46 protein-coding genes, 2 tRNA genes, 1 rRNA gene, 1 pseudogene, 1 riboswitch and 2 other annotated features are annotated in these 50048 nt (G+C 34.4%); of the genes and pseudogenes, 3 read left to right on the top strand and 47 right to left on the bottom strand.

The window, feature by feature from the left end; genetic code table 11:
* Window positions 1-258: a sequence feature (16S ribosomal RNA rRNA prediction is too short), on the bottom strand.
* Window positions 259-751: 493 nt separating this feature from the next.
* Window positions 752-824, top strand: a tRNA-Thr gene (locus tag HMPREF0446_RS01395).
* A 158-nt stretch (window positions 825-982) separates the two neighbouring features.
* On the opposite strand, the gene pepT is transcribed toward HMPREF0446_RS01395, so the two are convergent.
* The 22 genes from pepT to HMPREF0446_RS01290 form a co-directional block, all read right to left on the bottom strand.
* Window positions 983-2215 carry a peptidase T gene (gene pepT, locus HMPREF0446_RS01390; protein ID WP_006703975.1) on the bottom strand — a complete coding sequence of 411 codons (1233 nt, stop codon included), beginning with the start codon at window positions 2213-2215 and terminating at the stop codon, window positions 983-985.
* A complete protein-coding gene (gene nusG, locus HMPREF0446_RS01385; RefSeq protein ID WP_006703974.1) occupies window positions 2215-2769 on the bottom strand; it encodes a transcription termination/antitermination protein NusG in 555 nt (184 codons plus the stop codon). The genes pepT and nusG overlap by 1 nt, the downstream gene beginning before the upstream one ends.
* Window positions 2770-2865: 96 nt before the next feature.
* On the bottom strand, window positions 2866-3036 hold the full coding sequence (gene secE, locus HMPREF0446_RS01380) for a preprotein translocase subunit SecE (protein WP_006703973.1): 171 nt from the start codon (window positions 3034-3036) through the stop codon (window positions 2866-2868).
* Between the two features lie 19 nt (window positions 3037-3055).
* Window positions 3056-3208 (bottom strand): 50S ribosomal protein L33, encoded by a 153-nt coding sequence (gene rpmG / locus HMPREF0446_RS08245; protein ID WP_006703972.1) that lies wholly within the window; start codon window positions 3206-3208, stop codon window positions 3056-3058.
* A gap of 75 nt (window positions 3209-3283) precedes the next feature.
* Window positions 3284-4222, bottom strand: a complete 939-nt coding sequence (locus tag HMPREF0446_RS01375) for a 1,4-dihydroxy-2-naphthoate polyprenyltransferase (RefSeq protein ID WP_020991258.1) — start codon at window positions 4220-4222, stop codon at window positions 3284-3286.
* A gap of 1 nt (window position 4223) precedes the next feature.
* Window positions 4224-5324: an FAD:protein FMN transferase gene (locus tag HMPREF0446_RS01370; protein WP_006703970.1), complete on the bottom strand. Its 1101-nt coding sequence runs from the start codon at window positions 5322-5324 to the stop codon at window positions 4224-4226.
* Window positions 5325-5449: 125 nt separating this feature from the next.
* Window positions 5450-5977: an FMN-binding protein gene (locus HMPREF0446_RS01365; RefSeq protein WP_006703969.1), complete on the bottom strand. Its 528-nt coding sequence runs from the start codon at window positions 5975-5977 to the stop codon at window positions 5450-5452.
* A gap of 171 nt (window positions 5978-6148) precedes the next feature.
* Window positions 6149-7126: a polyprenyl synthetase family protein gene (locus HMPREF0446_RS01360; protein ID WP_006703968.1), complete on the bottom strand. Its 978-nt coding sequence runs from the start codon at window positions 7124-7126 to the stop codon at window positions 6149-6151.
* Window positions 7127-7182: 56 nt separating this feature from the next.
* Window positions 7183-9099, bottom strand: a complete 1917-nt coding sequence (locus HMPREF0446_RS01355) for an NAD(P)/FAD-dependent oxidoreductase (RefSeq protein ID WP_006703967.1) — start codon at window positions 9097-9099, stop codon at window positions 7183-7185.
* Window positions 9100-9202: 103 nt separating this feature from the next.
* Complete coding sequence (locus HMPREF0446_RS01350; RefSeq protein WP_006703966.1) at window positions 9203-9739, bottom strand: Gx transporter family protein; 537 nt, start codon at window positions 9737-9739, stop codon at window positions 9203-9205.
* A gap of 137 nt (window positions 9740-9876) precedes the next feature.
* Window positions 9877-11178: a lipid II:glycine glycyltransferase FemX gene (locus HMPREF0446_RS01345; RefSeq protein WP_020991256.1), complete on the bottom strand. Its 1302-nt coding sequence runs from the start codon at window positions 11176-11178 to the stop codon at window positions 9877-9879.
* Between the two features lie 136 nt (window positions 11179-11314).
* Window positions 11315-12649, bottom strand: coding sequence for a type I glutamate--ammonia ligase (gene glnA / locus HMPREF0446_RS01340; RefSeq protein WP_006703964.1), 1335 nt, complete (start codon window positions 12647-12649; stop codon window positions 11315-11317).
* Window positions 12650-12661: 12 nt separating this feature from the next.
* The gene (locus HMPREF0446_RS01335; protein WP_006703963.1) at window positions 12662-13027 is read right to left on the bottom strand and encodes a MerR family transcriptional regulator; all 366 of its coding nucleotides are present in this window, start codon (window positions 13025-13027) and stop codon (window positions 12662-12664) included.
* A gap of 153 nt (window positions 13028-13180) precedes the next feature.
* Window positions 13181-14320 carry a 5-methyltetrahydropteroyltriglutamate--homocysteine S-methyltransferase gene (locus tag HMPREF0446_RS01330; RefSeq protein ID WP_006703962.1) on the bottom strand — a complete coding sequence of 380 codons (1140 nt, stop codon included), beginning with the start codon at window positions 14318-14320 and terminating at the stop codon, window positions 13181-13183.
* A 178-nt stretch (window positions 14321-14498) separates the two neighbouring features.
* A complete protein-coding gene (thiT, locus tag HMPREF0446_RS01325) occupies window positions 14499-15050 on the bottom strand; it encodes an energy-coupled thiamine transporter ThiT (protein WP_020991255.1) in 552 nt (183 codons plus the stop codon).
* Window positions 15051-15091: 41 nt separating this feature from the next.
* Window positions 15092-15186, bottom strand: a riboswitch (TPP riboswitch).
* Window positions 15187-15254: 68 nt separating this feature from the next.
* Window positions 15255-16181 (bottom strand): 1-phosphofructokinase, encoded by a 927-nt coding sequence (gene pfkB / locus HMPREF0446_RS01320; RefSeq protein WP_006703960.1) that lies wholly within the window; start codon window positions 16179-16181, stop codon window positions 15255-15257.
* A 74-nt stretch (window positions 16182-16255) separates the two neighbouring features.
* Complete coding sequence (gene eno, locus HMPREF0446_RS01315; protein ID WP_006703959.1) at window positions 16256-17554, bottom strand: phosphopyruvate hydratase; 1299 nt, start codon at window positions 17552-17554, stop codon at window positions 16256-16258.
* 99 nt (window positions 17555-17653) lie between these two features.
* Complete coding sequence (gpmI, locus tag HMPREF0446_RS01310) at window positions 17654-19183, bottom strand: 2,3-bisphosphoglycerate-independent phosphoglycerate mutase (RefSeq protein WP_006703958.1); 1530 nt, start codon at window positions 19181-19183, stop codon at window positions 17654-17656.
* A complete protein-coding gene (gene tpiA / locus HMPREF0446_RS01305; protein ID WP_040507405.1) occupies window positions 19183-19941 on the bottom strand; it encodes a triose-phosphate isomerase in 759 nt (252 codons plus the stop codon). Before tpiA ends, gpmI begins: the two co-directional genes overlap by 1 nt.
* A gap of 82 nt (window positions 19942-20023) precedes the next feature.
* Complete coding sequence (locus HMPREF0446_RS01300; protein ID WP_006703956.1) at window positions 20024-21214, bottom strand: phosphoglycerate kinase; 1191 nt, start codon at window positions 21212-21214, stop codon at window positions 20024-20026.
* Window positions 21215-21341: 127 nt separating this feature from the next.
* Window positions 21342-22343, bottom strand: coding sequence for a type I glyceraldehyde-3-phosphate dehydrogenase (gene gap / locus HMPREF0446_RS01295; protein ID WP_006703955.1), 1002 nt, complete (start codon window positions 22341-22343; stop codon window positions 21342-21344).
* A gap of 36 nt (window positions 22344-22379) precedes the next feature.
* Entirely contained in the window at window positions 22380-23408 is a 1029-nt protein-coding gene (locus HMPREF0446_RS01290) for a sugar-binding transcriptional regulator (RefSeq protein ID WP_006703954.1), read from the bottom strand.
* A 306-nt stretch (window positions 23409-23714) separates the two neighbouring features.
* Between HMPREF0446_RS01290 and HMPREF0446_RS01285 the strand changes: the two genes are divergently transcribed.
* A tRNA-Arg gene (locus tag HMPREF0446_RS01285) sits at window positions 23715-23786 on the top strand.
* Window positions 23787-23890: 104 nt separating this feature from the next.
* On the opposite strand, the gene HMPREF0446_RS01280 is transcribed toward HMPREF0446_RS01285, so the two are convergent.
* From HMPREF0446_RS01280 to glf, 15 genes and pseudogenes are all read right to left on the bottom strand, one after another.
* A complete protein-coding gene (locus tag HMPREF0446_RS01280) occupies window positions 23891-24835 on the bottom strand; it encodes a metal ABC transporter substrate-binding protein (RefSeq protein ID WP_006703953.1) in 945 nt (314 codons plus the stop codon).
* Window positions 24832-25662, bottom strand: a complete 831-nt coding sequence (locus HMPREF0446_RS01275; protein WP_006703952.1) for a metal ABC transporter permease — start codon at window positions 25660-25662, stop codon at window positions 24832-24834. Before HMPREF0446_RS01275 ends, HMPREF0446_RS01280 begins: the two co-directional genes overlap by 4 nt.
* Entirely contained in the window at window positions 25655-26389 is a 735-nt protein-coding gene (locus tag HMPREF0446_RS01270; RefSeq protein WP_040507401.1) for a metal ABC transporter ATP-binding protein, read from the bottom strand. The genes HMPREF0446_RS01275 and HMPREF0446_RS01270 overlap by 8 nt, the downstream gene beginning before the upstream one ends.
* Before the next feature lie 173 nt (window positions 26390-26562).
* Window positions 26563-27393 (bottom strand): MurR/RpiR family transcriptional regulator, encoded by an 831-nt coding sequence (locus HMPREF0446_RS01265; protein ID WP_006703950.1) that lies wholly within the window; start codon window positions 27391-27393, stop codon window positions 26563-26565.
* A gap of 120 nt (window positions 27394-27513) precedes the next feature.
* Window positions 27514-29019 carry a PTS transporter subunit EIIC gene (locus HMPREF0446_RS01260; RefSeq protein WP_006703949.1) on the bottom strand — a complete coding sequence of 502 codons (1506 nt, stop codon included), beginning with the start codon at window positions 29017-29019 and terminating at the stop codon, window positions 27514-27516.
* Window positions 29020-29045: 26 nt separating this feature from the next.
* Window positions 29046-29726, bottom strand: coding sequence for an N-acetylmannosamine-6-phosphate 2-epimerase (locus HMPREF0446_RS01255; protein WP_006703947.1), 681 nt, complete (start codon window positions 29724-29726; stop codon window positions 29046-29048).
* A gap of 252 nt (window positions 29727-29978) precedes the next feature.
* Complete coding sequence (locus tag HMPREF0446_RS01250; RefSeq protein WP_006703946.1) at window positions 29979-30671, bottom strand: phosphoglycerate mutase; 693 nt, start codon at window positions 30669-30671, stop codon at window positions 29979-29981.
* A gap of 58 nt (window positions 30672-30729) precedes the next feature.
* Window positions 30730-31437: a glucosamine-6-phosphate deaminase gene (locus tag HMPREF0446_RS01245; protein ID WP_006703945.1), complete on the bottom strand. Its 708-nt coding sequence runs from the start codon at window positions 31435-31437 to the stop codon at window positions 30730-30732.
* 154 nt (window positions 31438-31591) lie between these two features.
* Window positions 31592-32419 (bottom strand): ammonia-dependent NAD(+) synthetase, encoded by an 828-nt coding sequence (nadE, locus tag HMPREF0446_RS01240; RefSeq protein WP_006703944.1) that lies wholly within the window; start codon window positions 32417-32419, stop codon window positions 31592-31594.
* Window positions 32420-32441: 22 nt separating this feature from the next.
* Window positions 32442-33917, bottom strand: a complete 1476-nt coding sequence (locus HMPREF0446_RS01235; protein WP_006703943.1) for a nicotinate phosphoribosyltransferase — start codon at window positions 33915-33917, stop codon at window positions 32442-32444.
* A gap of 386 nt (window positions 33918-34303) precedes the next feature.
* The gene (locus HMPREF0446_RS01230; protein WP_006703942.1) at window positions 34304-36016 is read right to left on the bottom strand and encodes a phospho-sugar mutase; all 1713 of its coding nucleotides are present in this window, start codon (window positions 36014-36016) and stop codon (window positions 34304-34306) included.
* 25 nt (window positions 36017-36041) lie between these two features.
* Window positions 36042-36974, bottom strand: coding sequence for a LysR family transcriptional regulator (locus HMPREF0446_RS01225; protein WP_006703941.1), 933 nt, complete (start codon window positions 36972-36974; stop codon window positions 36042-36044).
* Between the two features lie 121 nt (window positions 36975-37095).
* Window positions 37096-38139, bottom strand: coding sequence for a PTS sugar transporter subunit IIC (locus tag HMPREF0446_RS01220; RefSeq protein ID WP_006703940.1), 1044 nt, complete (start codon window positions 38137-38139; stop codon window positions 37096-37098).
* A gap of 98 nt (window positions 38140-38237) precedes the next feature.
* Window positions 38238-38425, bottom strand: a pseudogene (locus HMPREF0446_RS08815) (ketopantoate reductase C-terminal domain-containing protein); the annotation flags it as partial.
* 220 nt (window positions 38426-38645) lie between these two features.
* Window positions 38646-39758 (bottom strand): UDP-galactopyranose mutase, encoded by a 1113-nt coding sequence (gene glf, locus HMPREF0446_RS01215; RefSeq protein ID WP_006703939.1) that lies wholly within the window; start codon window positions 39756-39758, stop codon window positions 38646-38648.
* Window positions 39759-40065: 307 nt separating this feature from the next.
* Between glf and HMPREF0446_RS01210 the strand changes: the two genes are divergently transcribed.
* Entirely contained in the window at window positions 40066-40947 is an 882-nt protein-coding gene (locus tag HMPREF0446_RS01210) for an LPXTG cell wall anchor domain-containing protein (RefSeq protein WP_006703938.1), read from the top strand.
* Window positions 40948-41023: 76 nt separating this feature from the next.
* Here the strand turns inward: HMPREF0446_RS01210 and HMPREF0446_RS01205 are convergent, their stop codons facing one another.
* The 10 genes from HMPREF0446_RS01205 to rrf all read right to left on the bottom strand — a co-directional run bounded on the left by HMPREF0446_RS01205 (window position 41024) and on the right by rrf (window position 49644).
* Entirely contained in the window at window positions 41024-42040 is a 1017-nt protein-coding gene (locus HMPREF0446_RS01205; protein WP_006703937.1) for a glycosyltransferase family 2 protein, read from the bottom strand.
* 163 nt (window positions 42041-42203) lie between these two features.
* Window positions 42204-42908 carry an O-methyltransferase gene (locus HMPREF0446_RS01200; RefSeq protein ID WP_006703936.1) on the bottom strand — a complete coding sequence of 235 codons (705 nt, stop codon included), beginning with the start codon at window positions 42906-42908 and terminating at the stop codon, window positions 42204-42206.
* A gap of 32 nt (window positions 42909-42940) precedes the next feature.
* Entirely contained in the window at window positions 42941-44770 is a 1830-nt protein-coding gene (locus HMPREF0446_RS01195; RefSeq protein WP_006703935.1) for a DUF2207 domain-containing protein, read from the bottom strand.
* Between the two features lie 105 nt (window positions 44771-44875).
* Window positions 44876-45553 carry a DUF1129 domain-containing protein gene (locus tag HMPREF0446_RS01190; protein ID WP_006703934.1) on the bottom strand — a complete coding sequence of 226 codons (678 nt, stop codon included), beginning with the start codon at window positions 45551-45553 and terminating at the stop codon, window positions 44876-44878.
* A 27-nt stretch (window positions 45554-45580) separates the two neighbouring features.
* Window positions 45581-46681: a redox-regulated ATPase YchF gene (ychF, locus tag HMPREF0446_RS01185; RefSeq protein WP_006703933.1), complete on the bottom strand. Its 1101-nt coding sequence runs from the start codon at window positions 46679-46681 to the stop codon at window positions 45581-45583.
* Between the two features lie 18 nt (window positions 46682-46699).
* Complete coding sequence (locus HMPREF0446_RS01180) at window positions 46700-46903, bottom strand: DUF951 domain-containing protein (protein WP_020991252.1); 204 nt, start codon at window positions 46901-46903, stop codon at window positions 46700-46702.
* A gap of 11 nt (window positions 46904-46914) precedes the next feature.
* Window positions 46915-47817, bottom strand: coding sequence for a ParB/RepB/Spo0J family partition protein (locus HMPREF0446_RS01175; protein WP_006703931.1), 903 nt, complete (start codon window positions 47815-47817; stop codon window positions 46915-46917).
* Window positions 47810-48571, bottom strand: coding sequence for a ParA family protein (locus HMPREF0446_RS01170; RefSeq protein ID WP_006703930.1), 762 nt, complete (start codon window positions 48569-48571; stop codon window positions 47810-47812). Before HMPREF0446_RS01170 ends, HMPREF0446_RS01175 begins: the two co-directional genes overlap by 8 nt.
* Window positions 48572-48778: 207 nt before the next feature.
* Entirely contained in the window at window positions 48779-49447 is a 669-nt protein-coding gene (locus tag HMPREF0446_RS01165; protein WP_006703929.1) for a hypothetical protein, read from the bottom strand.
* 81 nt (window positions 49448-49528) lie between these two features.
* Window positions 49529-49644 (bottom strand): 5S ribosomal RNA (rrf, locus tag HMPREF0446_RS01160).
* 84 nt (window positions 49645-49728) lie between these two features.
* Window positions 49729-49991 (bottom strand) — a sequence feature (23S ribosomal RNA rRNA prediction is too short).
* Window positions 49992-50048: the final 57 nt, after the last annotated feature.

Here is a 50048-nt window from a genome sequence, read left to right as displayed (position 1 = left end):
GATCACCCTCTCAGGTCGGCTATGCATCACGGCCTTGGTGAGCCGTTACCTCACCAACTAGCTAATGCACCGCGGGTCCATCCATCAGCAGAAGCCGAAGCCTCTTTTCCTTCTTCAGTCATGCGACTGTAGAACCTATGCGGTTTTAGCATCCGTTTCCGAATGTTATCCCCCTCTGATGGGCAGGTTACCCACGTGTTACTCACCCGTTCGCCACTAGATTGACCAGTGCAAGCACCGGTCGCTCTCGTTCGACTTGCATGTATTAGGCACGCCGCCAGCGTTCGTCCTGAGCCAGGATCAAACTCTCATGAAAATACATTCATAAGCTTTTGAAAGCTCATTTTAATTACTGACTTATTGTTTTTCTCCTTAGAGAAAAGAAATTGTTGTTTCTTCACTTTCGTGAAGTCCCTACACATTTGGTTTGTCTTCTTTGTTTAGTTTTCAAAGGTCAACATCGCTTATCGCGACAACTCCTATATATTATCATAGTCGTTTTTCTCTGTCAACAACTTTTTAAAAAATTATTTTTAAAATTTATTTTTCGTAATCGCTTCAAATGCGAACGTTCGTTAACAGTGTTTATAATTTACCATAGCTTTTTATTCTTTGCAAGTATTTTTTGTAACTTTTTTTATATTTTTCGAAATATTTTTTCTTATTATTTTCTTCCTTAACTAAAATGTTGAATTTAAAGCTTTTCTCTTATTTACTTCCGTTTTTAGCAGGTGTATACTATATTTGTAAAGCCGAAATAGCTCAGTTGGTAGAGCAACGCACTCGTAACGCGTAGGTCACAGGTTCGACCCCTGCTTTCGGCATATTTTATGTTTTAAGTTATTTTCATCATGTCAGAATGTTGTTAAATCAGCGTTTTACATTTCTACTATTTCCCAATTTTTAGTTTTACGGAACAATTTTGGAACAAATGAATCTTGTATTTATAAAGCCCTCAGACTTTTACATCTGAGGGCTTTTTTTATTTGATAACATTCTGAATAATCGTTAATACAACTTCTTTTGCTTTTTCCATACTTTCTAATGTGACAAATTCATATTGCCCATGTAAATTCTCTGCACCTGTAAATAAGTTTGGTGTTGGAATTCCTTTAAAGGTAATAATACATCCATCTGTTCCACCTCTAAATGGTTGGATATCTGGTTCAATCCCACATTGATGGTATGCTTCTTTTGCTACTTCTACTGAAGTCATATCTTCTTTTAACACTTCATACATATTAAAGTACTCATCGTAAATATGACATTCAATTCTTGGAACATCATACATTGTATTTTGTTCTTCTACAATTTTTGCAAAATTTTTCTTACGTTCTTGGAATTTCTCCATCGAATGGTCTCGAATAATATATTCTGCCTCTACCATTCCAATATTTCCAGATTGTTTAGCAAGCATATAAAATCCTTCATAGCCACTTGTTTTTTCTGGAACTTCTTGTTCTGGTAATTTTGAGAATAGTTTCGCTGCTTCTGCAAGGGCATTTACCATAACATCTTTCGCTTGTCCTGGGTGTACACTTGTTCCATTAATTTTTACGACTGCTCTTGCTGCATTAAAAGTTTCATACTCTAATTTTCCTACTACACCACTATCTAATGTATAAGCAAATTGAGCTGGCATTCTTTCTGATTTAAAGCGATGTGCACCTTTTCCGATTTCTTCATCTGGTCCAAAAGCTACCCAAATGTCTCCATGTGGAATTTCTGGGTTAACTAATAAATCGATGGCTGCTTCTAATATTGAAACTAATCCAGCTTTATCATCTGCGCCTAACAATGTTGTCCCATCTGTTGTAATAAGCGTTTGTCCGATATAATTTTTCAAATTAGGAAACTCTTCTACTCGCATCATCAGTCCTAATTCAGAATTCAACAATACATCTTCGCCATCATAATTCAAATGTACTTGAGGTTGTATATTTTCAGCATTAAAATCTGCAGTGTCAACATGTGCTACAAATCCAATTGATGGTGCTGTTTTACCTTCTGGCAAATTACTCGGAATGCAAGCTACTAAATAAGCATCTTCTAAATCTAAAGAAATATTTGAAAAGCCTAATTCCTTCAATTCCTGTTTCAACATTTGTAAAAAATCTAACTGACTCTTTGTTGTTGGCACAGCAGATGAGTTTAAATCACTTCTTGTATTAATCTTTGCATATCGTACAAAACGATCTAACATGCTTTCTCGCATTAGTAAGAGTCATCTTCTTTCACTTGATAGAATTCTAATTCCGCAATAGTTTCACGACCAAACATTTCAATCGTTACTTTAACTTTTTGTTTTTCATCATCAATTTCTGTCACTTTACCACTCATACCATCAAAAGCACCTTCAGTAATAATGACATAATCTCCTACTTTAGCATGTAAATCAACTGGTGCATGAGTTGGTACTCCTAAGCGACCTAATAATGTATCCACTTCTTCCGGTAATAATGGAGATGGTTTAGAACCTGCTCCATGAGAACCCACAAACCCTGTTACACCTGGAGTGTTACGTACAACATACCATGCTTGGTCAGACATAATCATTTCAACTAATACATAACCTGGGAAAGTTTTGTTAATCGTAACTTTCTCTTTTCCATCTTTTACTTCTACTTCTTCTTCCTCTGGAACAATTACTCTAAAAATATTTTCTTCCATCCCCATTGAACTAATACGTAATTCAATATTTGATTTTACTTTGTTTTCATATCCTGAATAAGTATGTAATACATACCATTCTTTTGCTGCATTACTCATCGTAACTCCTCCTATTATTTGTTCATACAAAAAAACCTTCTTACTTGAAGGTTTTTGCTTGAATTTATTATACCACTATTTTATAACTCTTGCGAATTATTTAATAATTAATTTAAATGCACTTGCAATCGCAAAATCCACTACTGTGAAAAATCCTAACGCAAGTAATACTGCCATCACAACTGTTAATGTATATTTATTAACTTCTTTACCAGTTGGCCATGTTACTCTCTTCATTTCTTTAACAACATTTACTAAAAAACGCATTCGAAACTTCTCCTCTCGATTATTTTGTTTCTCGATGTAGTGTTTGTTTATTGCAAAACTTACAGAATTTTTTTAACTCTAAACGTTCGACACGTTTGTTTTGTCCTAAAGTAAGTGTATAGTTTCTTGAGCCACATACACTACATGCCAACGCTGCTTTCTTTTGTGCCATATTTTCACTACTCTCTTTCTTCTACATGTATCCTATCTTCTCAATCATAAAATTCTCAGTGCCAATTGTCAAGCCTTAGCGAAAAAATATCACACTAATGACTAATAATACCATTTGCATGACATGAATCATTAACATATTTTTAATAGCTAATGCAAAAGTTGTTTTTTTCTCTTGTTTTTGAATGAAGAGTTGAATATTTTTATACACTGGAATTCCCACTACTAGAGTTCCTATCATTAAAATTGGTGCGATTTTAAATACAACTGCTAACACTATAGCTATAAAACTAATCAGATAAAGTCCTTGATATAATTTTAATGCTGTTGGTTTTCCAATATAATACACCAATGTATAGCGGTGGTTCGTAATATCTGTTTCTAAATCACATAAATTATTACTTAACATAATATTTGCAATCGTACATACTAACGGCAATGAAAGTAGTGCTACCTTAAAGTGATCTAACAACGCTAATCGGATGAATAATATTCCTTCTTCTAGTCCCATCCTTGCAAAACTGGCTTCTGGAGAATTTAAGAAAATCACAATCCAAAAAATTCCAAATCCCATTGTCACTCCAGACAATACTTCCCCTAATGGCATTCTTGAAATTGGAATCGGACCAAAAGTATAAAAAATCCCAATCACAAAACATAACATACCTACAAATAATAAAATAACGTTTGTTCTCACCACTAAAATGATTCCAATAATTGTTGCAACACCGACTAAACTTCCAAAAATCATTGCAGCTTGTTTTACTGTTAAAGCCGAAGTTCCAATAATATTTTCTTCTTGGCGATATGTTTCATTTTTTGCTTTGACATAATCCATTAAATTATTCATAACAGTCGTTGCCATATCAAAGCATACCATTCCAATAAAGAACAATGCCATATTCACTGCATTGAAATTCCCAAATGTCCAAATTGAATAGAGTAATCCAACTACAAAAGGAATGACACTGGCAATTTTCGTTCTTAACTCCACTAATTCAATGATATCTTTCATATTAATGCGTCCCTTCCCATGTATATTGATCATTCGTTAGTTTAAACGCATTTTTAATCGAATTAGAAACATAGACTTTCTTATCTCTTGTCATGAAAACTGCATCTACATCATCTTTTTGATTGACATATTTCAACCCTTCTTCTACACCAATTGAAAACATAGACGTCGACAACGCATCTCCACGAGTAGAACTTGAGACAATAATCGAAACTCCTGCAATATCATTTTCATATGGATATCCTGTTTTTGGATTTAAAATATGATGATAGGTTTTACCATCTACTTCTAAATATCGTTCATAAATCCCTGAAGTAACGATTGTCTTTTCTTTTTCTAAAATCGTTCCTAAAGTTTTACCACGACTTTCTAATGGATCTTGCAATCCAACATTCCAAGCTACCCCATCTCGTGCAGGAGAACCACCCATTACGACAATATTTCCCCCTAAATCAAGAACCGCTGTTGTCACTCCTTCTTTTTTAAAGAAATTCCATAATTGATCCGCAATGAACCCTTTCGCAATTCCTCCTAAATCTAATAACATGCCTTTTTGAGTTAAATAAACACTTTTTTCTTCGTCATTTAAAACGACATTTTTATAATTTACTAATGGCAATGCATCATCAATTTCTTTTTGGGATGGTTTTCTAGCATCTGGGAACCCGATTCTCCATAAACTTGTTAATGGTCCTACCGTAATATCAAAACTACCATCAAATTCTTCGCTATAAGCTAGACCTTGTTTAATAAGGTCATACACTTCATCGCTGACAGCAACTGCATGGTCTCCTGCCGCCTCATTAATCGCATCTACTTCAGAGCCACTAGCATTAACAGTAATTCTAGCTTCCAAATCTTTCACCATTGCAAAAGCATGTGTTAATAAATCTTCAGTATTTGGATGATAGATAGACAATGCTACTGCAGTCCCTAATAAGAAATCTGTTTTCTTCACAGGAGACTTAATAATTTCTCTTGGTGTTTTCACGGAAGCTGATGAAACAACTTCTGCATCTTGAACTTTCTTTTGTTGGCAACTCACTAATCCAATTGAACTTAAGGCAAGAGTTGTCACTAACAACCATTTATTGATTTTCATATATCTCTCCTTAATTGTATAAATTCCATTCAAATAGTCTACTAAATTTTTCACAATAACTCAAGCTAAACTCCTATTTTAAAAGAAAAAACCGAGCCTAAGCCCGGTTTATCATCAAATTAAAATTAGCCTTGAGGTGCTGCCACTTTAATTTCTTTAGTGTCACCTTTTTGAGCTGCTTCAATTAATTTATTTGCATATTCTACAAATGAAGTGTGAGCTTGAGTTGCTCCTGATACTACTTCAACATCTGATGGATTTTGTTTTTCTACTAATCCAATGTTGTATGCTTTGAAGTATTCTGCAGGGCCTGTACCCATTTTATCTTTCATTTGTTTTTCATAAGCTTCATCTTCTGATTTACGTTTACCATCTTTGTTTAAGTTATCATAGTCAGAAGATTTGATTTTTCCACCTTCAACTACGATAGTAAATTCTACATGCCAACCACGTTTGTCAGCTTCAGATACTAATTTGTAAGTACCGTCTTTTAATTCTCCTGAAGCAGTTGATTTTGCTGCTTGAGTCGTTTTTGCTGAAGAAGTTGATGAAGTAGTTGATTTTGAACCTCCACCACATGCAGTTAAAACAACTACAGATGATAATAATACAGCTGCTGTTGCTAATGATTTTTTGAATGTCATTTTATTCATCCTTTTCTCTTTATTTTAGAATTTTAGTAAATTCTTTAAATAATATTATATCATGTTCCTATAACTCATTGCAAATTCTAAAAATATCTGTAAAACAATAGTAAAAACATCCTATTGTCATAAAAACTCCAATCAATAGTCCACATTACTATCGATTGGAGTTCTTCTTTTTTACATCGTGCGTTCTAATAATTGTTTTGTTAATTGCGTTAACGTTGCCTTCATATCACTTTCAGGCAAACGCTCAATTTGAGATAATGCTTGTTTCGTATATTGCATTGCTAATTGTTGTGCTTTTTGCACCCCACCAGAATCCTGCACTAATTTTCTTAGTAACAATTTCTCTTGTTCAGAAATCTCTTGTTTTTTCTCTAGCAATGGAATGATTTTTTGAGACTCTTTTTCCAATGCATAAATTAATGGCGCTGTATAAATTCCTTGCGCAACATCTTCTAAAACAGGTTTTCCAAACTCTTGAGGAGTTACTTGATAATCTAAAATATCATCTAAAATTTGAAACGCCATACCAATTTGCTGACCAATTTTCTTTGCTCTAAGCGCATCATCCATTTGTCCTAATTTTGCGCCCATATAACAGCTAACCATAAATAGTTGAGCTGTTTTCCCTTCGATTCGTTTCAAATATTCTTGAAGTCCTAAATCATAGCGATAACGATTTCGCATTTGTGCTAATTCGCCTTCTACAACTCTTGCCATTCCATTAGTTGGAAGTGTAATTCCTTCTAAATCAGATAGATGAGTGGAAAGAAGTTGATAGCAACTTGTTAAAACAAAATCTCCAGCATAAATCGCTACACGATTTCCATAACGAGCATTCAGCGTTTCTTGCCCTCTTCTCATATCTGCTTCATCAATGACATCATCATGGAGCAATGTTGCGACATGTAGTAATTCTAAAGCAGCTGCAACAGCTCTTACTTGTTGCGGATTCCCATTATTACTCCAGTTAGCAAATAATGTTAGATAAGCAGGACGAATCATTTTCCCGCCTTGCTGTAACATCTCTACAATCGCTTGGTGAATGTCTTCATCTTCCATTTCAACACTATCTAACATTAAATGACGAATGGCTGATAATTCTTGTTTTAAAAACGGGTATTCATTCCACATTGAATGAATCATTTCCATAATTTTTTCTCCAATCACTATAGACAAAAAGCCGGCAAAGCCGACTTTTATCTTATTTAACGTTCTTGTTTATCTGCACCGAAACCATAAATATGTTTCGAAGTTCCATACCACCATTTACCAGCAGTTTTTTGGAACCATGGAATGAAGTAGTAATCTAAACCAAATGCACGTCCTGAACCGTTCATTAAAGCAATGGCTGCTGGGATAAACCACATATTTACCCAGTAGAACATACCTGACAATACAAATGTTGTTACTAATCCAACTGTTACGGCATTGACAATCCATGTTAAGAATCCAGCCATAATTGCTAAACCAATGGCTAATTCTACAAATGACATAATTGTTTGCATTACATGAGCTACTTCAACGTTTGGAATCATAATTTGCATAATTGAAGCAAACCAGTCTGGCATTTTATCTAATACCATCATTGGTTGTTCACCATATGAATAGTTAAATCCAAATGAAGTTGCTACTTCTGCTACTGTTTGAGTTGCTGCGCCACTTGCTGCTGCAACTGTTTCAGCAGCTCCACTTGCTGCACTTGTTGGTTCTAATAACCAAGGGAATGGGAATGCTAAATGCGTTCCATCAATCCAGCTATGTGCACCCCAAAGACCAAAGATTTTCTTCAATCCTTCGATTGTCCACATTCCACCATAGAATAAACGTAATGGTAATGCCCAAAGAACATTTCCGTAACGAGATAAATGTCCACGGAAGATATTACGACGATCTTTAATATGGAAGAATTCGTGGAATACATATTGAATCGCATAATATAATGAGAAGATTTCTAAGAAGTATTTGATATTTACTAAATGTTTCATCAACATTGCAAAGAAACCACTCAAGTGATATTTGCCCATTAAGAAAGCTACACCATAATGAGATCCAATTGAAACCATGAATCCATCATATTTTCCTTTATAAGCAACTTTTGCAGAGTTTTCCACATCTGCAATAATATTTTTCGCTGCTGTATGTCCAGTTTGTTCAGCTGCTTGAACGATTTGTGGAGTTGGGCGATTTTCTTTATCAGGTTCTTCGTAATAAGCTAAGTCCCCGATTGCATAAATGTTTTCTTCTCCATCCACTTGCATGAATTCATTCACGACTAAACGACCTGCACGAGCAGATTTGAATCCAAACACTTCAGATTCAGTATTCGCTTTAACACCAGCTGTCCAGAATAATGAGTAAGTTGGAATGACAGTACCGTCTACTAAACGAATGCTGTTTTCTTTTACTTCTTCGATTCCGTTCCCTTTAATCACTTTAATGCCACGGCCAGTCATGAATTTTTCAGCTTTAGCAGCATCTTTTTCATCTAACATATTTAAAATAGTTGGAACTGCTTCAACGATGTATAGTGAGAATTCACTTTCATCTAAGTTATATTGTTTTGCTAATACTGGAATCCAGTCCATGATTTCACCGACTAATTCTACCCCAGTAAATCCAGCACCACATACTGTAAATGTTAATAAAGCACGGCGTTTTGGAGTTACATGCTCTTTAGCTGCACGCTCTACACAACGAATAATATGTTCGCGCATTTTAATGGCATCTTCCATTGACCATAATGTAAATCCGTGCTCTTTCACACCTTGTACACCAAAGTCATTCGCTTCTCCACCCATACCGATTACTAAATAATCATATTGGAAAGATTTATACGTTGTTGTTACAACTTTTTTCGTTTTATCTAAGCTAACTACTTTATCCGTTACTAATTGAACATTTTTTGAACGTGCAAATAGTTTTTGTAAATCGTATTGGATTGCTTCAGGTTCTACACGACCTCCAGCTACTTCATGTAACTCCGTCATGTATGTTAAATATGGATGTTTATCAATTAATGTAATTGTGACATCTTTATCTTTTCTGAAATGACGTGATAATTTTTTTGTTGCTGCTACTCCTGCAAAACCTGCACCGATAACAACAATATTTGTTTTCGTCATTAGAAATCCCCTCTCATTTTGTAATTTTTTCACTTAAGCATTATAGTATAAAATCAATGGTTTGTCTAATTGTTTTTTAACCTTCTCATAAGTTTTCATAAATTTACATTTCTTGTTTTTCACGATATGCTTTTAATATTTTGACATGGTTTAAAGCATAATTTGCAGAAATACCAATCGCAATCCCTGCGAAAATTCCTACAATCGACATAGCCGGTAAATATAACAGTACTGTCCAAGATTTAGCAATAAAACTTGCGATAATTAATTGACCAAAATTATGTAAGATTCCTCCCGTTGCACTCACGCCAATTAAACTCACACGTTTCGGTCCTAATTGTTTAACAAGCAACATTCCTAATAAACTAAACGCCGCTCCTGCACTACTGTACAATAAAGTAGAAAAAGTCCCCCCTAACAAAGCTGTTAACAATGTTCTGAGTAATACTACTAATACCACTTCTTGTAAGGATAATGTATATAAACCGATGACCGTAATAATATTGGCAACTCCTAATTTAGCTCCCGGAGCAAACGCAAAAGGAAAGGGAATCGCTTGTTCTAGTAAACTCAAAATAATTCCTTGAGCTGTTAATAACGAAATAAATAACATTTTTTTCAACGTTAGATTTTGTTTCATTTATCTACCACCTCTCATTAAACTCGTCTTATAATTGTACCATAACTCTCAAAAATCTTAAAAAGATATCTAAAAAGCGAACATAAAAAAAGACCCCAAAAGCAGCATTCATGCTAACATTTGGGGCGATACGCCATTTACGAACGACGCATTAATAATTTTCTCTTCCATTCCATCACTTTTGGTGCAACATCTTGAAACATTGTAAACCAGAAACGATTTATCGGTAAATCAAATTCTCCAATATACTCCACTAAAATTGGATCAAAAGATTGTTTAAACTTAGTAATACCTGTATGATCTTCTGCATTACTTGAAACTCCAAACATATCATAATGGCGAATGCCTTTTTTATCATACAATTGTTGCATAATCCATGTTTGTAAAGCTTTATTTGCATTTAAGCCTGCATCATCTGTAATATTCGCTCCATATAAATAATACGCCGTTTCTTTATACGTTGCTACAAACGCTCCGCTTAACACTTTCCCATTTGGATATTCTTTACACAGCGCTTCTAACTCAATCACTTCTTGCTCATATTTTTCAATATTTTTTAACAAGCTTTCTCTTTGATTCAATAAGTTTGTCTTCTTTTTCTCATTTTGAGTACTTTCAACTTGTGAAGCAATTTTTTCCACCTCAGCTTTTGCTTGGTGAATTCTGTTTTCTGTTGATTCTTTTGCGACATGATAATCAATTTTTGCAAAATATAAATCCATCATATCGTGAGCATGTAAAGTTTCATAGATGGTTGTTAAATACTCTTTACTTCTCGCAATATATTGATCACGCTCAGCAGTAATACGATTTAACACTTCATAATCATCAATATCCTCGATAGTTCCTTTATAACAAACAACTCCACGTTTTTGTGCCATTGTGACTTTATATCTTTCTTTAGAAGAGAAAGTGTCTAAAATTCCTTTTCCTTTATCTTCTAATTCAACAATCATTGTCATTCTTGGTTGAATTCCATCAAACCCTAAATCTAGTGGTTGACTTACAAATCCTGCCTCTAACAATAATTGACGAACGGATTCTTGATTGATTCCACCTTCCACAATTGAAAAGTCATTCAATCGTTCTCTCCACATAATTTCAGGATCAATTTTTAACCCAAATACTCGTTTTTGTTTTAAATAAGCTTTCAAAGCTTGAATCACTTCTTTAAATTGTTCTGCATCATGATAATCCGTCACAATCCCTCTAGGAGCATACGCTAAATATCTTTTCACTACAGGAAGGGCTCGGTATAAAATCATCGTCGCTGCTACTGGTTCGTCTTGATCATTCATCACAAAAAGAATGTCATTACTCCATTCTCCTTTTATTTTCACTTCTCCCCATTCCGGAGTTTGAAAAAGAGTACAGTTTCCTTGAGTTTGTAAAAACTCATGATATTCTGCAATAGAATTTCTCATATCTTTAATATACATCTCTAACTTCCTCTCAACTATTGTCATTAAACAGTATGACACTTCTACAATGGATTGTCAAAAAATGTTAGAGATTGATGTTGTTCATATAACTTTCATACAAAAAACCGAGCTTTCGCTCGGCTTCTCATCTATTTTAAAATAGTTTTAAATATTGATCTAATTCCCATTGTGTGACTTGTGAACGATACGCTGCCCATTCGAATTTCTTCGCTTCCACAAAGTTACTGTAAATATGTCCACCTAATGCATCTTTTACAACTGTGTCAGTTTTCAAGCAATCAATCGCTTCTGCTAAACTACTTGGAAGATCATCAATTCCTACTTCTTTTCTCTCTGCTGTTGACATTGCATAAATATTACGATCAACTGGAGCAGGAACTGGTAATTTTTCACGAATTCCTTCTAAACCTGCACGTAAAATAGCTGCCATTGCTAAATAAGGATTTGCTGCTGGATCCACACTTCTTAATTCGATACGAGTAGAAAGACCTCTTGCTTCAGGAATACGAATTAATGGTGAACGGTTTTGAGCTGACCATGCAATATATACAGGCGCTTCATATCCAGGTACTAAACGTTTATAAGAATTGACTGTAGGGTTACAAATCGCTGTTAAAGCTTTCGCATGTTTCATAACTCCAGCAATGAAATAACGACAAGTATCACTTAGTCCATGCTCATCTGCTGGATCATAGAAGGCATTATTTCCTTCTTTATCAAATAATGATAAGTTGAAGTGCATCCCGCTACCTGCAATTCCAAATACTGGTTTTGGCATAAAGGTTGCATGCAATCCATGTTTACGAGCAATCGTTTTAACAACTAATTTAAAAGTTTGAATATTATCGCACGCTGCCACAGCTGATGCATACTTCCAGTCAATTTCATGTTGGCCTGGTGCTACTTCATGGTGACTTGCTTCAATATCAAAACCAATCTTTTCTAATTCTAGTACAATTTCACGACGACATTCTTCCCCTAAATCGACTGGGGCTAAATCAAAGTAACTACCTTGATCATTTCCTTCAAGCGTTGGTTCTCCGTTTTCATCTAATTTGAATAAGAAGAACTCTGGCTCTGGTCCTAAATTAAAGTTAGAAAATCCTAATTCGTCCATTTCTTCTAAAATACGTTTTAAGTTTGAACGTGGATCTCCTGCAAATGGTGTTCCATCTGGTTTATATACATCACAAATTAAACGAGCGATTGTTCCGTGTTTACTACTCCATGGGAATACAACCCATGTATCTAAGTCAGGGTATAAATACATATCACTTTCTTCAATACGAACAAAAACTTCAATAGATGAGCCATCGAACATCATTTTATTCGATAATACTTTTTTTAATTGAGTAATCGGCACTTCCACATTTTTAATCGTTCCTAAAATATCTGTAAAAATCAAACGTAAATAACGAACGTCCATTTCCTCAACTTGTTTTAAAATTTCTTCTTGTGTGATTGTCATTTTTCTCCACCTCTATAGTAATTTTTCTTGTCCGGATAATCTTCCAATATGCATAATTTCGTTATACAAAATTCGTCGAACATCTTCGTCCGTTAATCCATCATTTGTCGTTGATTTTTCTAACGGATTTTTTTTCACATTCGAATAAATTTTTTGAATCGCAACAATGGTTAATCCATCCGCCAAGTAGTCTTTAATTTCTAATAATCGATCTACATCATTTAACGAATACATTCTACGATTAGTGTCTGAACGTTCTGGTGTAATTAAACGTTGTTCTTCATAGTAACGAATTTGTCTCGCCGTTAAATCGGTCAATTTCATGACTGTTCCTATTGGAAATACTGCTAAAGAACGTCGTAATTCTTTTTCTCCCATTCTCAAACACCTCTCTTATTCTATATGATAGCTGTATTGTAAAAATAACTGACATAAAAGTCAAGGATTCTCTCACTTTTTATGTCACATTTTCTAACATGTGTTTTATTTCAACAAAAAAGACCAGGTTCCCCCAGCCTTTCCATGTTGTTATTAGTTTTCAGTTCCCCAAACTTCTTCGGCAACTTCTTTAATTAATGCTAATTTTGCCCATTGTTGTTCTTCTGTTAAAATATTTCCTTCTTCAGTTGAAGCAAATCCACATTGAGTACTTAATGATAATCTCTCTAACGGAATATATTGGCTCGCTTCTTTAATACGAGAAATTAACTCTTCCTTACTTTCTAGTTCTCCAAATTTTGAAGTGACTAATCCTAAAACGACTTGTTTATCACCAGAAACTTTTGCTAATGGAGTAAAGTCTCCTGCACGATCAGTATCAAATTCTAAATAATAAGCATTTACTTCTTCTTCTCCAAATAATTCATCAGAAATAGATGCATAACCACCACTTGCAGCCCAAGTAGAATGGAAATTTCCACGACATACGTGAGTATTTACAACTAATCCTTCTGGAACATTTTTATAAACAGCATTATTTAAACGTAAAAATGTTGCTGCTAATTCACGTCTTACTTCTTCTTTATCACGACCCTGTCCCCAAAGTGTTAAGAAGTTATCATCCACTAAAATTCCCCATGTACAATCATCAACTTGTAATGTACGTAATCCTTCATCAAATAATTGTTGAATCACTTCTAAGTATGCTTTTGAAATATCTTCAACCACATCATCAAAGTTTGAATATACACTATTTAATTGTTCCACATGTTCTTCATCACGAATTAATTCAAAATAGAATTGAGATGGTGATGGAATTGTAATACGAGCTTCAACTTCATCATTATCTGCGACTAAATCTCTTAAAAATGTATAGTGAGCTACGAATGGATGATTACGTCCATGAATCGTTCCTACTACAGTTGCTGAGTCTGGTTTTGTAACTTCATCATGAAATTGGTATCCTGTTTTGGCTTGAACATGTTTAATTCCTCCTAATCCCCAGAAGAAATCTAAATGCCAATAAGCACGACGGAATTCCCCGTCTGTAATTCCTTTATATCCCGCTGCAATTTCTTTTTTTACTAAATCACGAATTGCGGCATCTTCAAAGTTTTTTAATTCTTGGTAACTAAAGTTTCCTTTTTCATACTCTTCGCGAGCTTGTTTTAAATTTTCTGGTCTTAAGAAACTTCCTACTGTATCAAATTTAAATGGTGCGTGTTTTGTCATAGGTATTACCTCTCTTCTCTAACTAACGTAATTACATTGTAACTGACTACTCCGTTATTGTCACATACTAATTTACTATATTCAAATATAGTTTTAAACTATACACTTCCGCAAAAAAACTCTTATAGAAATTACATTCTATAAGAGTACTATCGAGTATTATAATATTTTTACTGACTTATTTAGTTTTGTAAATTTTTGGATATTTCAATAATAAAACCGCAACAACAATCGTTACAATTAAAGTTTGTAATCCAGCAATTCCATTCACTGTGAATGAATACCAATATGGAGATACTCCTTCTGGAGCATATTTACCCCAAAATAAAAATCCTGCAACAAAATGCCAGAAATATCGAACCCCAACACCGATGAATGAAGAAATAAAAATATAAAAAATTGCTAACGCTTGCTTATCATTACGAATAGCCTTTTGGAATTGATGATATAATAATCCAGCAAATCCCATTACTCCAAACGCAACGATATATTCTAACAGCACTTGAGAGAACGATAAGTAGACTACTTTTCCAAGCGGAAAATGTAACACTCCCCATACTAAACCTGAAAATAATGCTGGATACAATCCTCTACGCAATGCAAATACTACTAAAACAATCGCACCAAACGAAGGAGAAAACCATCCCATAAAATGAGGAATAAATGATAACGCCATCGCTAAAGCTGCTACAATTGCTCCTTCCACCCACGCAATTCTTTTTACAGACATAAAAAAGCCTCCTTGTTTTTTTACAAAGAGACCCAATTGCAGACAATTATTCATACAATTCCTACGCACGTATTAACGTAACAGGTTCTAAGAGTTTGTAAACACATCTCAGCCAATGGCACCTCTTTGTATCTTTTTTTAAAATATGAGTTTAGTATACGCTCTTCTCTCATCGGTTTCAATACTTAATTCTCAATTAATCCTTTATTTTCTTTGAATTTCCTCAATTTTTATGTGTGGCATTAATTCTTCTATTAACTCTCTTGTAGCAATTCCTACTGAAAAAGCTGTCGCACTACCAGATGCTGCCCCTTGCTTCAGACTCATTCTATAATCACTCGTTTCAATAAATTTCGCCATAAATCCAGCTAACAGTGAATCTCCAGCACCTACAGAATTGACCAGTGTGCCTTTTGGAGTATTTGAAATCAATACTTGTCCTGTTTCACTGACTAGAAATGCTCCTTCACCTCCACAAGAAATCAAGACATTACGAGCCCCTTTTTCTCGTAATTGAAACGCATAGTTCAACATTTTTTCTTTTGTTTCAATTTTTACTCCAAATAATTCTTCTAATTCATGTTGGTTCGGCTTAATCATAAACGGCTGATAAGGTAAACAGGCTAATAATGAATTTTTTGTAGTATCAAGCACTAACTTTACCCCTCTTGCATGACAAAGCCTTGCAATTTCAACATAAGACGTCTCATCTAATCCCGGAGCAGCATTTCCTGCTAAAAATACAATATCTCCTTCTTTTAAAATATCTTGGAAATAATTCACTAATTGTTGAAATTTTTCAACTCCTACGTTAGGACCAGCCGCATTGATTTCCGTTTCAACTTCCCCTTTAACTTTGACATTAATTCTTGTAGTCCCTTCTACAGAAATAAACTGAGGGGTAATTCCTTCTTTTTCTAGAAACTCTTCAATAAACTTCCCTGAAAATCCTCCAAGGAATCCCGTTGCAATATTATCAACTCCTAGTCGTTTTAATACAATCGACATATTAATCCCTTTACCACCTGCTACATATTCCTCACCTTTTGAACGATTTAATGCCCCTAATTGACAATTTGGTACTTGTATCACTAAATCTACCGCTGGATTAAACGTAATTGTGTAAATCATCTTCTCACCCACTTTCTAATGTAAAAAATAGGGCTAGCAAAATGCTAGCCCTCTAAAAACATCTTAAAATGTTATTATTTTTTTAAGTTGTAGAATGCTGAAAGACCTTGGTAAACAGCTAAGTCACCTAATTGATCTTCAATACGTAATAATTGGTTGTATTTAGCAATACGGTCTGTACGGCTTAATGAACCAGTTTTGATTTGTCCAGCATTTGTAGCAACTGCGATATCAGCAATTGTTGAATCTTCAGTTTCACCTGAACGGTGTGATACAACTGCAGTGTATCCAGCTTTTTGAGCCATTTCAATTGCGTTGAATGTTTCAGTTAAAGTACCAATTTGGTTAACTTTGATTAAGATTGAGTTTGCAACGCCTTGTGCAATACCACGAGATAAGATTTCAGTGTTAGTTACGAATAAATCGTCACCTACTAATTGAACTTTACCGCCTAAGCGTTCAGTTAATAATTTCCATCCATCCCAGTCGTTTTCGTCACATCCGTCTTCGATTGTGATAATTGGGTATTTCTCAACTAATTCAGCTAAGTATTCTACTTGTTCAGCAGGAGTACGTTTAGCACCTTTTTCACCTTCGAAAATTGTGTAGTCATATACGCCATCTTTGAAGAATTCTGATGAAGCACAGTCAAATCCTAAGAATACATCTTTACCTGGTTCTAAACCAACTTTTTTAATAGCAGCTAAGATTGTTTCTACAGCATCTTCAGTACCTTCAAATGTTGGAGCGAAACCACCTTCGTCACCTACAGCAGTTACTAAACCACGGTCGTGTAAAATAGCTTTTAATGCATGGAATACTTCAGCACCCCAACGTAAAGCTTCTTTGAATGTTGGTGCACCAACTGGTAAAATCATGAACTCTTGGAATGCGATTGGAGCATCTGAGTGAGATCCACCGTTAACGATATTCATCATTGGTGTTGGTAATACTTTAGTGTTGAATCCACCTAAGTATTGGTATAATGGTTGATCTAAGTAATCAGCAGCAGCACGAGCAACAGCGATAGATACGCCTAAAATTGCGTTAGCTCCTAATTTACCTTTGTTTGGAGTTCCATCTAATTCGATCATTAATTTGTCGATCGCCATTTGTTCGCGAACGTCAAAACCGATGATTGCTTCAGCAATAATGTTGTTTACATTATCAACAGCTTTTTGAACTCCTTTTCCTAAGTAACGAGATTTGTCGCCATCACGTAATTCAACTGCTTCGTATTCACCAGTAGAAGCTCCTGAAGGAACCATACCTCGTCCGAACGCTCCGCTTTCTGTGTAAACTTCAACTTCGATAGTTGGGTTACCACGTGAATCTAATACTTCTCTTGCTAATACATCTGTAATAAATGGCATGATTTATTAACTCCTTTATATTTATTTGTACGTTTCTATTTTAGTCGAAAAATGCTTTATATGCAATCTTTTCCTTAAATTGAAAGCCTTTTTTTAAGATTATTTTTGAATTAAGCTTTCACCTGTCATTTCTTCAGGTTTTGCTACATTCAATAAATCTAACATTGTAGGTGCAACGTCTGCTAAACGACCGCCTTCACGTAATGTAATACCTTTTTTCGTTACAATGACTGGTACTGGAACTGTTGTATGAGCAGTATGTGGTGTACCTTCTGGAGTAACCATTGTTTCTGAGTTACCGTGGTCAGCAAAGATAATTGCAGTACCGCCTTTAGCTAAAATAGCATCTACTACTTTACCTAAGTTTTCATCTACTGCTTCGATTGCTTTAATCGTTGGCTCTAACATACCAGAGTGTCCAACCATATCTGGGTTTGCGAAGTTTAAGATGATTGCATCATTTTCATCATTTTGAATAGAGTTATATAATGCATCTCCTACTTCATAACAACTCATTTCAGGTTTTAAGTCATATGTTGCAACTTTTGGAGAAGGAATTAAAATACGGTTTTCTCCTGGGAATTCTTCATTACGTCCACCATTCATAAAGAATGTAACGTGTGGATATTTTTCAGTTTCTGCAATACGTAATTGTGCAAGACCTGCTTTTGATAAAACTTCTCCTAAAACATTTGTCATAGGAATTGGTGGGAATGCAACTTCTGCATCCACACTTGGATTGTATAATGTCATTGTCACAAATTTAACATTTGCAGCATGTTCACCACGATCAAAGTTTGCCCATTCTTTATCTGTAAATGCATTTGATAATTGAATCGCACGGTCAGGACGGAAGTTAAAGAAGATAACTGCATCATTTTCTTCAATTTTCGCAACTGGTTGTCCATCTTTAACAATTACTGATGGAATTACAAATTCATCTGTTACATTTTCAGCATAACTATGTTCAATGACTGCTTGAGCTGATTCAAATTGAGGTCCTTTTGCATGCGCAATTGCATCATAAGCTAATTGAACACGTTCCCAACGTTTGTCACGATCCATTGCATAATAACGACCTGATACAGTTGCGATTTGGCCTACTCCAACTTCTGAAATTTTTTCTTCTAATGTTTTGATGTAAGAAGGACCAGCTTTTGGATCCACGTCACGTCCGTCCATGAATGCATGAACATAAACTTTAGAAATACCTTTTGCTTTTGCTGTTTCAATTAATGCTAATAAATGATTGATATGGCTATGTACACCACCATCAGATAATAATCCGAACAAGTGTAGTGCAGAACCATTTTCTAATACATGGTTAAATGCGCCGTTTAGCGCTGGGTTTGTATCAAATTCACCATCTAAAATCGCTTTATCAATACGAGTTAAGCTTTGGTATACAATACGACCTGCACCGATATTTGTATGACCTACTTCTGAGTTCCCCATTTGTCCATCTGGTAAACCTACATCTAAACCTGATGCTTTTAATGTTGTATGAGGAAATTCATTATAATAACGGTCAAAATTTGGTTTCTTTGCTTGTGCTACAGCGTTACCTTCTACTTCTGGTCTCCATCCGAAACCATCTAAGATAATAATCGCTACTGGTGATTTAGACATTATTTTACTGCCTCCAATAAAGCTAAGAATGATTCAGGTTGTAAGCTTGCTCCACCTACTAAAGCTCCATCTACATCTGGACAAGCCATGTATTCTTTAATGTTTTCAGGTTTAACAGAACCACCATATTGTACACGAACTTTATCTGCTACTTCTTGACCAAAGTCTTTCGCTACAACGTCACGTACTACTTTACACATTTTTTGAGCATCATCTTGAGAAGCTGATTTACCAGTTCCGATTGCCCAAATTGGTTCATATGCAATCACTAATGATGAAACTTGTTCGTTTGATAATCCTTCTAATGCTGCAGAAACTTGTGCTCCTACAAACTCAGCAGCTTTACCAGCTTCATAAGTTTCTAATGTTTCACCACAACAAATAATTGGTAACATACCATTTGCAAAAATTGCTTTTGCTTTTTTGTTAATATCTGCATCAGTTTCGTGGAAATATTCACGACGTTCTGAGTGTCCAATTACAACATAGTGAACGCCCATTTCAGATAATACTTTTGGAGAAGTTTCTCCTGTATAAGCACCTTCTTGTTCGAAATAGCAGTTTTGAGCAGCTACTTTTAATTCTGAACCTTCAGCTGCAGCTAATAAAGTAGATAAATCAACTGCTGGAGCTGCTACAGCAGACTCAACAACTTCTGATGATGGTAATTTCCCTGCTAAAGCCTCAACAAATGCTTGAGTTTCTTTAGGATTTTTATTCATTTTCCAGTTTCCTGCAATAATTGGTTTACGCATAATTTTTTCCTCCTAAAATTTTGTATGAAGCAGACTCACAAAAATGAATGCATCATTTCAGTGAGTCTCTTTCAAAATTATTTAATTATTTATCACTAATTGAAGCTACACCAGGTAATTCTTTACCTTCTAAGTATTCTAATGAAGCTCCACCACCAGTTGAGATATGAGTGAATTTATCAGCATATCCTAGTGAAATTGCTGCTGCTGCAGAATCTCCACCACCGATGATTGTTGTAGCATTTTCTAAAGATGCAATAGCTTCACATACGCCAATTGTTCCTTTAGCAAAGTTAGGTAATTCGAATACACCCATAGGTCCATTCCATACAACAGTTTTAGCATCTTTTAAGTAGCTAGCAAATAATTCAACTGTCTTAGGACCAACGTCTAATCCTTCTTGATCAGCTGGAATTTGGTCAGATGGTACAATTGTTGCAACTGCATCGTTTGAGAATTCTTTTGCAACTACATTGTCAATTGGTAATACTAATTTATCGCCAGCTTTTTCCATTAATTGTTTCGCTAATTCAACACGATCTACTTCTAATAAAGATAGACCTACTTCACGTCCCATAGCTTTGAAGAATGTATAAGCCATTCCTCCACCGATTAATACTTTATCAGCTTTATCTAATAAGCTTTCGATTACACCAATTTTATCTGAAACTTTCGCTCCACCTAAAATAGCAACGAATGGACGTTCTGGAGTATCTACTGCTCCTCCGATGAATTTAATTTCTTTTTCCATTAAGAAACCTGCAGCTGATTCTAATTGGCTAGCAATTCCTACGTTAGATGCGTGAGCACGGTGAGCTGTACCAAATGCATCATTTACGAACAACTCTCCTAAAGATGCCCAATATTTTCCTAACTCAGGATCGTTTTTAGATTCTTTTTTACCATCTAAATCTTCGAAACGAGTATTTTCAAATAATAAAACATCTCCTTCAGCTAAACCATTAATAGCTGATTCTAATGCTTCTCCACGAGTTTCTGGTACAAATGTTACGTCTTTTTTCAATAATTCTGATAAACGTACAGCAACTGGACGTAAGCTTAAACGAGCTTTATCTTCTTCAGATTTTACTTTTCCTAAGTGAGAGAAAAGAATTACTTTTGCATGATTGTCAATCAAGTATTGAATAGTTGGTAACGCTTGAACAATACGGTTGTCATCTGTAATAACGCCATCTTTTAATGGAACATTAAAGTCAACACGTACTAATACTTTTTTACCTTTAACAGATAAATCTGTCACAATTTTTTTAGCCATAGAATAGCCTCCTAGAAAAATTTATTTGGAGCGAGTGTAATACCCACATTATGAAAACAGGGCGAGGAAGCGAATGCTTCCATCGCCCTGAAAAATTCGATACGATTAGCTATATCAAAACTTTATATTATAAGTTTGCAAAGTATTGTAAAGTACGAATTAATTGTGCAGTATATGACATTTCGTTATCGTACCAAGAAACTGTTTTAACTAATTGTTTGTCTCCTACAGTCATTACTTTAGTTTGAGTAGCATCAAATAATGATCCATAAGTGATACCTACGATATCAGTAGATACTAATGGTTCTTCAGTATATCCGTAAGATTCAGTTGCAGCAGCTTTCATAGCAGCATTAATTTCTTCAGCTGTAACTGGTTTTTCTAATACTGTTACTAATTCTGTTAATGAACCTGTTGGTACAGGAACACGTTGAGCAGCTCCATCTAATTTACCGTTTAATTCTGGAATTACTAAACCGATAGCTTTAGCAGCACCAGTTGTGTTAGGAACGATGTTTACAGCTGCAGCACGAGCACGACGTAAGTCTCCTTTTGGATGTGGAGCGTCTAATGTGTTTTGGTCACCAGTGTAACCGTGAATAGTAGTCATTAAACCTTCAACGATTCCGAAGTTATCGTTTAAAGCTTTAGCCATAGGTGCTAAACAGTTTGTAGTACATGAAGCACCAGAAATAACTGTTTCTTTACCTGTTAAAATGTTGTGGTTTACATTGTATACAACTGTTGGTACATCGTTACCACCAGGAGCAGAGATAACAACACGTTTAGCTCCACCTTTTAAGTGTAATTCAGCTTTTTCTTTAGAAGTGAAGAAACCAGTACATTCTAAAACGATATCAACGCCTAGTTCTCCCCATGGTAATTCTTCAGGATTACGGTTAGCTAATACTTTAACTTCTTTACCGTTTACGCGGAATGCGCCTTCTAATACTTCAACTTCTCCGTTGAAACGTCCTTGTGTTGAATCGTATTTTAATAAGTGTGCTAATTGTTTAGCATCTGTTAAGTCGTTGATTGCAACAACTTCTAATCCTTCCACTTCTTGAATACGACGGAATGCTAAACGTCCAATACGTCCGAAACCGTTAATACCAACTTTAACTGTCATAATAGTTTTTCCTCCTAGGAATATATTTTTTTATTTTTAGCGGGTTACCCCGTTCAAAACCATATTTGCTAAACTCTCATCAATCACAAACCATGTTCTATCGATAGGAGCTAATTTGGCATAAGCCATTAAAGCTTCTGCCTTTTGAGCACCTTCCACAATAGCAATACTATGCGGGATGGACTCTAAATCACTAAGATGCAAACCTACTCGTGGAAGTTTAAAAACTACCTTTCCTTTTGCATCGAAGAAACAACCAAACGCTTCACCTACAGCACGCCTGCTTGCAATAAACTGACTTTCTTGAGGTACCAAACCTCTTCTTTCAGCCATAACACTTGCATTTCCAACGCTATACAATAAGCAATTCGCTTGTTTCATCATTGTCAATGTTTGTGAAACCAATGGTTCTTGTAATAACGGAAGATACGTCTCTTTACTAACATGTTCCGGAACATATAATGAAAAATGTTCTCCACCTGTTTTTGTCGCCATCTTTTCACTAACACTGTTTGCTTGGATTAAAGTGGAACCGCCCACTCCTCCTCTAGCAGGTACAAATGAAATTTCACGTTGTTGCAAAATCTCTTTTGAAAAATATTCTGCTACCATCGCCATCGTCCTACCACCCGTCACTGTAACGATTGATTGATCAACTGGCAACATCCATTTCATCAATTCCTGTACTTGATTACTAATTTGCATCCCTTTATTTGGTCCACTGTCAGTAACCACTTTACAAAATCTAATTCCTAGCTTATCCGAAATTTCTTTTTCAAAATCAGTCATTTCGATACACTGTTGAATGATTGAAGTTAATCCAAGATAAGTATCTTTTCCTAACTCAGTAACAAACATTCCTTTTGCAGAATATGTAATTAAACCTTGTTCTTTTAGTATATCTGTTTCAGAACGAAGAATTCGTTCCGATATTTCCAACTGCTTTGCAAGCCCTCTTCGACCAATCGGTTGTGTTCGTTGTATCGCTCGCAAAATTTGGAAACGAATTTTTAACATTTGATTGCTTTCGGGGACTAGAAGTTGCATTAATGTCATACAATCCATAATTCCGATTCCCTTCGTTTCATTACTGGGCTAAAAACCGTCCCTAAAAATCAGCTATCTATACATAGAAAACTTTCTTAATTACAAAAATATTGTACCAACAATCTTTGTAAAATGCAACTTGAAAGTGTTTAATATTTTCTAAAAAATTATCAATCCGGGACTTTTAAAGTCCCTTTTTGTTTCGTTTTTTCTCTTTTAAAGTTGTCTTTTTCTGTTTTTTCTAAATCAATTCAGTTCTTTTTTTGTAAGGGTTTCTTCTTGTTTTTTCATATGAATTTAGATAAAATATTCTTACATTGTTTAGCTGCCTTAGTGTAATGGATATCACATAAGATTCCGGTTCTTATAATGGGGGTTCGATTCCCTCAGGCAGCGTTGTTAAAAGTTATTTCACTTCATTTTTAACCGCAAAAAAGCCAGGGCTTAACACCCTGGCTTATTTGCAGTTTTATAGCTCACCATACTATTAGACTGCTTAATTATTTTTCTAAACCTTCAATAATTTTTGTTAAGTTCCATTTCATCATGCTTAAGTAGCTATCTCCATCTTTACCTTTTTCAGCAATTGAGTCAGTAAAGATTGTTGAGTAAATTGGCTTACCTGATTCTTGTGAAACTGTCTTCATTGGACGTTCGTCAACACTTGATTCAACGAATAATGAAGGAACTTTAGATTTTTTAAGAATTTCTACTAAACGAGTTGTTTGGTCAGGAGTACCTTCTTCTTCAGTGTTAATTTCCCAAATGTAAGCTGATGGAACTCCATAAGCTTTAGAGAAGTACTTGAAGCATCCTTCACTCGTAACAATTAATTTTTTCTCTTCTGGAATTTTAGCAAGACGTTCTTTTGCGTCTTTATCTAATTTATCCAATTCAGCAACATATTTATCAAGATTCTTTTGGTAAGTATCTTTATGTTCTGGATCTTTTGCAATTAATTGTTTTGCAATATTTTTAGCATAAATCACACCATTTTCGATGTTTAACCATGCATGAGGGTCTTCTTTACCTTTTTCTTTTTCCCCTTCAAGGTAAATTACATCAACGCCATCACTTACTGCAAAGTAATCTTTATCTGCTACTTTACCAGCATTTTTAACCATTTTTGTAAACCAAGCATCATCTGCATTTTCTAAGTTAATTCCATTATAGAAAATTAGGTCTGCATCATGAATTTTTTGAACATCTTGAGGTAATGGTTCATATTCGTGTGGATCTTGTCCAACTGGAACAATACTGTGAATGTCCGCTAAATCCCCAGCAACATTTTTTGTAATATCATAAATGATAGAGTTTGTTGCTACTACTTGTACTTTTTTTGGTTCATTACTTTTTGTTGTAGTTGATGATGTTGAATTTGTTGAACATCCTGCAAAACCAACTAATGATAATAAACCGACTGTTAATAATTTCCCGATTTTCATGCTTTTTTCCTACCTTCCCTTTGTTTTGGTGATACAATAAAACTAATCACAAAGAATGCTGCAGCAGTTAATACAATGGTTGACCCTACTGCAATATTAAACGTATAGCCGATTACTAAACCAACAATCGAAGAAAGTGAACCAAACATTGCTGATAAAGCTAACATGGTTTTCAAACTCTTCGAATATAAATATGCTGTTGCTGCTGGTGTAATCAGTAACGCTACAATCATAACTGTTCCGACACTTTGCATTGCTGTAATCGAAACTAATGCTAAAAGAAACATCAATAAGTAATGATAGAATGATACATTCAATCCCGCCGAACGAGCAAAGACTGGGTCAAAACTCGTTACTTGTAATTCTTTAAAGTAAGAAATAATCGTTACAAAAACAAATATTCCCACAATTGCCGTAATCAATAAATCAAAATCTTGTACCGCTAAAATATTCCCGAATAAAATATGGAATAAGTCTGTTGAACTTTTCGCAACACCGATTAAAATAATCCCTAAAGCTAAAAATGAACTAAAGGTAATTCCTATCGCAGTATCACTTTTTACGACACTATTTCGATTAATAAAGGCAATAATAAACGATGCTAATAATCCAAACGCTAGTGCTCCAAAGAAGAAGTTAATACCAAGAATAAAAGATAATGCTACCCCTGGTAACACTGCGTGAGAAATCGCATCTCCCATTAACGACATTCCACGAAGAATGATAAAACATCCAATCATTCCGGCAACTGCTCCAATTAAAACAGAAGAAATTAATGCATTTTGCACAAAATGATAGTTCATTAATCCTTGTAAAAAATTATTCATGAGTTTGTCCCCCTTGAGCTATGAAAACTTCTCCACCGTAAGTTTTTCTAATTTTTTCAGGAACAAATGTTTCCTCAGTTTTTCCACTATCTACTATCCCACGATTCACTAAAATCACTTGATCAAAATAATCACGTACTTTAGATAAATCATGATGCACCATTAAAATAGTCTTGCCTTCTTCTTTCCATTGACGAATTAAAGTCATAATCACTTTTTCACTCATCATATCAATCCCAACAAATGGTTCATCTAAGAAGATATAATCTGCCTTTTGGACTAAACAACGTGCTAATAATACCCTTTGGAATTGTCCGCCAGATAATGCTCCTATCGGACGATGGGCTAATTCTGTTAGACCAACTTCTTCGATGGCCTCGTCTACGTCTTTCCAATCTTGAGCGTTTAAACGCTGAAACGGTCTCATTTTTACACTTTTCCCTAACGCTACGCACTCACGAATGGTAATTGGAAATGTAAAATCAAGATTACTCTTTTGTTCTACATAAGCAATTCGCTCTAATGATTGACTTGCTTCTTTCCCATCGAACGTCACTTTTCCCGTATGTGAAATTAATCCTAAAATTGCTTTTAAAAAGGTAGATTTACCTGCACCATTAGGACCAATTATTCCTAAAATTGTCGGGCCATTTATTTCTACATAACAGTCTTTTAAAACATTTGGTTGCATCGCATAAGATACTCCTAGATTTTCAACTTTAATCATGAATTTACCCCTTTCTTTCATTCATAATTCCTATGCCAATAATTAGGTTACCCTAAAAGGGTAAACTCGTCAAGAGTTTTTTAGGCATTCCAAAATATTTTTGAAAAATTCCGATTTTTATATAAAAAAAGATAAAGAACAAAACGCTTTCATGTCCTTTATCTCTTTTAAACCTATTCTTTTTTATCTTCTTTTGCTCCTAAAGCAGTTAATGTATTTGAGAATAAATGATACTTATAATCTTTATCAATCTCTTTATAATAACTATAAAAAATATCTACCATGACTAAAATTGGAAATTGTGGTGAAATTAACCCACCTTGATCCAAAGCGTTCTTCATAGCAATTAATACTAATTCATCACAAACCTTTTCACTTTCTTCACTTCGTTTCGAAGTAATTAAAACAGTTTTTGCCCCTTGTTTTTTCGCTTGACGCACTGCCTCAACTACACTTGCATTAGCAGAAACTGAAATCCCAATAACTAAACACTGCTCATCAACAAGCACCCGATTCATAAGCATTGTATGCAAATCCGTAATCGCCTCACAAATCATCCCTAATCTCATAAATCGAAACTTCATCTCATGAGCTGCTAACCCTGAACTTCCTTGCCCGTATATGTAAACTCGTTTAGCATTATTCAATAAACCACACACTTTAATGACTTGGCTTTCATCAATTAACGAAAAAGACTTAGACAGTAGTTCTTCATAGTCTGATAAAACTGTTTTTGTTAAATCATTATGGATGACTTCTAATTCTTTTTTACTTTCTTGGAAGTCATATATAAATTGCCGATACCCCTTATAACCACATTTTTGAGCAAAACGAGTCAATGATGGAATGGACACAAATAATCTCTCCGAGACAGCTCTAGCTGACAAAGATTCTTCTGCTGAACTTTGCTTTAAAAAATATTGCGCAATTGTTTTTTCATTAGGGGTTAATGTATCATAAATCGATTCAATTAATGGTGTGACTTTTTTCTCAAAAGATATCATATTTTTACTCCCTTAACCTTTTCATTACTGTTAGTGTATCATATTTTTCAACTCTCGTGTTTCAAAAAATAAAAAGCTAGGAGACATTCATCCCCTAGCTTGATAGTATTTAGATAACGATTAGTCATCTACACCTAAAATTTCGTTAATATTGTTTTTATAAAGAATAGCTTTCGCACCGTAAATCGCTTGAACTCCACCGTTTACTTCTAGTACATCTACTGCACCAATTGCTTTTAGTGTTGCTTTATCAACTTTTTCTACAGAACGAACTGCTACACGTAAACGAGTAATACATGCATCTACATCTTCAATGTTTTCTGCTCCACCTAAAGCTTCGATAATACGAACGCTATCTTGTTTTAATGTGTCTTTTGTTTCTACAACCGGTTGTGCATCATCTACTAATTCTTCATCTAAACGACCTGGAGTTGCAACGTTAAATTGAACGATAAACCATCTGAATACTACATAGTATAGAACACTCCATACTAAACCAAATGGAATTTGTAATAACCAATTTGTTTTATCATTACCTTGTAATACCCCGAATAATGTAAAGTCGATAACCCCACCTGAGAATGTATTACCGATTGAAATATTTAAGATATCAGCAATAAAGAAGCTTACACCATCTAAAAATGCGTGAACAACATAAAGTACTGGACTTACGAATAAGAACATAAATTCGATTGGTTCTGTAATACCAGTAATAAATGAAGTTAAAGCTACCCCAAAGAATAAACCAGCGTATTTTTTACGACGATCTTTTGGAACACAGTGATACATTGCTAAGCAGGCTGCTGGAAGACCAAACATCATTGTAGAGAAACGACCTGCGAAGAAACGAGTTCCTTCAGTAAATAGACCAACATGTGTTGGATCTGCTAATTGAGCAAAGAAGATTTTTTGAGCTCCTGCTACAGTTTGACCTGCAACTACTTCAACGCCACCTAATTCTGTATACCAGAATAATGGGTAAATCATGTGGTGTAAACCAACTGCACCACATAAACGCATTAAGAATCCATATAAGAATGTTCCAAATGGTCCAGCTTGTGAAATATAACCACCAGTTGATACTAATAATTGTTGGAATGGAGGCCAAATTACAAAGAAAATACCCCCAACTACAATTGAAGCAAATGAAGTAACGATTGGAACAAAACGGCTACCTCCAAAGAATCCTAAGAATTGAGGTAATTGAATGTTGCTATAGCGATTATGTAAATAAACTGCTACAGAACCTACTACAATAGCCCCAACTACACCTGTATCAATTGAAGCACCTTCAGCCATATATAATTTAACAAGTGCTTTGATTGTTGCTGTCATAACAAAATAACCAGTTACCCCAGCAAGTGCGGCAGTACCTTTATCACGTTTTGCTAGACCAATACATAAGCCCACACAGAGTAGTAACGCTAAATTCGCAAATACAACTTCTCCTGCTGAACTCATTACTGTGAAAATTGCTTGTAAAAGACTATTATTTAACACTGGATAAGTAGCTACTGTCGTTGGATTTGACAATGCACCACCAATCCCTAATAACAAACCAGCTGCCGGTAAAATAGCAATCGGCAACATAAATGCTTTACCAATTTTTTGTAATACTTTAAACATATGGTTTCCCCCTAATTATTTTCCTTTTATGATTGAATCGCATCTACAAATTTTTTTGTAATTAATTGAGGTCTTGTAATCGCTGATCCAACAACTACACTATAAGCCCCTAATTCAAGTACACGTTTTACCTTTTCAGGTGTATCAATATTTCCTTCTGCAATGAGTGGATGTTTGATAACCTTTAAGACTTCACGGAGAATTTCAAAATCGTTTGCTTCAATTTTATCCCCTTTACTTTGGTTGGTATATCCTACTAATGTACTTCCGATATAGTCGAACCCTAATTCATCTGCATGAATCATTTCTTCAACTGTCGAACAGTCTGCCATTAATTTTTGAGTTGGATATTTTTGACGAATTTCTTGATAAAATTCGTCTAAAGTTTGTCCATTAGGACGACTAGAAATCGTTGCATCTAATGCAATAATTTCCGGTTTTGCTTCCATTAACTCATCCACTTCTTTCATAGTGGCAGTAATATAGACATCAGCATCATCATAATCTCTTTTAATAATTCCAATTACAGGTAAATCAACTGCTTCTTTAATAGCTTTGATGTCTATGACAGAATTAGCACGAATCCCCTTTGCTCCTCCTTCCTTTGCTGCGACTGCCATACGAGCCATAATAAAATCGCTATGCAACGGTTCATGTGGCAACGCTTGGCAAGATACGATTAATTGCCCTTGAATACTCATATTCAGCCTCCTTTTCTTTATATAAAAGCCTTTACATTCATTAGTATAATTGTAGCAGAAAGCATTTTCAATATTAGACGCTATTTTAGAAAGTAATTTCAAATTTCTTTGTTTTCCAATCCAAATTCCTTAAAAATTAGAAATTACTTTCACAATTTTTAAAAGATTATAAAAAGTATTATATAAAATAATGAAGGACTTACCGTTCAATCGATAAGTCCTAAGGGTACCACTATTCAGTTTCAAAGCTTTGGAAAATTATTTTCCTAAATAATATTCTGAAACTACATGTAAGTTTTCATCAAATTCAAAGACTAATGGGGGAAAATTTGGAATTTCCAATCCCATAATCTCGTCATCTGATAATCCTTTAATATGTTTTACTAAGGCGCGAATAGAATTTCCATGAGCGCCTACAAAAACATTTTTACCAGCTTTTAAATCTGGAGCAATTTTATCCTCCCAAAATGGAAGAACACGTTCCAATGTCACTTTAAGATTTTCTGCATCTGGAATTACAGAATCATCTAGCTTTGCATACCGACGATCTCCATGTGCTGAATACTCATCATTGCGATCCATTTTTGGAGGTAACACATCATAGGAACGTCGCCAAATATGAACTTGTTCATCTCCAAATTTTTCAGCGGCTTCCGCTTTATTTTTCCCAGTCAAACCACCATAATGACGTTCATTTAAACGCCATGTTTTTTCAACAGGAATCCATAATTGATCACAAGCTTCCAATGCTAAATCGGTTGTTTTAATGGCACGTTTTAGCACTGAAGTATAGGCTTGATCAAATTCAATCCCTGCTTCTTTAATTAATTTTCCGGCATCAATTGCTTGTTGAATCCCTTTTTCAGACAAATCAACATCCGCCCAACCAGTGAAGAGATTGGCCTTATTCCATTCTGACTGGCCATGGCGAGCAAAAACTAATTTTACCATCATATCACTCTCCTTTTTCTGCTAAACCTTTTCCCGAGTAATGGTATACCCTATTTCATTATCTATTTAATAATGCTGCAGCAGCTTCATCAACGATAATTGTTACATTTGGATGCTTCTGTAAAATACTAGCAGGTACATCTGTCGTAACATCCCCTTTTACCGTATTTAAAATCGCTTGTGCTTTCTTTTCCCCGAATGCAATTAATAAGATTTGTTTTGCATCCATAATCGATTGTAATCCCATTGAATAAGCAAATCTTGGTACATCTTCTTCACGTTCAAAGAAACGTTTATTCGCTTCAATTGTTGCTTGTGCTAAAGCTACTTTATGTGTTCTTTGTGTAAAAGGTGTTCCTGGTTCGTTAAATCCAATATGGGCATTACTCCCTATCCCCAATAGTTGGAAGTCAACAGGATTGTCTTGTAAAATTTTTTCATAACGTTCCACTTCAGCATCAATATCTTCTGCTAAACCATCTGGTAAATAGCTCTTTAAAAATGGTTTTGCTGCAAATAATTGTTCATTCATAAAATAATGATAACTATGTTCATCTTCACTGGATAAACCGGCGTATTCATCTAAGTTTACCGATACTCTATCCGAAAAATCTAATGAACTTTGGCGAATTTTTTCATATAAACCAAGAGGACTTGAACCTGTTGCTAACCCAAAAACCTTTGCTCCATTTTCATAAGCTTCTTTAAAAACTTCAAACGCAACTTTAGCGCCTTCTTCTTGATTTTTCACAATTTTAATGTCCATAACGCTTCCTCCCTCAACTTGTCATTACCAGTATTGTAACAGAAATTTTTATAAGAATAAATAATAAAATCCAATTTTCAATCAAATATTTTCAAAACAAAAAAACTCTATTAGCCTCGGAATCATCCTATCTAATAGAGTTTTACTTTTTTAATTATTTCCAAAAATCATCATAAATTGTAATTGGTAAATGACGTTTATGTTCTGATTTGATATACCAATTTTCAATGGTTTGAGCATCTTTTTCTGCAATTTCTTTTCCTTCAAGATAATCATCAATTGCTTCATACGTCACACCTAAAGCTACTTCATCAGGAAGTGATGGACGTTCTTCTTCTAAATCTGCCGTTGGTTGTTTTAAATATAAATGTTCTGGAGCTCCTAAATATTCTAATAACTGACGCCCTTGTCGTTTATTCAAGCGCCATAATGGTAAAATATCTGCTCCACCATCACCGAATTTTGTATAAAATCCTGTGACAGATTCTGCCGCATGATCCGTACCTATCACAGCACAGCCTGTTTGCCCTGCAATCGCATATTGCGCAATCATACGTTCTCTTGCTTTAATATTCCCTTTATTAAAATCACTAATCGGTAACCCTAAACTTGTAATACTATTCATAGATGCATCCACAGCTGGTTTAATATCCACTCGCAATATATCGCTTGCTTGCATAAATTCAATGGCATCCATCGCATCTTTTTCATCTGCTTGTATTCCATACGGTAGACGCACTGCATAAAAACGATAATCTTTTTCAGGATATTCTTGGTTCAATTCATCAATCGCTAACTGAGCTAATTTTCCAGCCAAAGTAGAATCTTGCCCACCACTAATACCTAATACATATCCTTTTAAAAAAGGATGTTTCACTAAATACTCTTTTAAAAATTGAATTGTTCTGTTAATTTCTTGTTGAACATCAATTTTCGGTTGTACTTTTAACGTTTCAACAATTTGTTTTTGTAATGGTCTCATGATTTCTTCCTTTTCTATCGAATTAGCTTAAGCGATTCATTTTTTCTTTTACTTCTGCACGAATGGCTTCAATACTTGCAAGTTTTTGTTGATAAGTTTCTGTAGATAAGTCAACTGGATATTGTTCTGGATTTAAAATACGTTTGTATTCATCCCATAATGCTTCTACTCGTTCATCTTTATATGCTTTAATTTCTTTTAATGAAGGTAATGTATAGACTAATTTACCTTGTTCAAAAATCGATTGTAAAATTGGACGAGCATCAAAATCCGTCACTGTTTTATTAATATAAGTATATACTGGATGGAACATATATAACTCTTCTAATTCATCTGGACGTTCATGCCATAGTGCAATATAATCCCCTTCAGATTTTCCATCACTTTTACGAGTAATACGCCATACTTGTTTTTTACCTGGTGTTGAAACTTTTTCTGCATTATTAGAAATTTTCACGGTTGGAACCATTTCACCATTTTCATCTTCAATCGCTACTAATTTATAAACACAGCCTAATGCAGGTTGATCATAAGCTGTAATTAATCGTGTTCCAATTCCCCAAACATCAATTTTAGCACCTTGCATTTTTAAGTTCAGAACTGTTTTTTCATCTAAATCACTAGATGCATAAATTTTAGCTTCTGTAAAACCAGCATCATCTAATTGTTGACGAACTTTTTTCGACATATACGCCATGTCCCCACTATCAATACGAACGCCTAAGAAATTAATTTTATCTCCGAATTCCTTCGCTACTCGAATGGCATTTGGAACACCTGAACGTAAAATATCATACGTATCTACTAAAAATACACAATCACGATGAGTAGAGGCATAAGCTTTAAATGCTTCATAATCGTCACGATAGGCTTGTACTAGAGAATGCGCATGAGTTCCAGAAACAGGAATTCCAAACATTTTTCCAGCTCGAACATTACTTGTCGCATTACATCCCCCAATATAAGCTGCTCTTGTTCCCCAAAGTGCTGCATCTAATTCTTGAGCACGTCTTGTTCCAAATTCTAAAACAGGATCATCTCCAGCAACCGTACGAATACGAGAAGCTTTTGTCGCAATAAGTGTTTGGAAATTAATAATATTTAATAGCGCTGTTTCAATTAATTGGCATTCTGCAAGGCTTCCTTCTACTTGAACTAATGGCTCATTTGCAAATACTAATTCTCCTTCAACAGCAGAATGAATATTCCCTTTAAATTTAAAGTTTTTCAAATAGTCTAAAAATTCTTCTGGATAAATCTCTAAACTTCTTAAATAGTCTAAATCTGTTGGACTAAATGTTAAATCTTCAATATAGTGAACTAAACGCTCTAAACCAGCAAAAATCGCATACCCATTTTCAAACGGTAACTTTCTAAAATATGCTTCAAAAATTGCTTTTTTCTCATGAAGACCTGTTTCCCAATATGTCTTCATCATATTAATTTGATACAAATCAGTATGTAGCGTTAAGCTATCATCATGATAACGGAATTTCATGGTTCCATAACCCTCTTTTCATTATAATTACATATATTGTACACCAGTTTTCATAGTTTGTACAAACTTTCCAAACTATTTTTTACGGCAAAAGGGACTAGTTTCCTAGCCCCTCTTTCAACCATCATTTCCACACTTAAATACCTTCAAAATGAATAAACTTTTTTATTTAGTTTCTTTATTTATCAATGTATTCTTCTTACTATTAGTGTACTCCTCTTATCACAAAGTAGCAAGAGTTTTTGGAAAAATTCCTAAAATTTTCTTTTTGAAGCAAAATTATCCAATAGAGAACAAAAAAAGACTTCTCCTTGTAGCATCACTCTTGACTGTACAACTACTGTCGGCCTCTACTACTTCAGAGAAGTCTCATTCAATTTTTTATATTAAATATATGCATCCAAGTCTTTTTGGAATTTTGCTAGTTTTTCTTCTGCTTCCTCTTGAGTAGCAGCTTTCACACCCATGTAGAATTTAATTTTAGGTTCTGTACCACTTGGTCTTACTGCAATCCATGAACCATCTTCTAAAATATATTTCAATACATTTGAAGTTGGTAAGCCAATTTCAGAAGTAACACCTTGGGCATCTACTTGTTGGTTCACTGAAAAATCTTGTGCCAATGCTACTTTAATACCTCCAAAGTTAGAAGGAACTTCTTTACGTAATCCATCTAATAAAGCTTTGATTTTAGCAGGACCTTCTAACCCTTGAACCGTTACAGAAATTGTTTTTTCTAAGAAATAACCATATTTTTCATATAAAGCTTGAAGACCATCATATAAAGTTTTCCCTTCGCTCTTGAAGTGAGCTGCTACTTCTGTTAATAACAATACGGCTTGAATCGCATCTTTATCACGAACAAATGGTTGAACTAAATAACCATAACTTTCTTCAAACCCAAACATAAATGTATGAGCATTTGTTTCTTCATAGTTTTTAATTTGTTCTGCAATAAATTTAAAACCAGTTAATACATTGACCATTTTCGCACCATAATGTTCTGCAATAACTGTTGGTAATTCACTAGATACAATTGATTTTACTGCAGCTGCATTTGCTGGTAATGTTCCTGCTTTTTGATGAGCAAATAATAAATAATCTAATAAAATCGCTGCAATTTGGTTTCCAGTAATGACTTGGTAAGTTCCATCTGGTTGGCGAACGGCAGCACCCATTCTATCTGCATCTGGGTCTGTTGCTAACAATACATCCGCTTTAGTTTCTTCTCCTAAACGAATCGCATATTCAAATGCACCTGCTTCTTCAGGGTTTGGAGATTTTACCGTTGTGAAGTCTCCATCTGGAGTTGCTTGTTCTGATACAACATGTAATCCTGTAAATCCAGCTTGATCTAATGCTCGTTTTGTTAACATTAACCCTGTTCCATGTAATGGAGTATAAACAACTGATAAATCTTTTGTATGAGATAATAAGGCTGGATTTACCGAAACTGATTTGATTTCTTCTAAATAAGCAGCATCTACTGCTTCACCAATCCATTCAAATAATGCTGATTGTTCTAATTCTTCTTTTGTCACCACATCTACTGCTAATGGATTTTCAACTTGGCGAACAAATTCTGTTAAAGCATCTGCATCTTTTGGAGGCATTTGTCCTCCATCTTCACCATATACTTTATACCCATTATAGGCAGCTGGATTATGACTAGCTGTAATCATAATTCCTGCAAATGTTTGCAAGTGACGTACCGCATAAGACAATTCAGGTGTTGGTCTTAAATCTTCAAATACATACGCTTTAATGCCATGTTTTACTAAAACTTTTGCAGATTCTAATGCAAATTCAGGAGAAAAATGACGTGAATCATGTGCGATTGCTACCCCTCGTTGTTTCGCTTCTTCTCCATATGTTTCAATTAATCGCGCTAACCCTTCTGTTGCTTGACGAACCGTATAAATATTCATACGATTAATCCCAGGGCCAACAATTCCACGCATTCCTGCTGTTCCAAATTCTAATGGAGCATAAAACGCTTCTTCTTTTTCTTTTTCAGAAAAGTTCTCTAATTGAGTTTTTAAATAATCTTCTAATCCTTCGAACTTTTCCCATTTTAATGCAATATCTTGCCAACTCATATTATTACTCTCCTTTAAACATTTTCTATTCTAATACCGTTGCTACTTCAAATCCATATCCACGAATATGAGTAATTAATAATTCTAAAAAGATATGTGCAACAGGCGATAATTCCATTTGATGATGTTTTAAATATCCAATTTCTAATTCATCTTCAATGGCTAATGGAATTGCCACAATTTTATCATCATTTAATTCACTACTAATAATTCCCGAACTAATCGTATAACCATTTAACCCGACCATTAAATTAAAAATTGTTGCACGGTCACTTACCTTAATACTCTTCTTATGTTCCATTGTACTTAAAATCTCTTCAGCAAAATAGAAGGAGTTTTCTTCTCCTTGTTCATAAGATAAGTAAGGATAATCTTCTAACTCTTCTAGTGTAATACTAGATTGAGAAGCTAATGGATTTTCTCTACTAATAAATACGTGAGGTTTTGCTGTAAATAATGGCGTAAATTCTAAGTTTTTCTCTTTAAATAATTTTTTCATAACTTGACGGTTAAAATTATTTAAATATAAAATCCCTAACTCACTTTTGAATTTCATTAAGTCTTCTAAAATATTTTGAGTTTCTGTTTCTCTTAACGTAAATTGATATTCATCACCAGCTTCTTGACGGATTAATGCAACGAACGCATGAACGACAAACGCATAGTGCTGTGCTGAAACTGAGAAGTCACGTTTCCTTTTTGTTTTACGTTTATATTTTTCTTCCATCAAGTTTACTTGGTCCAATATTTGTCTAGCATATACTAAAAACTCTCGACCTTCTTCTGTTAAAGAAACTCCATTCTTATACCGAACTAATAATTGAATATTCATTTCTTGCTCTAAATCTTTCATGGCATTTGATAGACTTGGTTGAGTTAAAAATAAATCTTTTGCGGCTTCATTAATGGATCCTTTTTCTGCAATTTTTTCTAAATAAACTAATTGTTGAATACGCATATTTTTTCTCCTTTTGCCATCTTACCTTTATTATAAATGAGATTTTAATTTCATGCTACCCTATAGTTTCCGCAAATAAAAAAAACTGAGCTTAAAGCCCAGTTCTTTTCAACGATTCCTTTTATTGTTGGAATTTAAATACCACATTAGAATCGTATAATTTTAATACATTTTCATAAACAAATTTCGTTGCTAATGCTGCAACAACTGGTACAAGTAGCCAAACAACTACTGCTAACCCAACATTTAATCCTGCATCGATAGAAGCTAGAGGTCCTACTAAACCTACTAAACCAAAACCAGCAGATTGAGGAGTACCACTCACACTAAATAATGCAACTGGAATTGCAGAAATAACAGCTGTTGTTAAAGTTGGAACTAAAATAATTGGATACTTAAATAAGTTTGGCATCATTAATTTCATAGCTCCTAAAGCAATCGCTAAAGTTACTCCTGAATTATTCACTTTCCATGAATGAACCACTAATACTACGGCTGTTACAGCAACACCCATCGCAGCAGCCCCTGCTGACACACCATTTAATTGAATTGCTAAACCAATCGCAACTGTTGAAATTGGTGAAATAATTAAGAATGCAAATGAACATACAATTAAAATAGACATTAAAATCGGTTGTAAGTGAGTGAATTCGTTAATAACTGCTCCAATTGCAGCTGTTAATTTCGCAACGAATGGTAATAATTGTAAACCGATAAATGAAGCACCTACACCGACAACGATTGGCATTGCAACTACAGCTGTAGAACCAAATTTATCTTTAATCCACATTAATGCTAATACCGCAATTGCAGCTGTTAACATTGTATTAATTAAGTCTCCAGTACCGGCTCCAACATATTTCCCTAGTTCTGGATTGAATTTTACAACACCTGATGCAACAAAACTTGCTCCTGCTGTAACCATCATTGGCATTGGTTTAAAACCAAATTGTAAAGCAATTAATGCACCAATAATTAATGGTGTTGCTAATTGGAAAATTACAGCAATTTGTGTGATTTGAACTGCTAGTGGATATTGACTAAAATATTTTAAAATAGCAGATAATACAGCGTTTGGAATTAAACCGATAATTACCCCTAATGCAGTTCCTTGTAAGATTTTGTTCATAAAGACTTTTGCAGTCATTTTTTCTTGAGCTTCCATATAACCCCTTCTTTCTTTTTGTCTACTCCTTTATAAAAGTTGTTGAAACTTTTCAGAAATACTTCACAAATCAATTTCTATTCTTTCTCTACCTTTTATTAGTGAGCTTTCAAAATTTGCTCTTTACAATGAATCAATGATGTTGAAAAGGCGCAACAAAGTGTTGGAACTCCGTATTTTTACCTTTTCTGACCACTGCTCCATTCATATAATCAATCTCCGTCAAACGATTATTCAACATTAACTCTTAATGCATTGATGGATGATGAAGACCGATTGTGTCACGATTATAACAATTCATTTCAATGGAATCAACAATTTCTTTCATGTTTTGTTTAATATTTTTCAAATTTTGAAATTAATGAAAAAGTACTGTAAAAACTCTTTGAAAATTTATGAACAATAGCTTTATTACATTAAACTTCAGAAACTTTCCATTTATGCTATCTTCATCCTATTTTTATAATAAAACAAGGAGGCGTCCTAGAAAACGTCCTCCTTGTTGATTATTTTTCTTTAAATTCTTGTTTGACTACTTCTAAAGCTGCTGCAATTACTTGGTGCATATCATAATAACGATATTGACCTAAACGTCCTCCAAAAATTACTTGTGGTACTGTTTGAGCTAGCTTTTTATATTTAGAATATAGATCATTATTTTGTTGATTATTGACTGGATAATAAGGTTCTTGACCTTTTTCCCAATCCGATGGATATTCTTTTGTAATAACTGTCTTTTCTTGTGTTCCAAACTCAAAATGTTTATGTTCAATAATACGAGTATATGGAGTTTCACGATCTGTGTAATTCACAACTGCATTTCCCTGGAAGTTTTCTGTGTCTAACACTTCTGTTTCAAATCGTAAACTACGATATTCTAACGTTCCCAATTCATAATTGAAAAACTCATCAATCATTCCTGTGAAAATAATTTTAACGCCGCTTTGTAAATACTCTTCTTTTTTCTCAAAGAAATCGACATTTAATTCCACTTCAATATTTTCATGATTGAACATATTTTTAACCATTTGAGTATATCCACCAATTGGAATTCCTTGATACGTATCGTTGAAATAATTATTATCATACGTATATCGAACAGGTAATCGACGAATAATAAAGGCTGGTAGTTCTGTAGCAGAACGTCCCCATTGTTTTTCAGTATAGCCTTTGATTAACTTGTAATAGACATCTTCCCCTACTAAAGAAATAGCTTGTTCTTCCAAGTTTTCAGGAGTTTTTCCTTTTAATACTGCTCGTTGTTCTTCAATTTTAGCTGCTGCTTCTTGCGGAGTCACAACTCCCCATAATTTATTAAAAGTATTCATGTTAAATGGTAAATTATAGATTTCACCATTAAAATTCGCAACAGGGGTATTTGTATAACGATTAAATGTAGCAAATTGGTGCACATAATCCCAAATTCTTTTATCACTTGTATGGAAAATATGTGCTCCATATTCATGAACTTGAATTCCTTCAACTTCTTTTGTATAAATATTCCCTGCAATATGCGAACGTTTTTCAATTACTTTCACTTTAAATCCACGATTAGCAGCTTCACGTGCAAATGTTGCACCAAACAAACCTGCACCTACTACTAAATAATCATATGCCATTTATTTATTCTCCTTATATGTTTATTAATAATATTGTAACATAAATGTATTCAAATAGCACCTTGACAGATATTCCTAATTTATATAAAATATTAAACGTATAAAAAGGAGGAAATTATGATAAAAAAAACTATTATTATCAGCAACATTTCTAACAACAGCGTTATTTACTGGTTTAAATTATTCAATCTATGCACAGGCAGTTAACACCGTTGAATTAGAAACGTTAAATCAAGGGCAAGTAAAAAATATTATCCGCGTAAATTCTGAAAATGAATTACCTAAAGATGGTACTACTTATACTCTTGTGTATTCAAAACAACACTGTAAATTACCAGATGAACCAGAAAAAACAAGTGAAGTAACAACAATCACAACTGAAAAAGGGGTTCCTGAAGTTTTAGATAAACCTTCAATTGAAATCCCTACAACAGCTAGCACTTCAATTGAAACTACTGCAACTACTTCTACGATAGTTCCTAACTCAGTTGTGTCGACTACAAATTCATCAACTACAGAAACAAAAAACACAACAACTGCTTCTATAAATGAAGCATCGCAAAAGAAAACAACAGAAAGTACACCACAAACAACAACTCTTACAACTGTTTTAAAAGCTCAAGTAAAACAATCATTGCCACAAACCGGAACACAAAAATCCGTAGCGATGGTTTTAACTGCAGGAGTATTAGTTGCTTTAGCTTTTCTTATGATTAAATACCATAAGAAAAAAGTATGGATGGTATTACTGATTACAGCTTCTGTGACATCTCTTTATAATTTAAGAAATGTGATGGCACAAAATGAAACAAAAGTAACAACAATTCCAGTAACTACATTTGTTCCTACAAAAGAATATTGTTTAGTTGGATATATTATTATTCCAAATACAAGTGAAACGACTGAAATTACAACAGAAAAAGGTGTTCCAGAGATTCAATCTGAATTACCAGAATATCAAGTACCTACAACAGCTGGAACTGCAACTGAGGCTACGGTAACTACTGCAACAACTACAACTTCAACTGAACCTACTACAACAACTACAACTTCAACTGAAGCTACTAGCGCAGAACCAATTTTCGAAGCTTCTGAAGTTGAATCTACTAAAGCTACTACTACTGAACCCACTACTACAGAACCTACTACTACAGAACCTACTACTACAGAACCTACTACTACTAACTGAAGCTTCTGCTAATAGCAAATAATAACAAAACAAAATCCCCAACGATAGAGACTTATCTCCAATCGTTGGGGATTTTCTAATTAAATCCAACTATTTTTTGAGTTACGGTATAAATCAAATTCGACATTTGTCTAGCAGGTTCATTGTTGTTCATAGCAATTTTACTAATCACATTTTTACGAATTTCTTTATAAACTGTCAGATTAGTTTCTTTTAATGTTTCTAATAAAGCTTTCTTTTTCTCTTGGTGTTCCTGTGTACCTGCTTTATTTAATAAGGCGCAAGAAATCAATGTTGTAATTTCTAAATGATTTAATAAATAATCGTTTAACACTTTTGGAAATTCCCAATCACTATGATAAGCTTCCATCAATAATTGATTCACTCTAATTTGTTGATCAATTCTGCGAATCATCACTTGTTCATTAACGGATTGATCTTCTCGACCGATAAAGTAACGGTAAAAATCAACATTGATATAATACAATTTCTTACAATACTGCAATGGAATAAATACAAATAAATTATCCACATAAAAAGTATGTTCTGGCAATTGTAATTTTGATTGTTTTAAAATATCTAGTCGATACATTAAGGAATGCATCATCATATACTTTCCTTTTCGAAGCGGCTTTGCATCCTCCCAAGTAAACACTTTATTTTCTGGGAAGGAAGATTGATATCTCATAATTTTCTTTCTTCGAGCTTGTTCTTTTTCATAAACAAAGTTTGTAATGACTACATCAACTTCTTCTTGTGCATCTTCTAATTGTTGCAGATGCTCTAAAATTTTTAAATAAGCACGAACATCGACCCAATCATCGCTATCTACTACTTTAAAATATTTCCCAGTTGCGTGTTGCATGCCTGTATTGACAGCACCACCATGTCCTTTATTTTCTTGAGAAATCGCACGGACAATGCCTGGATATTGTTGTTCAAACTTTTCTGCTATATTTTTTGTATGATCACTTGAACCATCATTAATGATTAAGACCTCTACTTGGTCTCCACCAGTCACTAATGATTGGATACAGTAATGCATATATTCTTGTGAATTATAACAAGGAACGGCTATTGTTAGTAATTTCATTTCTAAGTCCTTTCGGGTTCTATTTCTTTTATCTATTCTACCATTTTTTATATCCTTTTTGTCAATAAAATATACATTTTATTTCTAATCTGCACTTTTCTCTTTATCAAACACAAAAAAACTCTTCCTTTTCTACTTTTATAGAAAAGAAAGAGTCTCATTTTTATAGTAAAGCTTCAACAATTGGAAGATAATCTTTTTCTTCTAACTTTTGAATCATAATAATGCCATCTCCTAATGGAACTAGAGTGGATTTCAACGCTTCATCTTTTTGAACAAAGTCTAAAAATAGGTTTAGGCGACGATGAATTTTTCGAACTTTTCGTGGAATTTCACTTTCATCTTGTAAAATTGTTCCACCTTGGAAAATATCATCAACAACCAATACCCCACCTGTTTTTAAAACTCGCATACAATGAGGGAAAAATTCAATATATTTCGCTTTTGCACTATCCATAAAAATAAAGTCATATTGTTGTTCTAAAGTTGGCAACACATGTGCTGCATCCCCTTCAATTTGAGTCACAACATCATCAATGCCTAATTTTTTAAAATTCTCTTTTGCTCTTGAATACATTAATTCATATCGATCAATTGTTGTTACAGAACCGCCTTTTGGTACATATTGTGCCATTAAACTAGCCGAAAACCCAATTGCTGTTCCAATTTCTAAAATATGAGTCGGACGATACAAGCCTAATAAGAAATCTAAATATACCGCTGTTTCATGAGGAATAATTGGAATTCCTAAATCATTCGCCATTTGTTCTAACTCTCCTAATTTACCAGGAAAGAAACGTTGACTTTTTCTCATATATTCGACCACTTCAGGTTTAACAACTGGTCGAAACATCATTTCATTTAACATACTTGCTCCTTTATCTATTTATCATAAGGAAATTAGAAACCTCCACCGCCGGATCCTCCACCAGATCCAAACGAACTTCCGCCACTAAATCCTCCTCCAAATCCACCGCTATTCGATGAATCGGAACTTGAAGAAATTTCATCCACTGCTGAAAGATAACTATCAGTGAATGAATCCTGTAGAATCTCATTATAGACAGCCATTTGCCAACCATAGGTTGGTGAATAGAATACACTTTCTTGAATCCAATCAGGGAATTTTTCTTCTAATACTTCAATGACTTGTTCAGCAACTCCTAAAGAAATCGCATAAACTAATAGATGATCCCAGATTTGAATACTTGGTAAATCAGCTCTATCTAAACTAGAAATATCCATTAACATTTGACGAAATGCTTCCCAACGACGATATTCATATTCACCTTTTAAGCTTCTTTGTAGAGCATTTGATTTACTAAAACGAACTGTTACAAGATAAATAATAAAACTAATAATCCCTGCAACAATTGTCAGGAACAGATTCTTAGTAGCCCAAAATACACTACCCACAAATAGAAGAAATCCTGCTATCCCTAAAAGATTTGCACCTTCGGCTTTTGGAGCAGTTTCTCCCTCCTCGAAACGATAAACACTATATTCATCAGCAGCATCATCTACTCCTTCATACCAATTATCTAGCATATCCGTATATCTTTCTGGGCAATTCTCAGCAAATTCAGAAACTAAATCTAAGTCTAAAGTGTTTCCTTTAGCAATTTTTTTAAATAAAATATCTAAAGCTAATTGTTCATGTGGTAGTAAATGATACGAATGTTGTTTCAACTCTAAAATATAAGGTTCTTCACTCGTCATCGTTAGAACTTTTTTACGTACTAAATCCATTATCGTTGCACTAAAATCATCAATCGTTACACCATCATAAATAGCTGCTGACATAATGGCTGGAGTCAAATCTTCTGGCAATTCATATAAATGTTCTGGTACAAACGGTACTTTTTCAAGACGTTTTTTATCTGCTAAATTTCCTTTGAAAAATGCCCAAACTAAAGCGACTAAACTAAGTAGTCCTCCAAAACCTGCTACAGCCCATTTTACAGAACGTTCCTCTTGATCCCTTTTCACTAATTGTTCTTCTCTGTCTACAATTCCAGCAAAAGCGTTAAAATCGTTTGTCACAGGATTATCTTTTGTTAATTCTACAGGAAATAGCATATGAGTTTCTACAAAACTCTTTGGTTCATTTTTCTTAACGGTAAATGTAACTCCTTTGTAATCCGGATCAATTTCTACCTTACCACCAATTCCTCCATGTCCCCAAGCTCTTAATGTTTCTTTTGTTGCTGCACCTGGTAAGCTAACATGAACATGAATATTTTTTTGCGTAACTTCCCACTCTTGTCCAACTACTCGTCGGTTTAATTCCGCTGTATCTTTATAATTTTTAATCAACTGTGGAATTGTATAATTAAAAACAACTGTTCTCGAACTATCTGCGAAAGGTAAGAACACCTTAAATTTTAATAAAGATCCAAGAGTTTCTGTTAAATAAGTACTATTATGCCCTGTATCACTTTTTAATAATGTAACAACTTCTCCATCGCTTGTTTTAAAATCAACTGTTACATCTTTTGGTTCTTTTTCTGCAAAATAATCTAAATTATAAAAAATACCATTGTAACTTCCATTAGCAGTAAAGGTCATTTCTTCTTTGAAACGAACATCCCCATTTGGTCTTACATCAACATCAATATTGTATTTTGTTACTTCTAAACTTTTACCTTTAGCTTCAACTTTCGAAGTAAAAAATGATAGAGATACCATCAAAAACATGAACCAATATAAAATTTTTCGCAATGCTTTCATCTTATTCCCTCCGATACACTGAAAGTGGGATGAAATAACAGATTTCTACTCCCACTTCCATTATCCTAATCAAGTTTCATTAACCTTAAAGCATCAAAAGTATGCTTATAAAATACCGCCTCGAATATCCAATGTTTTTTTCAAATACCATTTCAAAACAAGTGCGCCCGATCCAATAAATAAGTACATGATGGCTGGGAAAACATAATTAATGCTTGTCGGAATCAACAATTGTGTTCCCATTACAAGGACTAACCATGCAAGCATCACTAATGAGCTAACAACTAAATAACGAATATAGCCACGTTTTCCTTTTGGTTGATTAATATCTGGAGTTACTTTAGATAAAGCTAATAACGCTAAACCACCTACTACAAAGTTCATGATTAAGGAAATAACTCCCATCGCTTCTGATTGTTCTGGATTTAAGAATAAAGTAATTCCAGCGATTAAAGCGAAGAATCCTCCGACCATTAATCCACCATCTACAGCAATTTGCCAATCTGGTGATTTCACAGTTGGATCTTTTTTAGGTCCTTCCAATACAGATTGTGTTTGTTGTGTCACCGTACCAAATAATTGGCGAGCTGTTAAACCTTTTTTCTGTTTTTCTACTAAAACAGGAAGCATTTCTTCTAAAGTTGAAGTGATTTTTGCTTTAGACACTTGAGCTTCTTTTAGAGAACGTTCTAGTTGTAATACATATTGTTCATTTTTTTTCGTTAATTGACTACGTAATGTAGTAATATCTACTGTTTTTACTTCAGTTTGATTTTCTGTCATGATTCAATCCCCCACAAGATATGATGATTACACGTTAAATCTGAAAAGCATAACATCGCCATCTTGTACGATATACTCTTTTCCTTCTTGACGTACTTTCCCATTTTCTTTAGCAGCACCCATACTACCAAATTCTAATAAGTCTGCATAAGCTACTGTTTCAGCTCGAATAAATCCTCTTTCAAAATCAGAGTGAATAATTCCCGCACATTGTGGAGCTTTCATTCCTCTACGGAAAGTCCAAGCACGAACTTCTTGTTCTCCAGCAGTGAAGTAAGTTGCTAATCCTAATAAATGGTAAGCTTTTTGAATTAAAATATCTAAACCTGAAGTTTCAATTCCCATTTCTTCTAAGAAAACTTGTTTTTCTTCTTCTTCTAATTCAGCAACTTCTTCTTCTACACGTGCACAAATAACGACTACTTCTGCATCTTCTTTTGCAGCATATTCTTCTACTAATTGAACATATTGATTATGTCCACCTTCTGCTACATCATCTTCTGAAATATTAGCAATATATAACATCGGTTTTGTTGTTAATAAGAATAAACCTTTCACGATTGGTAATTCTTCATCTGTAAATTCAATCGTACGTGCTAATTGACCATCTTCTAGTACTGGTTTGATTTTTTCTAAAACTGCTAATTCTGCTACTGCATCTTTATCTTTTGTTTTGGCAATTTTAGCAACACGAGCAATTCGTTTATCAACTGATTCTAAGTCTGCTAATACTAATTCTAAATTAATTGTTTCAATATCCGCAATTGGATCTACTTTACCAGCAACGTGTGTAATATTTTCATCTTCGAAACAACGCACGACTTGGCAAATTGCATCTACTTGACGAATGTGGCTTAAGAATTTATTTCCTAAACCTTCTCCACGGCTAGCACCTTTTACAATCCCAGCAATATCAGTAAATTCAAATGTTGTTGGAACTGTCTTTTTAGGTTTTACTAATTCTGTTAATTTTTGAAGTCTTTCATCTGGAACTTCTACTACCCCAACGTTTGGGTCAATCGTCGCAAACGGATAGTTTGCTGCTTCTACTCCTGCTTTTGTAATTGCATTAAATAATGTTGATTTCCCAACGTTTGGTAATCCAACGATTCCTGCTGTTAACGCCATGTATTTTTCACACTCTTTCTATTCATTATTTTCTTTCTTCAAAGTTACTTTTTTTATTTTGCGTTCAAATTCTCGTCTTGGCATTAAGACCATTTGCCCACAATGATTACATTTGATACGAATATCCATTCCCATTCGAATGATCGTCCATGAATTGGTTTGACATGCATGAGGTTTTTTCATTTCCACACAATCCCCAAGTGCATATTCCACTATAGCCATTCTATTCACTCCTAATCATCTAATTCAATTTCTAATACATCTAAAATACGAGTTAAATCTTTTTGAGAAAGGTATTCAATCTCGATTTTTCCACGTTCTCCTTTCGGAGTGATTTGGACAGATGTTCCAAATTTATCCATTAATCTTTCTTCAGATTCTACAATATAAGCTGGTTTTGGTTGAATTGTTTTGATTTTCTTCACTTTCTCAACAGGCTCATTCATTGTCTGAATCAATTCTTCTAGCGCTCGAACCGTCATTCCTTCTTCGATTACTTTTTTAGAAAGAGGAACGATTTTGTCCGCTTTTTTCAAACCTAATAAAGCTCGAGCATGCCCCACTGATAATTGACCTTCTTGTAATTGTGTTTGAACTTCTAATGGTAGTGATAATAGACGAAGAAAATTCGCAATATATGGACGGCTTTTACCAATTTTTTTTGCGACTTCTTCTTGATTTAATTTTAACGCATCCATTAAAGATTTATACGCTAATGCTTCATCAATTGGTCGTAAATCTTCCCTTTGTAAATTTTCTACAACGGCTACTTGAATCATAATTTCTTCGCTATATTCACGAATAATAGCTGGAATCGTTTCTTTTCCAGCAAGTTTAGAAGCTCGTAATCTTCTTTCTCCAGCTACTAATTCATAGCCTTTAATACTTGATTTCCGGACGATAATCGGTTGAAAAACTCCTTGTTCACGAATCGAATCTGCTAATTCTTGTAAAGCTTCTTCATTAAACTCTTTTCGAGGTTGATACGGGTTTGGACGAATTTCACTAATGGAAATTTCTTCAACTGTTTCATTCGTTGTATCTACTTTTTCTAAATTTTCGATACTATCAAAATTCCCACCAAAAAGTGCATCAATTCCACGACCTAGGCCTTTTGATTTTTGATTTTTAACCATTTGATAACACTTCCTTTGCTAATTCGAGATAAACTTCTGCTCCTCTAGAACGAGGATCATAGTCAACAATGGCTTGTCCATAACTTGGTGCTTCTGATAAACGAACATTTCTCGGAATAATAGTACGGTAAACTTTTTCTCTGAAATATTTGATGACATCATCTTTTACCTCATTACCTAAGTTTGTTCGTGCATCAAACATTGTTAGTAAAACACCTTCAATTTTTAATTGTGGATTGAAGTGTTTACGAACCATCGTAATAGTATTCATCAATTGAGATAATCCTTCTAATGCATAATATTCACATTGCACAGGAATTAAAACAGTATCACTAGCAGTAAAGGCGTTCATTGTCAAATGTCCTAAAGAAGGTGGACAATCAATAAAAATATAATCATATTCATCACGAATCGTTGTTAATGCTTGTTTTAATTTTTGTTCACGATGTGTCTGATTTGTTAATTCAATTTCAGCTCCTGCCAACTGAATTGTTGAAGGTACTATCATTAAATTTTCACGTGTTGTAGGTACAATTACTTCATGAACATTCACTTCATTTACAATAACATCATAAACATCATAAGCTAACTCAGCTTTTTGTACCCCTAAACCACTAGTGGCATTACCTTGAGGGTCACTATCAATAATTAAAACTTTTTGACCAAGTTTTGCTAGGGAAGCTGCTAAACTGACAGTTGTTGTTGTCTTACCAACTCCACCTTTTTGATTCGCAACTGAAATAATTCTTCCCATTGTCTTACCTCCAATCTTCATAAAAAAAGGAGAATGCAAGCATTCTCCCTCTCGCATGTCTACAAAATGTTTTCCATTTCTCGCAATTCTTTAAATTTATCCATTCCTATTGTAACAAAAAAACAGGAATATGAGTAGTCTTTTCCTTGGAAATCCATTGAAACATGAAATATCTTTTTAACTAATTTATTTGTAACTTGAAACTTACTAAAGCGGTAATTCTTTCTTATGTTGTTGATTCATTCCATTAAAAATCACTTCATAAGTTTTTTGAATCGTTTCGTCTTCTTCATTTAAAATTAATGAAAAACTTTGAATGATGTTTGTCTTAACATCCGCTTTCATCTTCACCGTAATTTTCGTATTCTCGTGAACTTGAATATTCATTGAAGCTAATGCTAATCGTACAACAGAATCACTACCTTGATACACAAAACTTCCATCTGATTGCCACGTAGCAACATTTGACAAATCTTGAGCTAGTTGTAATACGCTGTGATACGTAAATCCTATAACATTTTGTAAGCTTGATTGAGCAGAAATAGTTGGCTCCCATTTATCTTGATAATAACGAATAGCTCCTTTACTACCTTCACTTATCACTTCAATTTGATTCGTAGCTTTACCGTCTGTCTTATCAATACGAGTTCCAAATCCTGTACCATCACTCCAAACAGAAGCATTCGCAATGACTTGAGTCGAACTTGTTACGTCTTTTTTCTTTACTTCATTTTGTTTTAATGTTAAATGATAATTTTTAACTTGTGTTTCTTGTTGTACTAATTTATCTTGTAAACCTTTATCTTCAACTACTTCACTACAACCTACTAGAAAAACTCCTAGTAAACAAATCATCCAAAAATTTACTTTTTTCATATTATATTCTCCAATATCGTTTATAAAAATAGTATACAAAAAAAGAGAATTTCCTTCCAGAAATTCTCCTTCTAATCAGAAGCGTGGCAACGTCCTACCCTCACAGGGGGAAACCCCCAACTACTATCGGCGCTAAGAAGCTTAACTTCTGTGTTCGAGATGGGAACAGGTGTATCCTTCTTGCCATCGTCACCACACTTCTCTTTGAAAAAGCTCTCGCTCTCTCAAAACTGAATCTATATCCAAACTTTCCTCATTTACCTTCAACCTTGGTTAAGTCCTCGACCGATTAGTACTAGTCCGCTCCATGCCTCACGGCACTTCCACTCCTAGCCTATCTACCTGATCGTCTCTCAGGGGTCTTACTCATTTAAAATGATGGGAAATCTCATCTCGAGGGGGGCTTCACGCTTAGATGCTTTCAGCGTTTATCCCGTCCACACATAGCTACCCAGCGATGCTCTTGGCAGAACAACTGGTACACCAGCGGTGTGTCCATCCCGGTCCTCTCGTACTAAGGACAGCTCCTCTCAAATTTCCAACGCCCGCGACGGATAGGGACCGAACTGTCTCACGACGTTCTGAACCCAGCTCGCGTACC

It is taken from the genome of Granulicatella elegans ATCC 700633 (genome assembly GCF_000162475.2).
Taxonomy (GTDB): Bacteria; Bacillota; Bacilli; order Lactobacillales; family Aerococcaceae; genus Granulicatella; species Granulicatella elegans.
The sequence above is the reverse complement of the archived record's forward strand: the minus strand, read 5'-3'. Positions and strand labels throughout refer to the sequence as shown.

What these genes read in the sequence shown, in the direction of transcription:
- pepT (WP_006703975.1), bottom strand. Translation starts at nt 2,215, where the DNA reads ATGCGAGAAAGCATGTTAGATCGTTTTGTACGATATGCAAAGATTAAT.
- nusG (WP_006703974.1), bottom strand. Translation starts at nt 2,769, where the DNA reads ATGAGTAATGCAGCAAAAGAATGGTATGTATTACATACTTATTCAGGA.
- secE (WP_006703973.1), bottom strand. Translation starts at nt 3,036, where the DNA reads ATGCGTTTTTTAGTAAATGTTGTTAAAGAAATGAAGAGAGTAACATGG.
- rpmG (WP_006703972.1), bottom strand. Translation starts at nt 3,208, where the DNA reads ATGGCACAAAAGAAAGCAGCGTTGGCATGTAGTGTATGTGGCTCAAGA.
- HMPREF0446_RS01375 (WP_020991258.1), bottom strand. Translation starts at nt 4,222, where the DNA reads ATGAAAGATATCATTGAATTAGTGGAGTTAAGAACGAAAATTGCCAGT.
- HMPREF0446_RS01370 (WP_006703970.1), bottom strand. Translation starts at nt 5,324, where the DNA reads ATGAAAATCAATAAATGGTTGTTAGTGACAACTCTTGCCTTAAGTTCA.
- HMPREF0446_RS01365 (WP_006703969.1), bottom strand. Translation starts at nt 5,977, where the DNA reads ATGAATAAAATGACATTCAAAAAATCATTAGCAACAGCAGCTGTATTA.
- HMPREF0446_RS01360 (WP_006703968.1), bottom strand. Translation starts at nt 7,126, where the DNA reads ATGGAAATGATTCATTCAATGTGGAATGAATACCCGTTTTTAAAACAA.
- HMPREF0446_RS01355 (WP_006703967.1), bottom strand. Translation starts at nt 9,099, where the DNA reads ATGACGAAAACAAATATTGTTGTTATCGGTGCAGGTTTTGCAGGAGTA.
- HMPREF0446_RS01350 (WP_006703966.1), bottom strand. Translation starts at nt 9,739, where the DNA reads ATGAAACAAAATCTAACGTTGAAAAAAATGTTATTTATTTCGTTATTA.
- HMPREF0446_RS01345 (WP_020991256.1), bottom strand. Translation starts at nt 11,178, where the DNA reads ATGTATATTAAAGATATGAGAAATTCTATTGCAGAATATCATGAGTTT.
- glnA (WP_006703964.1), bottom strand. Translation starts at nt 12,649, where the DNA reads ATGACAATCACACAAGAAGAAATTTTAAAACAAGTTGAGGAAATGGAC.
- HMPREF0446_RS01335 (WP_006703963.1), bottom strand. Translation starts at nt 13,027, where the DNA reads ATGGGAGAAAAAGAATTACGACGTTCTTTAGCAGTATTTCCAATAGGA.
- HMPREF0446_RS01330 (WP_006703962.1), bottom strand. Translation starts at nt 14,320, where the DNA reads ATGACAAAACACGCACCATTTAAATTTGATACAGTAGGAAGTTTCTTA.
- thiT (WP_020991255.1), bottom strand. Translation starts at nt 15,050, where the DNA reads ATGTCTGTAAAAAGAATTGCGTGGGTGGAAGGAGCAATTGTAGCAGCT.
- pfkB (WP_006703960.1), bottom strand. Translation starts at nt 16,181, where the DNA reads ATGATTTACACAATTACGTTTAATCCAGCGGTAGATTTAGTGATACAA.
- eno (WP_006703959.1), bottom strand. Translation starts at nt 17,554, where the DNA reads ATGCCATTTATTACAGATGTATTAGCAAGAGAAGTATTAGATTCACGT.
- gpmI (WP_006703958.1), bottom strand. Translation starts at nt 19,183, where the DNA reads ATGTCTAAATCACCAGTAGCGATTATTATCTTAGATGGTTTCGGATGG.
- HMPREF0446_RS01300 (WP_006703956.1), bottom strand. Translation starts at nt 21,214, where the DNA reads ATGGCTAAAAAAATTGTGACAGATTTATCTGTTAAAGGTAAAAAAGTA.
- gap (WP_006703955.1), bottom strand. Translation starts at nt 22,343, where the DNA reads ATGACAGTTAAAGTTGGTATTAACGGTTTCGGACGTATTGGACGTTTA.
- HMPREF0446_RS01290 (WP_006703954.1), bottom strand. Translation starts at nt 23,408, where the DNA reads ATGGATTGTATGACATTAATGCAACTTCTAGTCCCCGAAAGCAATCAA.
- HMPREF0446_RS01280 (WP_006703953.1), bottom strand. Translation starts at nt 24,835, where the DNA reads ATGAAAATCGGGAAATTATTAACAGTCGGTTTATTATCATTAGTTGGT.
- HMPREF0446_RS01275 (WP_006703952.1), bottom strand. Translation starts at nt 25,662, where the DNA reads ATGAATAATTTTTTACAAGGATTAATGAACTATCATTTTGTGCAAAAT.
- HMPREF0446_RS01270 (WP_040507401.1), bottom strand. Translation starts at nt 26,389, where the DNA reads ATGATTAAAGTTGAAAATCTAGGAGTATCTTATGCGATGCAACCAAAT.
- HMPREF0446_RS01265 (WP_006703950.1), bottom strand. Translation starts at nt 27,393, where the DNA reads ATGATATCTTTTGAGAAAAAAGTCACACCATTAATTGAATCGATTTAT.
- HMPREF0446_RS01260 (WP_006703949.1), bottom strand. Translation starts at nt 29,019, where the DNA reads ATGTTTAAAGTATTACAAAAAATTGGTAAAGCATTTATGTTGCCGATT.
- HMPREF0446_RS01250 (WP_006703946.1), bottom strand. Translation starts at nt 30,671, where the DNA reads ATGGTAAAATTAGTTTTTGCTCGCCATGGCCAGTCAGAATGGAATAAG.
- HMPREF0446_RS01245 (WP_006703945.1), bottom strand. Translation starts at nt 31,437, where the DNA reads ATGGACATTAAAATTGTGAAAAATCAAGAAGAAGGCGCTAAAGTTGCG.
- nadE (WP_006703944.1), bottom strand. Translation starts at nt 32,419, where the DNA reads ATGAGACCATTACAAAAACAAATTGTTGAAACGTTAAAAGTACAACCG.
- HMPREF0446_RS01235 (WP_006703943.1), bottom strand. Translation starts at nt 33,917, where the DNA reads ATGAAATTCCGTTATCATGATGATAGCTTAACGCTACATACTGATTTG.
- HMPREF0446_RS01230 (WP_006703942.1), bottom strand. Translation starts at nt 36,016, where the DNA reads ATGAGTTGGCAAGATATTGCATTAAAATGGGAAAAGTTCGAAGGATTA.
- HMPREF0446_RS01225 (WP_006703941.1), bottom strand. Translation starts at nt 36,974, where the DNA reads ATGCGTATTCAACAATTAGTTTATTTAGAAAAAATTGCAGAAAAAGGA.
- HMPREF0446_RS01220 (WP_006703940.1), bottom strand. Translation starts at nt 38,139, where the DNA reads ATGGAAGCTCAAGAAAAAATGACTGCAAAAGTCTTTATGAACAAAATC.
- glf (WP_006703939.1), bottom strand. Translation starts at nt 39,758, where the DNA reads ATGGCATATGATTATTTAGTAGTAGGTGCAGGTTTGTTTGGTGCAACA.
- HMPREF0446_RS01205 (WP_006703937.1), bottom strand. Translation starts at nt 42,040, where the DNA reads ATGAAATTACTAACAATAGCCGTTCCTTGTTATAATTCACAAGAATAT.
- HMPREF0446_RS01200 (WP_006703936.1), bottom strand. Translation starts at nt 42,908, where the DNA reads ATGTTAAATGAAATGATGTTTCGACCAGTTGTTAAACCTGAAGTGGTC.
- HMPREF0446_RS01195 (WP_006703935.1), bottom strand. Translation starts at nt 44,770, where the DNA reads ATGAAAGCATTGCGAAAAATTTTATATTGGTTCATGTTTTTGATGGTA.
- HMPREF0446_RS01190 (WP_006703934.1), bottom strand. Translation starts at nt 45,553, where the DNA reads ATGACAGAAAATCAAACTGAAGTAAAAACAGTAGATATTACTACATTA.
- ychF (WP_006703933.1), bottom strand. Translation starts at nt 46,681, where the DNA reads ATGGCGTTAACAGCAGGAATCGTTGGATTACCAAACGTTGGGAAATCA.
- HMPREF0446_RS01180 (WP_020991252.1), bottom strand. Translation starts at nt 46,903, where the DNA reads ATGGCTATAGTGGAATATGCACTTGGGGATTGTGTGGAAATGAAAAAA.
- HMPREF0446_RS01175 (WP_006703931.1), bottom strand. Translation starts at nt 47,817, where the DNA reads ATGGTTAAAAATCAAAAATCAAAAGGCCTAGGTCGTGGAATTGATGCA.
- HMPREF0446_RS01170 (WP_006703930.1), bottom strand. Translation starts at nt 48,571, where the DNA reads ATGGGAAGAATTATTTCAGTTGCGAATCAAAAAGGTGGAGTTGGTAAG.
- HMPREF0446_RS01165 (WP_006703929.1), bottom strand. Translation starts at nt 49,447, where the DNA reads ATGAAAAAAGTAAATTTTTGGATGATTTGTTTACTAGGAGTTTTTCTA.